We start from the raw sequence: 57,671 nt of genomic DNA, 5'->3' as shown, positions 1-57,671 counted from the left end.
AAGGTCTGGCAATTGCCCGCGGCAGTTTATGGCCGAATGGTCAACCTTGAGCCAGACATGACCATCAGCAAGAACGAAATGGTGAAGCTGCTGGAGGCGACCCAGTATCGTCAGGTGTCGAAAATGACCCGTCCTGGCGAATTTACCGTGCAGGCCAACAGCATTGAGATGATCCGCCGTCCGTTTGATTTCCCGGACAGTAAAGAAGGGCAGGTGCGTGCGCGTCTGACCTTTGATGGCGATCATCTGGCGACCATCGTCAATATGGAGAACAACCGTCAGTTTGGTTTCTTCCGTCTTGATCCGCGCCTGATCACCATGATCTCCTCGCCAAACGGTGAGCAACGTCTGTTTGTGCCGCGCAGTGGTTTCCCTGATTTGCTGGTGGATACTTTGCTGGCGACAGAAGACCGCCATTTCTACGAGCATGATGGGATCAGTCTCTACTCCATCGGACGTGCGGTGCTGGCAAACCTGACCGCCGGACGCACGGTGCAGGGTGCGAGTACGCTGACGCAACAGCTGGTGAAAAACCTGTTCCTCTCCAGCGAGCGCTCTTACTGGCGTAAAGCGAACGAAGCTTACATGGCGCTTATCATGGACGCGCGTTACAGCAAAGACCGTATTCTTGAGCTGTATATGAACGAGGTGTATCTCGGTCAGAGCGGCGACAACGAAATCCGCGGCTTCCCGCTGGCGAGCTTGTATTACTTTGGTCGCCCGGTAGAAGAATTGAGCCTCGACCAGCAGGCGCTGTTGGTGGGTATGGTGAAAGGGGCGTCCATCTACAATCCGTGGCGTAACCCGAAACTGGCGCTGGAGCGACGTAACCTGGTGCTACGTTTGCTGCAACAGCAACAGATTATTGATCAAGAACTCTATGACATGTTGAGTGCACGTCCGCTGGGTGTTCAGCCGCGCGGTGGGGTGATCTCTCCTCAGCCAGCCTTTATGCAACTGGTGCGTCAGGAGCTGCAGGCAAAACTGGGCGATAAGGTAAAAGATCTCTCCGGCGTGAAGATCTTCACTACCTTTGACTCGGTGGCACAGGACGCGGCAGAAAAAGCCGCCGTGGAAGGCATTCCGGCACTGAAGAAACAGCGTAAGCTGAGCGATCTTGAAACTGCGATTGTGGTCGTCGACCGCTTTAGTGGTGAAGTTCGTGCGATGGTCGGTGGTTCTGAGCCGCAGTTTGCGGGCTACAACCGTGCGATGCAGGCGCGTCGCTCGATTGGTTCTCTTGCAAAACCAGCGACTTATCTGACTGCCTTAAGCCAGCCGAAAATCTATCGTTTGAATACGTGGATTGCCGATGCACCAATCGCGCTGCGTCAGCCGAATGGCCAGGTCTGGTCACCGCAGAATGATGACCGTCGTTATAGCGAAAGTGGCAGAGTGATGCTGGTAGATGCGTTGACCCGTTCGATGAACGTGCCGACGGTGAATCTGGGCATGGCGTTGGGGCTGCCTGCGGTTACGGAGACCTGGATCAAACTGGGCGTACCGAAAGATCAGCTGCATCCGGTTCCGGCAATGCTGCTGGGGGCGTTGAACTTAACGCCAATCGAAGTGGCGCAGGCATTCCAGACCATCGCCAGCGGCGGTAACCGTGCTCCGCTTTCTGCGCTGCGTTCGGTAATCGCGGAAGATGGCAAGGTGCTGTATCAGAGCTTCCCGCAGGCAGAACGCGCTGTTCCGGCGCAGGCGGCGTATCTGACACTATGGACCATGCAGCAGGTGGTACAACGTGGTACGGGGCGTCAGCTTGGGGCGAAATATCCAAATCTGCATCTGGCGGGAAAAACCGGGACTACCAACAACAACGTAGATACCTGGTTTGCGGGCATTGACGGCAGCACGGTGACCATCACCTGGGTCGGCCGTGATAACAACCAACCGACCAAACTGTATGGAGCCAGCGGGGCAATGTCGATTTATCAGCGTTATCTGGCTAACCAGACGCCAACGCCGCTGAATCTTGTTCCGCCAGAAGATATTGCAGATATGGGCGTGGACTACGACGGCAACTTTGTTTGCAGCGGTGGCATGCGTGTCTTGCCGGTCTGGACCAGCGATCCGCAATCGCTGTGCCAGCAGAGTGAGATGCAGCAGCAGCCGTCAGGCAATCCGTTTGATCAGTCTTCTCAGCCGCAGCAACAGCCGCAACAGCAACCTGCTCAGCAAGAGCAGAAAGACAGCGACGGTGTAGCCGGTTGGATCAAGGATATGTTTGGTAGTAATTAACGTCTAAGCGTGACATACCGGATGGCGAGTAGCCATCCGGTAAAATAACATCCCACCTAAAGTATTAACCCTTTCTTTTCATCTGGTTGTTTATTAACCCTTCAGGAACGCTCAGATTGCGTACCGCTTGCGAACCCGCCAGCGTTTCGAATATTATCTTATCTTTATAATAATCATTCTCGTTTACGTTATCATTCACTTTACATCAGAGATATACCAATGGCGCGTTCCAAAACTGCTCAGCCAAAACATTCACTGCGTAAAATCGCAGTTGTAGTAGCCACAGCGGTTAGCGGCATGTCTGTTTATGCACAGGCAGCGGTTGAACCGAAAGAAGACACTATCACCGTTACCGCTGCACCTGCGCCGCAAGAAAGCGCATGGGGGCCAGCTGCAACTATTGCGGCGCGACAGTCCGCTACCGGCACCAAAACAGATACGCCGATTCAAAAAGTGCCACAGTCTATTTCTGTTGTGACCGCCGAAGAGATGGCGCTGCATCAGCCGAAGTCAGTAAAAGAGGCGCTTAGCTACACGCCGGGTGTCTCTGTTGGTACGCGTGGCGCATCCAACACCTATGACCACCTGATCATTCGCGGCTTTGCAGCAGAAGGCCAAAGTCAGAATAACTATCTGAATGGCCTGAAGTTGCAGGGCAACTTCTATAACGATGCGGTCATTGACCCGTATATGCTGGAACGCGCTGAAATTATGCGTGGCCCGGTTTCCGTGCTTTACGGTAAAAGCAGTCCTGGCGGTCTGTTGAATATGGTCAGCAAGCGTCCGACCACCGAACCGCTGAAAGAAGTTCAGTTTAAAGCCGGTACTGACAGCCTGTTCCAGACTGGTTTTGACTTTAGCGATGCGTTGGATGATGACGGTGTTTACTCTTATCGCCTGACCGGTCTTGCGCGTTCTGCCAATGCCCAGCAGAAAGGCTCAGAAGAGCAGCGTTATGCTATTGCACCGGCGTTCACCTGGCGTCCGGATGATAAAACCAATTTCACCTTCCTTTCTTACTTCCAGAACGAGCCGGAAACCGGTTATTACGGCTGGTTGCCGAAAGAGGGAACTGTTGAGCCGCTACCGAACGGTAAGCGTCTGCCGACAGACTTTAACGAAGGGGCGAAGAACAACACCTATTCTCGTAATGAGAAGATGGTGGGCTACAGCTTCGATCACGAATTTAACGACACCTTTACTGTGCGTCAGAACCTGCGCTTTGCTGAAAACAAAACCTCGCAAAACAGCGTTTATGGTTACGGCGTCTGCTCCGATCCGGCGAATGCTTACAGCAAACAGTGTGCGGCATTAGCGCCAGCGGATAAAGGCCATTATCTGGCACGTAAATACGTCGTTGATGATGAGAAGCTGCAAAACTTCTCCGTTGATACCCAGTTGCAGAGCAAGTTTGCCACTGGCGATATCGACCACACCCTGTTGACCGGTGTCGACTTTATGCGTATGCGTAATGACATCAACGCCTGGTTTGGTTACGACGACTCTGTGCCACTGCTCGATCTGTACAATCCGGTGAATACCGATTTCGATTTCAATGCGAAAGATCCGGCAAACTCCGGTCCTTACCGCATTCTGAATAAGCAGAAACAAACGGGTGTTTATGTTCAGGATCAGGCGCAGTGGGATAAAGTGCTGGTCACCCTGGGCGGTCGTTACGACTGGGCAGATCAAGAATCTCTTAACCGCGTAGCGGGAACGACCGATAAACGTGATGACAAACAGTTTACCTGGCGTGGTGGTGTTAACTACCTGTTTGATAATGGTGTAACACCTTACTTCAGCTATAGCGAATCGTTTGAACCTTCTTCGCAAGTTGGGAAGGATGGTAATATTTTTGCACCGTCTAAAGGTAAGCAGTATGAAGTCGGCGTGAAATATGTACCGGAAGATCGTCCGATTGTAGTTACTGGTGCAGTGTATAATCTCACTAAAACCAACAACCTGATGGCGGACCCTGAGGGTTCCTTCTTCTCGGTTGAAGGTGGCGAGATCCGCGCTCGTGGCGTAGAAATCGAAGCGAAAGCGGCGCTGTCGGCGAGTGTTAACGTAGTAGGTTCTTATACTTACACCGATGCGGAATACACCACCGACACTACCTATAAAGGCAATACGCCTGCACAGGTGCCAAAACACATGGCTTCGCTGTGGGCTGACTATACCTTCTTTGACGGTCCGCTTTCAGGTCTGACGCTGGGCACCGGTGGTCGTTATACTGGCTCCAGCTATGGTGATCCGGCTAACTCCTTTAAAGTGGGAAGTTATACGGTCGTGGATGCGTTAGTGCGTTATGATCTGGCACGAGTCGGCATGGCTGGCTCCAACGTGGCGCTGCATGTCAACAACCTGTTCGATCGTGAATACGTCGCCAGCTGCTTTAACACCTATGGCTGCTTCTGGGGCGCAGAACGTCAGGTCGTTGCAACCGCAACCTTCCGCTTCTAATTTTTTCTTTGGGGCACGGATTTCCGTGCCCGCTTCACAAGTTGGCTGTTATGCAGGAATACACGAATCATTCCGATACCACTTTTGCACTGCGTAATATCTCCTTTCGTGTGCCCGGGCGCACGCTTTTGCATCCGCTGTCGTTAACCTTTCCTGCCGGGAAAGTGACCGGTCTGATTGGTCACAACGGTTCTGGTAAATCCACTCTGCTCAAAATGCTTGGTCGTCACCAGCCACCGTCGGAAGGGGAGATTCTTCTTGATGCCCAACCGCTGGAAAGCTGGAGCAGCAAAGCGTTTGCCCGCAAAGTGGCTTATTTGCCGCAGCAGCTTCCTCCGGCAGAAGGGATGACCGTGCGTGAACTGGTGGCGATTGGTCGTTACCCGTGGCATGGCGCGCTGGGGCGCTTTGGTGCGGCAGATCGCGAAAAGGTCGAGGAAGCTATCTCGCTGGTTGGCTTAAAACCGCTGGCGCATCGGCTGGTCGATAGTCTCTCTGGCGGCGAACGTCAGCGGGCGTGGATCGCCATGCTGGTGGCGCAGGATAGCCGTTGTCTGTTGCTCGACGAACCGACCTCGGCGCTGGATATCGCCCACCAGGTTGATGTGCTGGCGCTGGTGCATCGTTTAAGTCAGGAGCGTGGCCTGACGGTCATTGCCGTGCTGCACGATATCAATATGGCTGCGCGTTACTGTGATTATCTGGTCGCCCTGCGCGGCGGTGAAATGATTGCTCAGGGAACGCCTGCGGAAATTATGCGCGGCGAAACCCTCGAAATGATTTATGGCATCCCGATGGGTATTTTGCCGCATCCGGCGGGTGCTGCACCTGTGAGTTTTGTTTATTGATGAGCGGCTTACCTCTTATTTCGCGCCGTCGACTGTTAACGGCGATGGCGCTTTCTCCGTTGTTATGGCAGATGAATACCGCCCACGCGGCGGCTATTGATCCCAATCGTATTGTGGCGCTGGAGTGGTTGCCGGTGGAATTACTGCTGGCGCTCGGCATCGTGCCTTACGGCGTGGCGGATACCATCAACTATCGCCTGTGGGTCAGCGAACCGCCATTGCCGGATTCAGTGATTGACGTTGGTTTGCGTACAGAACCTAACCTTGAACTGCTGACCGAAATGAAACCGTCGTTTATGGTCTGGTCGGCAGGGTATGGCCCTTCACCAGAAATGCTGGCACGCATTGCGCCTGGGCGCGGATTTAACTTCAGCGACGGCAAACAGCCGCTGGCGATGGCGCGTAAGTCACTGACGGAAATGGCAGATTTACTTAACCTGCAAAGCGCAGCAGAAACGCATTTAGCGCACTATGAAGACTTTATCCGCAGCATGAAACCCCGCTTTGTGAAGCGTGGTGCGCGCCCGTTATTGCTGACGACACTTATCGATCCGCGCCATATGCTGGTCTTCGGTCCAAACAGCTTGTTCCAGGAAATTCTTGATGAGTACGGCATCCCAAATGCCTGGCAAGGGGAAACCAACTTCTGGGGCAGTACCGCCGTCAGTATCGATCGTCTGGCAGCGTATAAAGACGTTGATGTGCTCTGTTTTGATCACGACAACAGCAAAGACATGGATGCGCTAATGGCAACCCCGCTGTGGCAGGCCATGCCGTTTGTCCGTGCAGGACGTTTTCAGCGCGTTCCGGCGGTCTGGTTCTATGGCGCGACGCTTTCGGCAATGCACTTTGTGCGTATTCTGGATAACGCCATCGGAGGTAAAGCGTGAGTAAACGAATTGCGCTTTTCCCGGCGTTATTGCTGGCGCTGCTGGTTATTGTCGCAGCGGCGCTCACCTGGATGAACTTTTCGCAAGCGCTGCCGCGTAGCCAGTGGGCGCAGGCTGCCTGGTCGCCGGATATTGACGTCATCGAGCAGATGATTTTTCACTACAGCTTGTTGCCGCGTCTGGCGATTTCGCTGCTGGTAGGCGCGGGCCTGGGGCTGGTGGGTGTGCTGTTTCAGCAAGTGCTGCGTAACCCGCTGGCGGAACCGACGACACTTGGCGTTGCTACAGGCGCGCAACTGGGGATTACCGTCACTACGCTCTGGGCGATCCCCGGCGCGATGGCGAGCCAGTTTGCTGCGCTGGCAGGGGCTTGTGTGGTTGGCTTAATCGTCTTTGGCGTCGCGTGGGGGAAACGGCTTTCTCCGGTAACGCTGATCCTCGCGGGGCTGGTGGTGAGCCTTTATTGCGGGGCAATCAATCAGTTACTGGTTATCTTCCATCACGACCAGCTACAAAGCATGTTCCTCTGGAGCACCGGAACGCTGACGCAAACCGACTGGGGCGGCGTTGAGCGTTTATGGCCGCAGCTGCTGGGCGGCGTGATGCTGACGTTACTGCTACTTCGTCCGTTAACCCTGATGGGGCTTGATGATGGCGTGGCGCGCAACCTCGGGCTGGCCTTGTCGCTCGCGCGTCTGGCGGCGCTGTCGCTGGCGATAGTCATCAGTGCGCTGCTGGTGAACGCAGTGGGGATTATCGGCTTTATCGGGTTGTTCGCGCCACTGCTGGCAAAAATGCTGGGGGCGCGGCGTTTGTTGCCACGGTTGATGCTGGCGTCGCTGATTGGTGCGTTAATTCTGTGGCTTTCTGATCAAATCATCCTCTGGCTGACTCGCGTGTGGATGGAAGTTTCCACCGGTTCGGTCACTGCGTTGATCGGTGCGCCGCTGCTACTGTGGCTGCTGCCGCGTTTACGCAGCATTAGCGCGCCGGATATGAAGGTCAACGATCGTGTCGCGACTGAACGCCAACATGTGCTGGCGTTTGCCCTCGCGGGCGGCGTGCTGCTGTTGATGGCTGTGGTAGTGGCGCTGTCGTTTGGTCGTGATGCGCACGGCTGGACGTGGGCGAGCGGGGCGTTGCTCGAGGATTTAATGCCCTGGCGCTGGCCGCGAATTATGGCGGCGCTGTTTGCGGGCGTCATGCTGGCGGTGGCGGGCTGTATTATTCAGCGGCTGACCGGAAACCCGATGGCAAGCCCGGAAGTGCTGGGGATTAGCTCCGGCGCGGCGTTTGGCGTGGTGTTGATGCTGTTTCTGGTGCCGGGTAATGCCTTTGGCTGGCTGTTACCTGCAGGCAGTCTCGGCGCGGCGGTGACGCTGTTGATCATTATGATCGCCGCCGGACGCGGTGGATTTTCCCCACACCGCATGTTACTGGCGGGGATGGCGTTAAGTACCGCGTTCACCATGCTTTTGATGATGTTGCAGGCAAGTGGTGACCCGCGAATGGCGCAAGTTCTGACCTGGATTTCCGGTTCGACCTACAACGCGACCGATGCGCAGGTCTGGCGTACCGGAATTGTGATGGTGATTTTGCTGGCGATTACCCCGCTGTGCCGCCGCTGGCTGACCATTTTACCGCTGGGAGGTGATACCGCACGAGCCGTGGGGATGGCGCTGACGCCGACGCGAATTGCGCTGCTGCTGTTAGCGGCTTGCCTGACAGCGACTGCGACAATGACCATTGGACCGTTGAGTTTTGTTGGTTTAATGGCACCGCATATTGCGCGGATGATGGGCTTTCGACGGACGATGCCACACATCGTAATTTCGGCGCTGGTGGGAGGATTACTGCTGGTGTTCGCTGACTGGTGTGGGCGGATGGTGCTGTTTCCATTCCAGATCCCAGCGGGGCTGCTGTCGACCTTTATCGGCGCGCCATATTTTATCTATTTGTTGAGAAAGCAGAGCCGTTAATTGAATGCCTCGCCCGGTGGGCGAGGCAAAATCATCACAACTTCGCAAACACCCGACGTGCAGCATCGATGGTGTTATTGATATCTTCCATGCTGTGCGCCACAGACATAAAACCCGCTTCAAACGCTGACGGTGCCAGGTAAACACCTTCGTCCAGCATCATATGGAAGAAACGCTTAAAGCGTTCCACGTCACAGGCCATTACATCCTGATAGCACGTCACGGACTCGGCGTCGGTAAAGAAAATACCGAACATGCCGCCAACGTGGTTTACCACCAGCGGAATTCCGGCTTCTTCTGCCGCTTCCAGCAGACCTTCTGCCAGACGTGTTGTCAGCTCATCCAGCGTTTCGTGAACACCCGGCTGCGCGACTTCATTCAGACAGGCGAAACCAGCAGCCATCGCAATCGGGTTACCGGAAAGCGTACCCGCCTGATAGATCGGACCGGTCGGGGCCAGCGCATCCATTACATCACGACGACCACCGAATGCGCCTACCGGCATTCCACCGCCGATGATTTTGCCGAGGCAGGTGAGATCCGGTTCCACACCGTAATAATCCTGTGCGCCAGCTAGCGCTACGCGAAAACCGGTCATCACTTCATCGATGATCAGCAACGCGCCAAATTCGTCGCACAGCGCGCGCAGACCTGGCAGGAACTCTGGCAGCGGTGGAACGCAGTTCATATTGCCTGCCACCGGCTCGACGATAATACAGGCAATCTCTTGCGGGTATTGCTCAAACGCGGCGCGTACAGAGGCCAGATCGTTATAAGTACAGGTTAAGGTATGTTTGGCGAAATCTGCCGGAACGCCCGGCGAGTTTGGCTGGCCTAACGTGAGTGCACCAGAACCGGCTTTCACCAGCAGGCAGTCAGCGTGACCGTGGTAACAACCTTCAAATTTAATAATTTTGTCGCGACCGGTAAAACCACGGGCCAGGCGGATGGCGCTCATCGTCGCTTCAGTGCCGGAGTTCACCATGCGCACCATATCCATGGTCGGGACCAGTTCGGTCACCAGTTGCGCCATTTTCACTTCCATTTCGGTCGGTGCACCAAAGCTTAAACCACGCTCGGCGGCTTCAATCACGGCATTGCGGATCGCCGGATGGTTATGGCCCAGCACCATCGGCCCCCAGGAACCGACATAATCGATATAGGCTTTGCCATCAACATCGTACAGATAAGCGCCGTCCGCTTTTTCGATAAACAGTGGAGTGCCGCCCACGCCAGTAAAGGCGCGAACAGGGGAGTTCACACCGCCAGGGATCAGCTCGCGCGCTGCGCTGTAAAGATTTTCAGACTTACTCATGGAGGGTTCCTGATTCGTAGAAAAAGTGAATGGCTGCTATTCTATGTTATTCATAACAAGTTAAATACTCGTCAAACATCAGGCTGCTTGTACTGGTGCAATCCTGATTTCTTAGAGTATAAAAGTTTTGTGCATTTGAAACATTACGCTTTGCAAAGGATTTTCATGGAACGTGCGAGTAAAATGCCGTCATCTTATTTGTATGACCAATAAGTGATCATTGGATGAAAACTGATACTCCCTCTTTAGAAACACCGCAGGCCGCGCGCCTGCGACGCAGACAACTGATTCGCCAACTTCTTGAGCGCGATAAAACCCCGTTAGCCATTTTGTTTATGGCGGCAGTCGTCGGCACGCTTGTCGGGCTGGCTGCGGTTGCTTTTGACAAAGGTGTCGCCTGGTTGCAGAACCAACGTATGGGGGCACTGGTACATACTGCTGATAATTATCCGCTACTGTTAACCGTCGCTTTTCTCTGTTCGGCGGTGCTGGCGATGTTCGGCTACTTTTTGGTGCGCAAATACGCGCCGGAAGCAGGTGGTTCGGGGATCCCGGAAATTGAAGGGGCGCTGGAAGATCAACGTCCCGTTCGCTGGTGGCGTGTGTTGCCGGTGAAATTCTTTGGCGGGCTGGGAACACTCGGCGGAGGCATGGTGCTGGGGCGCGAAGGGCCAACCGTGCAGATCGGCGGTAATATCGGTCGCATGGTACTTGATATTTTCCGCCTGAAAGGTGACGAAGCGCGCCATACGCTGCTGGCAACCGGTGCTGCTGCGGGGCTGGCTGCGGCCTTTAACGCGCCGCTGGCGGGTATTTTGTTTATTATCGAAGAGATGCGTCCGCAGTTTCGCTATACGTTAATTTCGATTAAAGCGGTATTTATTGGTGTCATTATGTCGACCATTATGTACCGGATTTTTAATCATGAAGTTGCGTTGATTGACGTCGGTAAACTTTCTGACGCGCCGCTTAATACACTATGGCTTTATCTGATCCTCGGTATTATTTTTGGCATTTTCGGCCCTATTTTTAATAAATGGGTGCTGGGGATGCAGGATTTGCTGCACCGTGTGCACGGCGGCAATATTACCAAATGGGTACTGATGGGCGGTGCGATTGGCGGTCTGTGTGGATTGCTGGGGTTTGTGGCACCAGCAACGTCGGGCGGCGGTTTTAACCTGATTCCTATCGCTACCGCGGGGAATTTCAGCATGGGAATGCTGGTGTTTATCTTCGTCGCGCGGGTCATTACCACCTTACTCTGCTTCTCTTCCGGCGCGCCGGGCGGTATTTTTGCCCCGATGCTGGCGCTGGGTACTGTGCTGGGAACCGCTTTCGGAATGGTTGCCGTTGAGCTGTTTCCGCAATATCACCTTGAGGCGGGGACGTTTGCTATTGCCGGAATGGGGGCATTACTGGCGGCATCTATTCGCGCGCCGTTAACGGGGATCATTCTGGTTCTGGAGATGACCGATAACTACCAGCTCATTTTGCCTATGATTATTACCGGTCTTGGCGCAACACTATTAGCGCAATTTACCGGCGGGAAACCGCTATACTCGGCGATTCTTGCGCGCACGCTGGCAAAACAGGAAGCTGAGCAACTGGCGCGAAGCAAGGCCGCATCAGCCAGCGAGAATACTTGAACGAAATACCAGGGTATTAGATAATGGCGATTATTATTGGGTTAGAATTTGCCCAATTGCCGATGTCGTTTGGAGCAAAATATGAGTGATGACGTAGCACTGCCGCTGGAGTTTACCGACGCAGCAGCCAACAAAGTTAAAAGCCTGATCGCTGACGAAGATAACCCGAATCTGAAATTACGCGTGTATATCACCGGTGGCGGTTGCAGCGGCTTCCAGTATGGTTTCACCTTTGATGATCAGGTGAACGAAGGCGATATGACCATCGAAAAACAGGGCGTTGGCCTGGTGGTTGATCCGATGAGCCTGCAATATCTGGTCGGCGGTTCCGTTGATTATACCGAAGGTCTGGAAGGTTCTCGTTTCATCGTGACCAACCCGAACGCGAAAAGCACCTGCGGTTGCGGTTCTTCCTTTAGTATCTAATCTGTTGTTCATGTGCCGGATAAACTATCCGGCACATCTTCTCTCTTCAACGCCCATTCTCATCCAGCGCAAACGTCGGTAGCTTAAGATGCCAACGAATAGCCGCCAGCCGAATCAATAGCGTCACGACCATGCCCATCATACTGGCTGTTTCCAGTGGTACGGAAAATGTGTAATAAGCCGTAGCGTGGACAATACCGCCGATAATACAGGCTGTTGCGTAGATTTCTGTACGTAAAATCATGGGGATTTCGCGGGCCAGTACATCACGAATGATCCCGCCGCCAACGCCAGTAATGACGCCCATACAAACCGCGATTAACGGACCGGCTTCCGCATTAAAGGCTTTATTCACGCCAATGCCGACAAACACCGCCAGACCAACAGCGTCCAGCACCGGCAACATCCATTTTGGTAAGCGTCTTGGCTGGCGCACCAGCACGATGGTCAGCATGCTGGTGACCATTGCAACGACCAGATCGGTGGGATCTTTCACCCAAAATACCGGGCCGTGATCCAGCGCCATGTCGCGAATTGTTCCGCCGCCTACTGCGGTAACCACGCCCAGTACCAGAACACCAAAAGGGTCCATACGCAATTTTCCGGCTAACAAAACGCCGGAGATGGCAAATACCGCTGTGCCGACTATATCCAGCCAATAGACGAGCATTGTTCAATCCCCACTGAGCACCTGAAAAGGTCAGGCGCTAATCTACCTGTGAAAGCGCATTACAGAGCTGTTGTGCAGCGAGGATAATACGTGGGCTTGCACGTTCAAACCAGTCACTCGTGAGAGGAATAACGGGAATTTTGAGCTGTTCACCCCAGTATTGTTTGATTTTAGGAATTTGGTCCGGTCCGCCTGTAATGACAATCGCCTGTGGCGATCGTGCTAACACCTGTTCGCGGCTAACTTGCGGCCAGGGAACCCGGCTGTCTTTAAAGATGTTTTCTCCGCCACAAACTTCGAGTACCTGGTTTTGAATCGACTCTTTTCCACTGGTAAATGGCGGATTAATGCCGAATTGCAGAAAAACACGTTTTTTAGGTTTATCAGCATATTGCGCTTTCAATTGCGCGTACTGGTCCAGCAGGGATTGCGCGGCTTGTTCGGCCTTGTCTGGTTGCGGACTCCAGGGGGCCAGTTGACGTAACGCATTGGCAATTTGTTCAATGCTTGTCGCATCGACCCACATCACTTTTATTCCCAGCGAAGCCAGCTGGTCAACCTGCCGCTCGGCATTACCTCCACGCCAGGCAATCACCAGATCGGGTTTCAGCGCCACAATGCGTTCCAGATTCATCCCCTGCCAGGTGGAAACCTGCTCAATCTTTTGCGCTTGTGGAGGATAGTCGGAATAGCTGCTGACCCCAACCGGCGTGATCCCGGCGGCAAAGGCAAGTTCAGTGTTGGCGGGAGAAAGCGTGATGACGCGCGGCGCGGCGTTGAGCCACAGCGGCGCGAGAAAAGACAGGGCGACCAGCGCCCTGAACAGTGACTTAGCCATGTGCCAGTTTCTGCACCAGTGACTCAACCATCAGGCTGGACTGTTTAGCGGCAACAGCCAGGAACTCATCGAAGCTGAGATGAGACTGTTGATCGGCCACGTCGGAGATGGCGCGTACTACGACAAACGGGACGTTGAAATTGTGGCAGACATGGGCGATTGCCGTCGCTTCCATCTCTACAGCAATGGCCTGTGGGAAGTTGTGGCGGATTTTTGCCAGACCAACAGAACCGTTGATGAAAGCGTCGCCGCTAACAATCAGGCCACGTACAGCGTTAAGATTTAGTTCGGCAATGCAGGCCTCAGCGGCAGCGATCAGTTTATCGTCAGCTTTAAAGCCTGCCGGACAGCCTGGTAACTGACCGTATTCATAACCAAATGCCGTGACATCCGCGTCGTGATAACGTGCTTCGTCCGAGACAACGATATCGCCCACTTTCAGCGTTGGTGCCAGGCCACCGGCAGAACCGGTGTTAATAATCACATCTGGCTTGCAGTGTTCCAACAGCAAAGTGGCACCCAGCGCCGCAGCGACTTTACCGATGCCCGATTTCAGAAGCGCAACCTCGGTTCCATTCAGTTGGCCGGTATAGATTTCGCAACCGCCGAGACTGATAGTTTGACGGTTTTCGATTTTGTCACGCAGCAGCGTAACTTCTTCTTCCATTGCACCAATGATGCCGATTTTCATAGATTTACTCGCGATAAGCCCGATTTGAAGGCATAGTTTACCATGCGCTTACGGGGAAGCGTATTTCTCACGCGGGAGAGGACATGGCACAGATTGATTTCCGAAAAAAAATAAACTGGCATCGTCGTTACCGTTCACCACAGGGCGTTAAAACCGAACATGAGATCCTGCGAATCTTCGAGAGCGATCGCGGGCGTATCATCAACTCTCCGGCAATTCGTCGTCTGCAACAAAAGACCCAGGTTTTTCCACTGGAGCGCAATGCCGCCGTGCGCACGCGTCTTACCCACTCGATGGAAGTCCAGCAGGTGGGGCGCTACATCGCCAAAGAAATTTTAAGCCGTCTGAAAGAGCTTAAATTGCTGGAAGCATACGGCCTGGATGAACTGACCGGCCCCTTTGAAAGTATTGTTGAGATGTCATGCCTTATGCACGATATCGGCAATCCGCCGTTTGGTCATTTTGGCGAAGCGGCGATAAATGACTGGTTTCGCCAGCGTTTGCACCCGGAAGATGCCGAAAGCCAGCCTCTGACTGACGATCGCTGCAGCGTGGCGGCACTACGTTTACGGGACGGGGAAGAACCGCTTAACGAGCTGCGGCGCAAAATACGTCAGGACTTATGTCATTTTGAGGGGAATGCACAAGGCATTCGCCTGGTGCATACATTGATGCGGATGAATCTCACCTGGGCACAAGTTGGCGGTATTTTAAAATATACCCGTCCGGCGTGGTGGCGTGGCGAAACGCCTGAGACACATCACTATTTAATGAAAAAGCCGGGTTATTATCTTTCTGAAGAAGCCTATATTGCCCGGTTGCGTAAAGAACTTAATTTGGCGCTTTACAGTCGTTTTCCATTAACGTGGATTATGGAAGCTGCCGACGACATCTCCTATTGTGTGGCAGACCTTGAAGATGCGGTAGAGAAAAGAATATTTACCGTTGAGCAGCTTTATCATCATTTGCACGAAGCGTGGGGCCAGCATGAGAAAGGTTCGCTCTTTTCGCTGGTGGTTGAAAATGCCTGGGAAAAATCACGCTCAAATAGTTTAAGCCGCAGTACGGAAGATCAGTTTTTTATGTATTTAAGGGTAAACACTCTAAATAAACTGGTACCCTACGCGGCACAACGATTTATTGATAATCTGCCTGCGATTTTTGCCGGAACGTTTAATTATGCATTATTGGAAGATGCCAGCGAATGCAGCGATCTTCTTAAGCTTTATAAAAATGTCGCTGTAAAACATGTGTTTAGCCATCCAGATGTCGAACAGCTTGAATTGCAGGGCTATCGGGTCATTAGCGGATTATTAGAGATTTATCGTCCTTTATTAAGCCTGTCGTTATCAGACTTTACTGAACTGGTAGAAAAAGAACGGGTGAAACGTTTCCCTATTGAATCGCGCTTATTCCACAAACTCTCGACGCGCCATCGGCTGGCCTATGTCGAGGCTGTCAGTAAATTACCGTCAGATTCTCCTGAGTTTCCGCTATGGGAATATTATTACCGTTGCCGCCTGCTGCAGGATTATATCAGCGGTATGACCGACCTCTATGCGTGGGATGAATACCGACGTCTGATGGCCGTAGAACAATAACCAGGCTTTTGTAAAGACGAACAATAAATTTTTACCTTTTGCAGAAACTTTAGTTCGGAACTTCGCGCTATAAAACGAATCTGAAGAACACAGCAATTTTGCGTTATCTGTTAATCGAGACTGAAATACATGAAAAAAACCACATTAACACTGAGTGCACTGGCTCTGAGTTTAGGTTTGGCGTTATCTCCGCTCTCTGCAACGGCGGCTGAGACTTCTTCAGCAACGACAGCCCAGCAGATGCCAAGCCTTGCACCGATGCTCGAAAAGGTGATGCCTTCAGTGGTCAGCATTAACGTAGAAGGTAGCACAACCGTTAATACGCCGCGTATGCCGCGTAATTTCCAGCAGTTCTTCGGTGATGATTCTCCGTTCTGCCAGGAGGGTTCTCCGTTCCAGAGCTCTCCGTTCTGCCAGGGGGGCCAGGGCGGTAATGGCGGCGGCCAGCAACAGAAATTCATGGCGCTGGGTTCCGGCGTCATCATTGATGCCGATAAAGGCTATGTCGTCACCAACAACCACGTTGTTGATAACGCGACGGTGATTAAAGTCCAGCTGAGCGATGGTCGTAAGTTCGACGCGAAGATGGTTGGCAAAGATCCGCGCTCTGATATCGCGCTGATCCAGATCCAGAATCCGAAAAACCTGACCGCAATTAAGATGGCGGATTCTGATGCACTGCGCGTGGGTGATTACACCGTAGCAATTGGTAACCCGTTCGGCCTGGGCGAGACAGTAACTTCCGGGATTGTCTCTGCGCTGGGGCGTAGCGGCCTGAATGCCGAAAACTACGAAAACTTCATCCAGACCGATGCAGCGATCAACCGTGGTAACTCCGGTGGTGCGCTGGTTAACCTGAACGGCGAACTGATCGGTATCAACACCGCGATCCTCGCACCGGACGGCGGCAACATCGGTATCGGTTTTGCTATCCCGAGTAACATGGTGAAAAACCTGACCTCGCAGATGGTGGAATACGGCCAGGTGAAACGCGGTGAGCTGGGTATTATGGGGACTGAGCTGAACTCCGAACTGGCGAAAGCGATGAAAGTTGACGCCCAGCGCGGTGCTTTCGTAAGCCAGGTTCTGCCTAACTCCTCCGCTGCAAAAGCGGGCATTAAAGCGGGTGATGTGATCACCTCACTGAACGGTAAGCCGATCAGCAGCTTTGCTGCCCTGCGTGCTCAGGTGGGTACTATGCCGGTGGGCAGCAAACTGACCCTGGGCTTACTGCGCGACGGTAAGCAGGTTAACGTGAACCTGGAACTGCAGCAGAGCAGCCAGAATCAGGTTGATTCCAGCTCCATCTTCAACGGCATTGAAGGCGCTGAGATGAGCAACAAAGGCAAAGATCAGGGCGTGGTAGTGAACAACGTGAAAACGGGCACTCCGGCTGCGCAGATCGGCCTGAAGAAAGGTGATGTGATTATTGGCGCGAACCAGCAGGCAGTGAAAAACATCGCTGAACTGCGTAAAGTTCTCGACAGCAAACCGTCTGTGCTGGCACTGAACATTCAGCGCGGCGACAGCACCATCTACCTGTTAATGCAGTAATCTCCCTCAACCCCTTCCTGAATACGGGAAGGGGTTCTCCTTATAATCTGTGAACTTCGCCACAACTCCATACATCTTCATCATCCTTTGGGCATTTGCACAATGCCGTACGTTACGTACTTCCTTATGCTAAGCCGTGCATAACGGAGGACTTATGGCTGGCTGGCATCTTGATACCAAAATGGCGCAGGATATCGTGGCACGTACCATGCGCATCATCGATACCAATATCAACGTAATGGATGCCCGCGGGCGAATTATCGGCAGCGGCGATCGTGAGCGTATTGGTGAATTGCACGAAGGAGCATTGCTGGTACTTTCACAGGGACGAGTCGTCGATATCGATGATGCGGTGGCACGTCATCTGCACGGTGTGCGGCAGGGGATTAATCTGCCGTTACGGCTGGAAGGTGAAATTGTCGGCGTAATTGGCCTGACAGGTGAACCAGAGAATCTGCGTAAATATGGCGAACTGGTCTGCATGACGGCTGAAATGATGCTGGAACAGTCGCGGTTGATGCACCTGTTGGCGCAGGATAGCCGTTTGCGGGAAGAACTGGTGATGAACCTGATTCAGGCTGAGGAGAATACCCCCGCACTTACTGAATGGGCGCAACGGCTGGGGATCGATCTCAATCAACCGCGAGTGGTGGCTATTGTTGAGGTCGACAGCGGTCAGCTTGGCGTGGACAGCGCAATGGCGGAGTTACAGCAACTGCAAAACGCGCTGACTACGCCCGAGCGTAATAATCTGGTGGCGATTGTCTCGCTAACCGAAATGGTGGTGTTGAAACCGGCGTTGAACTCTTTTGGGCGCTGGGATGCAGAAGATCATCGTAAGCGAGTTGAACAACTGATTACCCGCATGAAAGAGTACGGCCAGCTGCGTTTTCGCGTTTCGCTGGGTAACTATTTTACCGGACCGGGTAGTATTGCCCGCTCTTATCGTACGGCGAAAACGACGATGGTGGTGGGTAAACAGCGGATGCCAGAAAGTCGCTGCTATTTTTATCAGGATCTGATGTTGCCTGTGTTACTCGACAGTTTGCGTGGCGACTGGCAGGCCAACGAACTGGCGCGACCGCTGGCGCGGCTGAAAGCGATGGATAATAACGGCTTGCTGCGACGTACGCTGGCGGCGTGGTTTCGCCATAACGTGCAGCCGCTGGCAACGTCAAAGGCGCTGTTTATTCATCGTAATACCCTGGAGTATCGGCTTAATCGCATATCGGAACTGACCGGGCTGGATTTGGGCAATTTTGATGACAGGTTGCTACTGTATGTCGCGTTGCAACTGGATGAAGAGCGGTAGGTCGATTACAAAATTACAGCCGGGTGAGACTTTACCCGGCCCACAGAATGGCATTATTTACGCGTCAGTTTTTCCAGATCGGCTTCAATCTCGCTGATCTTATTGGTTACTACTGACTCCAGGTGACGTAAGTCGTCGAGGATCTTACGCTTAAGATCAACTTCGCTGCGGTCACGCTGGCAGATTTGATCAAGCTCATCAATGATATACCGTAGATTCGGGCTGATTTCCTGCACTTCTTTATAACCCTGACCCACACCATCGGCGACGACCGTTTTACGCTGACGCGGATATTTAAATTTCACGCTCTTGGCAAAAAACTCGCCTTTGTCTTTCTGGAAATAGATTTTCAGAATATCGTTGTTGGCTTCCTGCCGGAGGCTGTAACGATCAATTTCTTCAGGATTGGTAATACCCAGACTTTTCAGATTGTCGTACATAGCGTTACCTCAAAATGAGTCAGTAAATTGTGCTTATTTTAGCATTTGGCCTGGCCCGCCCGGCTCGACTGTGATCGCAGAAAGCCTTTTTCTTCCAGACTTCTATCATGGCGTAAAAATCAAAAAATTACCTGCTTTATTGTGGCGATATTCCATGGGATGGATTAGCACATTTATCTTCGTTTTGCGAATTACATGACAGTCCGAAACAAGATGAAAAAGTATTTAAAAAAGGGGGAGGAAGAATGAGTAGGACGAATTATTCTGAACCAGAAAGCAATCGGGCAGCGTCGTGCTGCCCGTGTGCATACTTTTAGTCGATGGTACGCAGCAGTTCGTTAATGCCGACTTTGCCGCGAGTTTTCGCGTCAACTTTCTTAACGATAACCGCACAGTAAAGACTGTATTTGCCATCTTTCGACGGCAGATTACCTGAAACAACCACAGACCCCGCCGGAACGCGACCGTAGTGGATTTCGCCGGTTTCACGGTCGTAAATACGGGTGCTCTGACCGATGTATACGCCCATGGAAATGACGGAACCTTCTTCGACAATAACGCCTTCAACCACTTCAGAACGCGCGCCAATGAAGCAGTTATCTTCAATAATGGTCGGGTTCGCCTGCAATGGCTCCAGCACGCCGCCGATACCTACGCCACCGGAAAGATGGACGTTTTTACCAATCTGCGCACAGGAACCGACGGTCGCCCAGGTATCAACCATGGTGCCTTCATCAACATATGCGCCGATGTTGACGTAAGACGGCATCAGCACGGTGTTACGGGCAATGAACGCACCCTGACGTACCGCCGCTGGTGGTACAACGCGGAAGCCTTCTTTCTGGAAACGCGCTTCATCGTAGTTGGCGAATTTCATCGGCACTTTATCGAAGTAGCGGCTTTCTGCCCCTTCGATCACCTGATTATCATTAATACGGAAAGAGAGCAGCACCGCCTTTTTCAACCACTGATGCGTCACCCACTGACCGTCAATTTTTTCCGCCACACGCAGTGCGCCGGAATCCAGCAGGGCGATCACCTGATTTACCGCTTCGCGGGTAACGGTGTCTGCATTGGCTGGCGTGATCTCGGCACGGCGTTCAAAAGCGGTTTCAATAATGTTCTGTAACTGCTGCATTGTTAAACTCTTTTCATATCAGTAAACACATCACCCTTTATCGTTTGGATTGAGGGCCTCTGTCAACCGCTGATGCACTTCCTGCTGCAACTCGTTATTAAGTGCACGCCGGTCAGCGGTGGCAATTATGAATAAATCTTCTACTCGTTCGCCAATGGTTGTAATTCGGGCACCATGAAGCGAAATTCCCAGATCGGCAAAAATTTTCCCGACTCGCGCCAGCAGTCCAGGTTGGTCGAGGGCGATCAGTTCGAGGAACGATTTGCGGTCGGTATGGGTCGGCAAAAACGTTACTTCGGTTTCAACAGTAAAATGGCGCAATTTGGCAGGTTGGCGACGGGGCTGCGGTGGCTGCCAGCTACTTTGTGTCAGTACTTGCTCCAGACCAAACCGAATAACTTCATGGCGATCTGCGGACAGCGGGCTGCCATCGGGTTCCAGCACGATAAAGGTATCCATCGCCATACCGTCGCGAGTGGTGAAAATTTGTGCGTCGTGGACACTTAAATTGCGGCGGTCTAATTCGGCACTGACGGCGGCAAACAGATAGGGGCGGTCCGGGCTCCAGATAAAAATCTCGGTGCCTCCACGCGTAGCCTGCGGACTAAGCAATACCAGCGGTTTGCTTAAATCATGCTGTAATAAATGGCGCGCATGCCAGGCCAGTTGATTTGGGCTATGGCGGACAAAATAGTTAGCACGACAGCGTGACCAAATTTGGTGCAGCGCCTCTTCGTCGATGTTATCCATGCGCAGCAGTGCCAGCGCCTGGAGTTGGTGATGGCGAACCCGTTCGCGCATATCCGGCGTGTTTTGCATTCCGCGTCGTAGCTGTTTTTCGGTGGCAAAATAGAGTTCGCGCAACAGACTTTGCTTCCAGCTATTCCACAGCGTTTCGTTGGTGGCGCAAATGTCAGCCACCGTCAGGCATACCAGATAACGAAGTCGGTTTTCTGTTTGCACTTCTTCGGCAAACTGCTTGATGACTTCCGGATCCTGAATATCGCGGCGCTGAGCTGTCACCGACATCAGCAAGTGCTGGCGAACCAGCCAGGCGACCAGCTGTGTTTCGCGTGAGTTCAGCCCGTGGAGTTCGGCAAAATGCACTACATCCTGAGCACCGAGAATGGAGTGGTCGCCGCCGCGTCCTTTGGCGATATCGTGAAACAGCGCGGCGATGAAAATCAGCTCAGTTGACGGCAGGCGCGGCCAGACGTCCACACACAACGGATGGCGCTGGCGTGTTTCTTCACTGGCAAAACTCTCCAGTTTCAGCATCACGCGAATAGTATGTTCATCCACCGTGTAGGCGTGGAACAGGTCAAACTGCATCTGCCCGACGATATGCGACCATTGGGGCATATACGCGCCGAGCACGCTATGACGATGCATCGGTAATAGTCCGCGACGCACCGCACCAGGGTGACGCAGAATGCTCAAAAACAGTTTTCGCGCTTCCGGAATATTACACAGCGGTTGTTGCAAATGGCGACGGGCGTGGCGTAACTGGCGCAGCGTGGTAGAGTAAATGCCAGTGATCGCACTGTTGCGCACCATGGTGTAGAACATACGCAAGATGGCTTCCGGCTGGCGCATAAATAGTGTTTCATCACGCAGGTCGATTAGCGTACCGCGTAGCTGAAACTCATCGTCGATTGGACGTGGTTTTTCGTCGGCGGGAAGGGCGAGGATGGCTTCATCGAACAGTTGCAGCAGCATCTGGTTGAGTTCACTGACGCGGCGTGTAACGCGGAAGTAATCCTTCATCATCCGCTCGACCGGTTCGTTACCTTCACCACTGTAATTCAAACGCTGGGCGACGCTAAGCTGGCGATCAAACAGCAGGCGATTATCGTAACGGCTGACGACCAGATGCAGGGCAAAGCGAATACGCCACAATATATGCAGACATTCGTTTAATTCCGCTCGCTCCGCTGAGGTTAAGAAGCCAAACCCGACCATTTCATCCAGCGATGTTGCGCCAAAATGACGGCGGGCCACCCATTGCAGCGTGTGGATATCGCGCAAGCCGCCAGGGCTACTTTTGATGTCTGGCTCAAGGTTGTAGCTGGTGCCGTGGTAACGCTGATGGCGCTGGTTCTGTTCTTCAACTTTCGCTGCGTAGAACTTGTCGGAAGGCCAGAATCCTTCGCTAAAAATATGTTTTTGCAGTTCGAGGAAGAGCGCTACATCGCCAATTAATAAGCGGGATTCGATTAAATTGGTGGCGACGGTTAAATCCGATAACCCTTCCAGCATGCACTCTTCAAGCGTGCGCACGCTATGACCGACTTCCAGCTTCACATCCCAGAGCAGCGTTAACAGCTCGCCCACTTTTTGCGCCTGATCATCCGGGAGCTTTTTACGGCTTAAAATCAGTAAATCGATGTCGGAAAGTGGATGCAGCTCGCCACGACCATAACCACCGACGGCAACCAATGCCAGGTCGGCAATCTGGCTGAATCCCGCTTCAATCCATAATCGTTGCAGGAGCTGGTCTATGAACTCGGTACGTGCCTCAATCAACTGTTCTGCGGAGATCCCATTGTCAAAGGCATCACCCAGCCAACGCTGGAAAGTATCGATATGGGCTTTTATCCCACAGACGGTTAATTTATCACGGGGCCAGGCACATGGATTTTGCGGTTGACCGGGCAGGGTGGGGAGAGCGGTGTTTGCGTACTGTTCTGGAAGGGTATTCATTGTGCGCCACCCATAAGATTAAATTATCGCATTAAAAAAGCCGGCATTCGCCGGCTTCATCTTATTCGTCGTGCGAGATTATCGCCGGGATGGTGTCATCCTTGCGTAGCGTCAGAATTTCGCAGCCGTTATCAGTCACCACAATAGTATGCTCGTATTGTGCAGACAAGCTGCGATCTTTGGTTTTTACCGTCCAGCCATCTTTCATGGTGCGGATCTCTTTTTTACCCGCGTTGACCATTGGCTCAATGGTGAAGGTCATTCCCGGTTTCAGCACGACGTTGGTTTCACGGGAGTCATAGTGCAGCACCTGCGGTTCTTCATGGAAGCCGCGACCAATACCGTGTCCGCAATATTCACGAACGACGGAGAAGCCTTCTGCTTCGACAAATTTCTGAATTGCCGCACCGATTTCGCGCAGATTAATGCCAGGTTTTACCATGCGTAGCGCCAGGTACAGGCTTTCTTGCGTGATGCGGCACAGACGTTCGCCCATGATGGTCGGCTTACCGACGATAAACATTTTCGAGGTGTCGCCGTGGAAACCATCTTTGATTACGGTGACATCAATGTTAACGATATCGCCATCTTTCAGCAGCTTGGCGTCGTCCGGGATACCGTGGCACACCACTTCATTAATAGAGATGCAGACGGATTTCGGATAGCCGTGATAGCCGAGGCAGGCAGAAACCGCGTGTTGTTCATTAACAATGTAATCATTACAGATGCGATCCAGCTCGCCGGTGCTGACGCCCGGTTTAACATACGGTTCGATCATCTCCAGCACTTCGGCAGCCAGTCGGCCAGCGACGCGCATTTTTTCGATATCTTCTGGGGTCTTGATTGAGATAGCCATTAATTCTGTCCATCAGCGTCGGTGATACCGACAATATATATGTAAGTGCCGTCAATGGTATCACACCCGGGCAAATTGAGAATCATTCTGAATTTCGCCAAACGTGCCACTGAAGGTTTTCTATAATAGAAAATTCAACGTCTGATGCTGTACACAGCGCCAACAATTATTGGTGTCCACGACGTATTTGTGGTATAAAGCGCGCCGGACTTCCGATCCATTTCGTATACACAGACTGGACGGAAGCGACAATCTCACTTTGTGTAACAACACACACGTATCGGCACATATTCCGGGGTGCCCTTTGGGGTCGGTAATATGGGATACGTGGAGGCATAACCCCAACTTTTATATAGAGGTTTTAATCATGGCAACTGTTTCCATGCGCGACATGCTCAAGGCTGGTGTTCACTTCGGTCACCAGACCCGTTACTGGAACCCGAAAATGAAGCCGTTCATCTTCGGTGCGCGTAACAAAGTTCACATCATCAACCTTGAGAAAACTGTACCGATGTTCAACGAAGCTCTGGCTGAACTGAACAAGATTGCTTCTCGCAAAGGTAAAATCCTTTTCGTTGGTACTAAACGCGCTGCAAGCGAAGCGGTGAAAGACGCTGCTCTGAGCTGCGACCAGTTCTTCGTGAACCATCGCTGGCTGGGCGGTATGCTGACTAACTGGAAAACCGTTCGTCAGTCCATCAAACGTCTGAAAGACCTGGAAACTCAGTCTCAGGACGGTACTTTCGACAAGCTGACCAAGAAAGAAGCGCTGATGCGCACTCGTGAGCTGGAGAAACTGGAAAACAGCCTGGGCGGTATCAAAGACATGGGCGGTCTGCCGGACGCTCTGTTTGTAATCGATGCTGACCACGAACACATTGCTATCAAAGAAGCAAACAACCTGGGTATTCCGGTATTTGCTATCGTTGATACCAACTCTGATCCGGACGGTGTTGACTTCGTTATCCCGGGTAACGACGACGCAATCCGTGCTGTGACCCTGTACCTGGGCGCTGTTGCTGCAACCGTACGTGAAGGCCGTTCTCAGGATCTGGCTTCCCAGGCGGAAGAAAGCTTCGTAGAAGCTGAGTAATAAGGCTTGATAACTCCCCCAAAATAGTTCGAGTTGCAGAAAGGCGGCAAGCTCGAGAATTCCCGGGAGCTTACATCAGTAAGTGACAGGGATGAGCGAGCGAAGATAACGCATCTGCGGCGCGAAATATGAAGGGGGAGAGCCCTTATAGACCAGGTAGTACACGTTTGGTTAGGGGGCCTGCATATGGCCCCCTTTTTCACTTTTATATCTGTGCGGTTTAATGCCGGGCAGATCACATCTCCGAGGATTTTAGAATGGCTGAAATTACCGCATCCCTGGTAAAAGAGCTGCGTGAGCGTACTGGCGCAGGCATGATGGATTGCAAAAAAGCACTGACTGAAGCTAACGGCGACATCGAACTGGCAATCGAAAACATGCGTAAGTCCGGTGCTATTAAAGCAGCGAAAAAAGCAGGCAACGTTGCTGCTGACGGCGTGATCAAAACCAAAATCGACGGCAACTACGGCATCATTCTGGAAGTTAACTGCCAGACTGACTTCGTTGCAAAAGACGCTGGTTTCCAGGCGTTCGCAGACAAAGTTCTGGACGCAGCTGTTGCTGGCAAAATCACTGACGTTGAAGTTCTGAAAGCACAGTTCGAAGAAGAACGTGTTGCGCTGGTAGCGAAAATTGGTGAAAACATCAACATTCGCCGCGTTGCTGCGCTGGAAGGCGACGTTCTGGGTTCTTATCAGCACGGTGCGCGTATCGGCGTTCTGGTTGCTGCTAAAGGCGCTGACGAAGAGCTGGTTAAACACATCGCTATGCACGTTGCTGCAAGCAAGCCGGAATTCATCAAACCAGAAGACGTATCCGCTGAAGTGGTAGAGAAAGAATACCAGGTACAGCTGGATATCGCGATGCAGTCTGGTAAGCCGAAAGAAATCGCAGAGAAAATGGTTGAAGGCCGCATGAAGAAATTCACCGGCGAAGTTTCTCTGACCGGTCAGCCGTTCGTTATGGAACCAAGCAAAACTGTTGGTCAGCTGCTGAAAGAGCATAACGCTGAAGTGACTGGCTTCATCCGCTTCGAAGTGGGTGAAGGCATCGAGAAAGTTGAGACTGACTTTGCAGCAGAAGTTGCTGCGATGTCCAAGCAGTCTTAATCATCGAAAAGGAGCCGCCTGAGGGCGGCTTCTTTTTGTGCCCATCTTGTAAATTCAGCTAACCCTTGTGGGGCTGCGCTGAAAAGCGACGTACAATGTCGCTAGTATTAATTCATTTCAATCGTTGACAGTCTCAGGAAAGAAACATGGCTACCAATGCAAAACCCGTCTATAAACGCATTCTGCTTAAGTTGAGTGGCGAAGCTCTGCAGGGCACTGAAGGCTTCGGTATTGATGCAAGCATACTGGATCGCATGGCTCAGGAAATCAAAGAACTGGTTGAACTGGGTATTCAGGTTGGTGTGGTGATTGGTGGGGGTAACCTGTTCCGTGGCGCTGGTCTGGCGAAAGCGGGTATGAACCGCGTTGTGGGCGACCACATGGGGATGCTGGCGACCGTAATGAACGGCCTGGCAATGCGTGATGCACTGCACCGCGCCTATGTGAACGCTCGTCTGATGTCCGCTATTCCATTGAATGGCGTGTGCGACAGCTACAGCTGGGCAGAAGCTATCAGCCTGTTGCGCAACAACCGTGTGGTGATCCTCTCCGCCGGTACAGGTAACCCGTTCTTTACCACCGACTCAGCAGCGTGCCTGCGTGGTATCGAAATTGAAGCCGATGTGGTGCTGAAAGCAACCAAAGTTGACGGCGTGTTTACCGCTGATCCGGCGAAAGATCCAACCGCAACCATGTACGAGCAACTGACTTACAGCGAAGTGCTGGAAAAAGAGCTGAAAGTCATGGACCTGGCGGCCTTCACGCTGGCTCGTGACCATAAATTACCGATTCGTGTTTTCAACATGAACAAACCGGGTGCGCTGCGCCGTGTGGTAATGGGTGAAAAAGAAGGGACTTTAATCACGGAATAATTCCCGTGATGGATAAATAAGGGTAAGATTCCGCGTAAGTATCGCGGGGGCGTAAGTCTGGTTATAAGGCGTTATTGTTGCAGGCAGTTTGGTCACGGCCAGCGCGCAGCAACCGGAGCGTACACAAGTACGTGAGGATGGCGAGCACTGCCCGGGGCCAAAATGGCAAATAAAATAGCCTAATAATCCAGACGATTACCCGTAATATGTTTAATCAGGGCTATACTTAGCACACTTCCACTGTGTGTGACTGTCTGGTCTGACTGAGACAAGTTTTCAAGGATTCGTAACGTGATTAGCGATATCAGAAAAGATGCTGAAGTACGCATGGACAAATGCGTAGAAGCGTTCAAAACCCAAATCAGCAAAATACGCACGGGTCGTGCTTCTCCCAGCCTGCTGGATGGCATTGTCGTGGAATATTACGGCACGCCGACGCCGCTGCGTCAGCTGGCAAGCGTAACGGTAGAAGATTCCCGTACTCTGAAAATCAACGTGTTTGATCGTTCAATGTCTCCGGCCGTTGAAAAAGCGATTATGGCGTCCGATCTTGGCCTGAACCCGAACTCTGCGGGTAGCGACATCCGTGTTCCGCTGCCGCCGCTGACGGAAGAACGTCGTAAAGATCTGACCAAAATCGTTCGTGGTGAAGCAGAACAAGCGCGTGTTGCAGTACGTAACGTGCGTCGTGACGCGAACGACAAAGTGAAAGCACTGTTGAAAGATAAAGAGATCAGCGAAGACGACGATCGCCGTTCTCAGGACGATGTACAGAAACTGACTGATGCTGCAATCAAGAAAATTGAAGCGGCGCTGGCAGACAAAGAAGCAGAACTGATGCAGTTCTGATTTCTTGAACGACAAAAACGCCGCTCAGTAGATCCTTGCGGATCGGCTGGCGGCGTTTTGCTTTTTATTCTGTCTCAACTCTGGATGTTTCATGAAGCAACTCACCATTCTGGGCTCGACCGGCTCGATTGGTTGCAGCACGCTGGACGTGGTGCGCCATAATCCCGAACACTTCCGCGTAGTTGCGCTGGTGGCAGGCAAAAATGTCACTCGCATGGTAGAACAGTGCCTGGAATTCTCTCCCCGCTATGCCGTAATGGACGATGAAGCGAGTGCGAAACTTCTTAAAACGATGCTACAGCAACAGGGTAGCCGCACCGAAGTCTTAAGTGGGCAACAAGCCGCTTGCGATATGGCAGCGCTTGAGGATGTTGATCAGGTGATGGCAGCCATTGTTGGCGCTGCTGGGCTGTTACCTACGCTTGCTGCGATCCGCGCGGGTAAAACCATTTTGCTGGCCAATAAAGAATCACTGGTTACCTGCGGACGTCTGTTTATGGACGCCGTAAAGCAGAGCAAAGCGCAATTGTTACCGGTCGATAGCGAACATAACGCCATTTTTCAGAGTTTACCGCAACCTATCCAGCATAATCTGGGATACGCTGACCTTGAGCAAAATGGCGTGGTGTCCATTTTACTTACCGGGTCTGGTGGCCCTTTCCGTGAGACGCCATTGCGCGATTTGGCAACAATGACGCCGGATCAAGCCTGCCGTCATCCGAACTGGTCGATGGGGCGTAAAATTTCTGTCGATTCGGCTACCATGATGAACAAAGGTCTGGAATACATAGAAGCGCGTTGGCTGTTTAACGCCAGCGCCAGCCAGATGGAAGTGCTGATTCACCCGCAGTCAGTGATTCACTCAATGGTGCGCTATCAGGACGGCAGTGTTCTGGCGCAGCTGGGGGAACCGGATATGCGTACGCCAATTGCCCACACCATGGCATGGCCGAATCGCGTGAACTCTGGCGTGAAGCCGCTCGATTTTTGCAAACTAAGTGCGTTGACATTTGCCGCACCGGATTATGATCGTTATCCATGCCTGAAACTGGCGATGGAGGCGTTCGAACAAGGCCAGGCAGCGACGACAGCATTGAATGCCGCAAACGAAATCACCGTTGCTGCTTTTCTTGCGCAACAAATCCGCTTTACGGATATCGCCGCGTTGAATTTATCCGTACTGGAAAAAATGGATATGCGCGAACCACAATGTGTGGACGATGTGTTATCTGTTGATGCGAACGCGCGTGAAGTCGCCAGAAAAGAGGTGATGCGTCTCGCAAGCTGAGGATAATCCGGCTACAGAGAGTCGCGCTATTTGTTAGCGTAGGGCTTCAGTGATATAGTCTGCGCCATCTGATCGTAAGTAGTTGGCTTTATAAGGTCAGGTATGCCGTGGTTTTACACGGCTTTTTTTTGTATAGGCTTCAGTATTCCTGAGTACCGTAAACCCTGTCAGGGAATAAGAAACGCGTGATGTTGTCTGCTACTCAACCACTTAGCGAAAAATTGCCAGCGCATGGCTGTCGTCATGTTGCGATCATTATGGACGGCAATGGTCGCTGGGCAAAAAAGCAAGGGAAGATTCGTGCCTTTGGGCATAAAGCCGGGGCAAAATCCGTCCGCCGGGCTGTCTCTTTTGCGGCCAACAACGGTATTGAGGCGTTAACTCTGTATGCCTTTAGTAGTGAAAACTGGAACCGACCAGCGCAGGAAGTCAGTGCGTTAATGGAACTGTTTGTGTGGGCGCTTGATAGCGAAGTAAAGAGTCTGCACCGACATAACGTGCGTCTGCGTATTATTGGCGATACCAGTCGCTTTAACTCGCGTTTGCAAGAACGTATTCGTAAATCTGAAGCGCTAACAGCCGGGAATACCGGTCTGACGCTGAATATTGCGGCGAACTACGGTGGACGTTGGGATATAGTCCAGGGAGTCAGGCAACTGGCTGAAAAGGTGCAGCAAGGAAACCTGCAACCAGATCAGATAGATGAAGAGATGCTAAACCAGCATGTCTGTATGCATGAACTGGCCCCTGTAGATTTAGTAATTAGGACTGGGGGGGAGCATCGCATTAGTAACTTTTTGCTTTGGCAAATTGCCTATGCCGAACTTTACTTTACAGATGTTCTCTGGCCCGATTTCGATGAACAAGACTTTGAAGGGGCGTTAAATGCCTTTGCTAATCGAGAGCGTCGTTTCGGCGGCACCGAGCCCGGTGATGAAACAGCCTGATGGGGGTCGCTTTTGCTGAAGTATCGCCTGATATCTGCTTTTGTGTTAATACCCGTCGTCATCGCGGCGTTGTTTCTGTTGCCGCCGGTGGGGTTCGCCATTGTAACGCTGGTGGTCTGTATGCTGGCAGCGTGGGAATGGGGACAGCTTAGCGGTTTTACCACTCGCTCGCAGCGAGTATGGTTGGCGGTGTTATGCGGGTTATTGTTGGCGCTGATGCTTTTTCTGTTGCCGGAATATCACCGAAATATTCATCAACCGCTGGTTGAAATCTCACTTTGGGCTTCGCTGGGTTGGTGGATTGTCGCGCTATTGCTGGTGCTGTTTTACCCTGGTTCCGCAGCAATCTGGCGTAACTCTAAAACATTGCGCATTATTTTTGGCGTGCTAACCATTGTTCCCTTCTTCTGGGGCATGCTGGCGTTACGGGCCTGGCACTACGACGAGAATCATTACAGTGGCGCAATATGGCTGCTCTATGTCATGATCCTGGTATGGGGCGCTGACTCTGGCGCATATATGTTTGGCAAATTGTTTGGTAAACATAAACTGGCACCGAAGGTTTCTCCGGGTAAAACCTGGCAAGGCTTTATCGGTGGACTCGCGACTGCAGCGGTAATCTCATGGGGTTATGGCATGTGGGCGAATCTCGACGTCGCTCCCGTCACCTTACTCATTTGCTCTATTGTCGCAGCGTTAGCCTCAGTGCTCGGCGATCTGACCGAGAGTATGTTTAAGCGTGAAGCAGGAATTAAGGACAGCGGTCATTTAATTCCAGGACACGGTGGTATTTTAGATCGTATTGATAGCCTGACGGCTGCGGTACCGGTCTTTGCTTGCTTGTTGTTACTGGTATTCAGGACGCTTTAACGGAAGGTAATATGCTGAGTTTTCTCTGGGATTTGGCTTCGTTCATCGTTGCACTGGGTGTACTTATCACCGTGCATGAATTTGGTCATTTCTGGGTTGCCCGGCGTTGTGGTGTTCGCGTTGAGCGTTTCTCAATAGGGTTTGGTAAGGCGCTCTGGCGGCGAACTGATAAGTTAGGCACCGAATATGTTATCGCCCTGATCCCGTTGGGCGGTTATGTCAAAATGCTGGATGAGCGCGCAGAACCGGTCGTTCCGGAACTCCGCCACCATGCCTTCAATAATAAATCTGTCGGCCAACGAGCGGCGATTATTGCCGCAGGTCCGGTTGCAAACTTCATTTTTGCTATCTTTGCCTACTGGCTGGTTTTTATTATTGGTGTGCCTGGCGTACGTCCGGTGGTTGGCGAAATAGCAGCCAATTCGATAGCTGCGGAAGCACAAATTGCACCAGGTACGGAACTAAAAGCCGTAGATGGTATCGAAACGCCTGATTGGGATGCCGTGCGTTTGCAGTTGGTCGATAAAATTGGCGATGAAAGCACCACCATTACAGTAGCGCCATTTGGCAGCGACCAACGGCGGGATGTAAAGCTCGATTTACGTCACTGGGCGTTTGAGCCTGATAAAGAAGATCCGGTATCTTCGCTGGGGATTCGTCCTCGTGGGCCGCAAATTGAACCTGTACTGGAAAATGTGCAGCCAAACTCGGCGGCAAGCAAGGCAGGTTTGCAAGCAGGCGACAGGATCGTTAAAGTCGATGGTCAGCCCTTAACGCAGTGGGTGACCTTTGTGATGCTTGTCCGGGATAACCCGGGTAAATCCTTAGCGTTAGAAATCGAAAGGCAGGGGAGTCCCTTGTCTTTGACATTAATCCCGGAGAGTAAACCGGGTAATGGTAAAGCGATTGGTTTTGTCGGTATTGAGCCGAAAGTCATTCCTTTGCCTGATGAGTATAAAGTTGTACGCCAGTATGGGCCGTTCAACGCCATCGTCGAAGCCACGGACAAAACGTGGCAGTTGATGAAGCTGACGGTCAGTATGCTGGGAAAATTGATCACCGGTGATGTGAAACTGAACAACCTCAGTGGGCCGATCTCTATCGCCAAGGGGGCTGGGATGACAGCGGAACTCGGGGTTGTTTATTACCTGCCGTTTCTTGCGCTTATTAGCGTGAACTTAGGGATAATTAACCTGTTTCCGTTGCCTGTACTTGACGGGGGGCATCTGCTGTTCCTTGCGATCGAAAAGATCAAGGGCGGACCGGTATCCGAGCGGGTTCAAGACTTTTGTTATCGCATTGGCTCGATTCTGCTGGTGCTGTTAATGGGGCTTGCACTTTTCAATGATTTCTCTCGGTTATGAGAGTTAGTTAGGAAGAACGCATAATAACGATGGCGATGAAAAAGTTGCTCATAGCGTCGCTGCTGTTTAGCAGCGCCACCGTATACGGTGCTGAAGGGTTCGTAGTGAAAGATATTCATTTCGAAGGCCTTCAGCGTGTCGCCGTTGGTGCGGCCCTCCTCAGTATGCCGGTGCGCACAGGCGACACGGTTAATGATGAAGATATCAGTAATACCATTCGCGCTCTGTTTGCTACCGGCAACTTTGAGGATGTTCGCGTCCTTCGTGATGGTGATACCCTTCTGGTTCAGGTAAAAGAACGTCCGACCATTGCCAGCATTACTTTCTCCGGTAACAAATCGGTGAAAGATGACATGCTGAAGCAAAACCTCGAGGCTTCTGGCGTGCGTGTGGGCGAATCCCTCGATCGCACCACCATTGCCGATATCGAGAAAGGTCTGGAAGACTTCTACTACAGCGTCGGTAAATATAGCGCCAGCGTTAAAGCTGTCGTGACCCCGCTGCCGCGCAACCGTGTTGACCTAAAACTGGTGTTCCAGGAAGGTGTGTCAGCTGAAATCCAGCAAATTAACATTGTTGGTAACCATGCTTTCACCACCGACGAACTGATCTCTCATTTCCAACTGCGTGACGAAGTGCCGTGGTGGAACGTGGTAGGCGATCGTAAATACCAGAAACAGAAACTGGCAGGCGACCTTGAAACCCTGCGCAGTTACTATCTGGATCGCGGTTATGCCCGTTTCAACATCGACTCTACCCAGGTCAGTCTGACGCCAGATAAAAAAGGTATTTACGTCACGGTGAACATCACCGAAGGCGATCAGTACAAGCTTTCTGGCGTTGAAGTGAGCGGCAACCTTGCCGGGCACTCCGCTGAAATTGAGCAGCTGACTAAGATCGAGCCGGGCGAGCTGTATAACGGCACCAAAGTGACCAAAATGGAAGATGACATTAAAAAGCTTCTTGGTCGCTATGGTTATGCCTATCCGCGCGTACAGTCGATGCCTGAAATTAACGATGCCGACAAAACCGTTAAATTACGCGTGAACGTTGATGCGGGTAACCGTTTCTACGTGCGTAAGATCCGTTTTGAAGGTAACGATACCTCGAAAGATGCCGTCCTGCGTCGCGAAATGCGTCAGATGGAAGGTGCATGGCTGGGGAGCGATCTGGTCGATCAGGGTAAGGAGCGTCTGAATCGTCTGGGCTTCTTTGAAACTGTCGATACCGATACCCAACGTGTTCCGGGTAGCCCGGACCAGGTTGATGTAGTCTACAAGGTGAAAGAACGTAACACCGGTAGCTTCAACTTCGGGATTGGTTACGGTACTGAAAGTGGCGTGAGCTTCCAGGCTGGTGTGCAACAGGATAACTGGTTAGGTACGGGTTATGCTGTTGGTATCAACGGGACCAAAAACGATTACCAGACCTATGCTGAACTGTCGGTAACCAACCCGTACTTCACCGTAGATGGCGTAAGCCTCGGTGGTCGTCTCTTCTATAATGACTTCCAGGCAGATGACGCCGACCTGTCCGACTATACCAACAAGAGTTATGGTACAGACGTGACGTTGGGCTTCCCGATCAACGAATATAACTCGCTGCGTGCAGGTCTGGGTTATGTACATAACTCCCTGTCCAACATGCAGCCTCAGGTTGCGATGTGGCGTTATCTGTACTCTATGGGTGAACATCCGAGCACCTCTGATCAGGATAACAGCTTCAAAACGGACGACTTCACGTTCAACTATGGTTGGACCTATAACAAGCTTGACCGTGGTTACTTCCCGACAGATGGTTCACGTGTCAACCTGACCGGTAAAGTGACCATTCCTGGATCGGATAACGAATACTACAAAGTGACGTTAGACACGGCGACTTATGTGCCGATCGATGACGATCACAAATGGGTTGTTCTGGGTCGTACCCGCTGGGGTTATGGTGATGGTTTAGGCGGCAAAGAGATGCCGTTCTACGAGAACTTCTATGCCGGTGGTTCCAGCACCGTGCGTGGCTTCCAGTCCAATACCATTGGTCCGAAAGCAGTTTACTTCCCGCATCAGGCTAGTAATTATGATCCGGACTATGATTACGAATGTGCGACTCAGGACGGCGCGAAAGACCTGTGTAAATCGGATGATGCTGTAGGCGGTAACGCTATGGCGGTTGCCAGCCTCGAGTTCATCACCCCGACGCCGTTCATTAGCGACAAGTATGCTAACTCGGTTCGTACTTCCTTCTTCTGGGATATGGGTACCGTTTGGGATACAAACTGGGATTCCAGCCAATATTCTGGATATCCGGACTATAGTGATCCAAGCAATATCCGTATGTCTGCGGGTATCGCATTACAATGGATGTCCCCATTGGGGCCGTTGGTGTTCTCCTACGCCCAGCCGTTCAAAAAGTACGATGGAGACAAGGCAGAACAGTTCCAGTTTAACATCGGTAAAACCTGGTAAGTGTTCTCCACAAAGGAATGTAGTGGTAGTGTAGCGATGACTTTAGGCGATCAATATAAGATCGCCGGGCCACGCAAAGAACTGCACCCTCCGGTGCAAATGGGATGGTAAGGAGTTTATTGTGAAAAAGTGGTTATTAGCTGCAGGTCTCGGTTTAGCACTGGCAACTTCTGCTCAGGCGGCTGACAAAATTGCAATCGTCAATATGGGCAGCCTGTTCCAGCAGGTAGCGCAGAAAACCGGTGTTTCTAACACGCTGGAAAATGAGTTCAAAGGCCGTGCCAGCGAACTGCAGCGTATGGAAACCGATCTGCAGGCTAAAATGAAAAAGCTGCAGTCCATGAAAGCGGGCAGCGATCGCACTAAGCTGGAAAAAGACGTGATGGCTCAGCGCCAGACTTTTGCTCAGAAAGCGCAGGCTTTTGAGCAGGATCGCGCACGTCGTTCCAACGAAGAACGCGGCAAACTGGTTACTCGTATCCAGACTGCTGTGAAATCCGTTGCCAACAGCCAGGATATCGATCTGGTTGTTGATGCAAACGCCGTTGCTTACAACAGCAGCGATGTAAAAGACATCACTGCCGACGTACTGAAACAGGTTAAATAAGTAATGCCTTCAATTCGACTGGCTGATTTAGCGCAGCAGTTGGATGCAGAACTACACGGTGATGGCGATATCGTCATCACCGGCGTTGCGTCCATGCAATCTGCACAAACAGGTCACATCACGTTCATGGTTAACCCAAAATACCGTGAGCATTTAGGCTTGTGCCAGGCGTCCGCGGTTGTCATGACCCAGGACGATCTTCCTTTCGCGAAAAGTGCCGCGCTGGTAGTGAAGAATCCCTACCTGACTTACGCGCGCATGGCGCAAATTTTAGATACCACGCCGCAGCCCGCGCAGAACATTGCACCCAGTGCGGTGATCGACGCGACGGCGAAGCTGGGTAACAACGTATCGATTGGCGCTAACGCGGTGATTGAGTCCGGCGTTGAACTGGGCGATAACGTGATTATCGGTGCCGGTTGCTTCGTAGGTAAAAACAGCAGAATCGGTGCAGGTTCGCGTCTCTGGGCGAACGTAACCATTTACCATGAGATCCAGATCGGTCAGAATTGCCTGATCCAGTCCGGAACAGTGGTAGGTGCAGACGGCTTTGGTTATGCCAACGATCGTGGTAACTGGGTGAAGATCCCACAGATTGGTCGCGTAATTATTGGCGATCGCGTGGAGATCGGCGCATGTACTACCATCGATCGCGGCGCGCTGGATGACACTGTTATTGGCAATGGCGTGATCATTGATAACCAGTGCCAGATTGCACATAACGTCGTGATTGGCGACAATACGGCGGTTGCCGGTGGCGTCATTATGGCGGGCAGCCTGAAAATTGGTCGTTACTGCATGATCGGCGGAGCCAGCGTAATCAACGGGCATATGGAAATATGCGACAAAGTGACGGTTACGGGCATGGGTATGGTGATGCGTCCCATCACTGAACCAGGCGTCTATTCCTCAGGCATTCCGCTGCAACCCAACAAAGTCTGGCGCAAAACCGCTGCACTGGTGATGAACATTGATGACATGAGCAAGCGTCTGAAATCGCTTGAGCGCAAGGTTAATCAACAAGACTAACGTTCCATCTTTTGTTCGCCAAACTTTACGGCCTGTCTCATTCTTACGATTGCGGCAGGCCGTGTTATTATTGTCGTTTCTTATATTTTGACAGGAAGAGTATCTTGACTACTAACACTCATACTCTGCAGATTGAAGAGATTTTAGAACTTCTGCCGCACCGTTTCCCGTTCTTACTGGTGGATCGCGTGCTGGATTTTGAAGAAGGTCGTTTTCTGCGCGCAGTAAAAAATGTCTCTGTCAATGAGCCATTCTTCCAGGGCCATTTCCCTGGAAAACCGATTTTCCCGGGTGTGCTGATTCTGGAAGCAATGGCACAGGCAACAGGTATTCTGGCGTTTAAAAGCGTAGGAAAACTGGAACCGGGTGAGCTGTACTACTTCGCTGGTATTGACGAAGCGCGCTTCAAGCGCCCGGTCGTGCCTGGCGATCAAATGATCATGGAAGTCACTTTCGAAAAAACGCGCCGCGGCCTGACCCGTTTTAAAGGGGTTGCTCTGGTCGACGGTAAAGTAGTTTGCGAAGCAACGATGATGTGTGCTCGTAGCCGGGAGGCCTGATACGTGATTGATAAATCCGCCTTTGTGCATCCAACCGCCATTGTGGAAGAGGGCGCGTCGATTGGCGCTAACGCTCACATTGGTCCTTTTTGTATCGTTGGACCCCATGTCGAAATTGGTGAGGGTACCGTACTGAAATCTCACGTTGTCGTGAATGGTCATACTAAAATTGGCCGCGATAATGAGATTTATCAGTTCGCCTCCATCGGCGAAGTTAACCAGGATCTGAAATATGCTGGCGAACCGACCCGTGTGGAAATCGGCGATCGTAACCGCATTCGCGAAAGCGTCACCATTCATCGTGGCACAGTCCAGGGCGGTGGATTGACGAAGGTGGGCAGCGACAACTTACTGATGATCAACGCGCACATTGCGCACGATTGTACGGTAGGTAACCGCTGTATTCTCGCCAACAACGCAACGCTGGCGGGTCACGTATCGGTTGACGACTTCGCGATTATCGGCGGCATGACCGCAGTCCATCAGTTCTGCATCATTGGTGCGCATGTGATGGTTGGCGGCTGCTCCGGTGTGGCGCAGGACGTCCCTCCTTATGTCATTGCGCAGGGTAACCACGCAACGCCGTTCGGTGTCAATATCGAAGGGCTGAAGCGCCGCGGATTCAGCCGTGAGGCGATTACCGCTATCCGCAATGCGTATAAGCTGATTTATCGCAGCGGTAAAACGCTCGATGAAGTGAAACCGGAAATTGCTGAACTGGCGGAAACATATCCGGAAGTGAAAGCCTTTACCGATTTCTTTGCACGCTCAACGCGCGGTCTGATTCGTTAATGACTGAACAGCGTCCATTAACAATTGCCCTGGTCGCCGGAGAAACCTCCGGCGATATCCTGGGGGCCGGTTTAATCCGCGCTCTGAAAGAACGTGTGCCCAACGCCCGCTTTGTTGGTGTTGCCGGGCCACGAATGCAGGCTGAAGGCTGCGAAGCCTGGTACGAAATGGAAGAGCTGGCGGTGATGGGCATTGTTGAAGTGCTCGGGCGTCTGCGTCGCTTACTGCATATTCGTGCCGATCTGACAACGCGTTTTGGCGAACTGAAGCCAGATGTTTTTGTCGGTATTGATGCGCCTGACTTCAATATTACTCTTGAAGGTAACCTCAAAAAGCAGGGTATCAGAACCATTCATTACGTCAGTCCGTCCGTCTGGGCGTGGCGACAGAAACGCGTTTTCAAAATAGGCAGAGCCACCGATCTGGTGCTCGCATTTCTGCCTTTCGAAAAAGCGTTTTATGACAAATACAACGTACCGTGCCGCTTTATCGGTCATACCATGGCTGATGCCATGCCATTAGATCCAGATAAAAATGGTGCCCGTGATGTACTGGGGATCCCTCACGATGCCCACTGTCTGGCATTGTTGCCGGGCAGCCGTGGTGCAGAAGTCGAAATGCTTAGTGCCGATTTCCTGAAAACGGCCCAGCTTTTGCGCCAGACATATCCGGATCTCGAAATCGTGGTGCCGCTGGTGAATGCCAAACGCCGCGAGCAGTTTGAACGCATCAAAGCTGAAGTTGCGCCAGACCTGTCGGTTCATATGCTGGATGGGATGGGCCGTGAGGCGATGGTCGCCAGTGATGCGGCACTACTGGCGTCGGGGACGGCAGCCCTGGAGTGCATGCTGGCGAAATGCCCGATGGTGGTGGGGTATCGCATGAAGCCTTTCACTTTCTGGTTGGCGAAGCGTCTGGTGAAAACTGATTATGTCTCGCTGCCAAATCTGCTGGCGGGCAGAGAGTTAGTCAAAGAGTTATTGCAGGAAGAGTGTGAGCCGCAAAAACTGGCTGCGGCGCTGTTACCGCTGTTGGCGAACGGGAAAACCAGCCACGCGATGCACGATACCTTCCGTGAACTGCATCAGCAGATCCGCTGCAATGCCGATGAGCAGGCGGCACAAGCCGTTCTGGAGTTAGCACAATGATCGAATTTGTTTATCCGCACACGCAGCTGGTTGCGGGTGTGGATGAAGTCGGACGCGGGCCGTTAGTTGGCGCGGTCGTCACCGCTGCGGTGATCCTTGACCCGGCGCGCCCGATTGCCGGGCTGAATGATTCCAAAAAGCTGAGCGAAAAACGCCGTCTGGCGCTCTGCGAAGAGATCAAAGAGAAAGCGTTGAGCTGGAGTCTGGGCCGCGCGGAACCCCACGAAATCGACGAACTGAACATTCTTCATGCGACCATGCTGGCGATGCAGCGTGCCGTCGCTGGGCTGCATATTACGCCGGAATATGTGTTGATTGATGGTAACCGCTGCCCGAAATTACCGATGCCTTCGATGGCAGTGGTGAAAGGCGATAGCCGCGTACCGGAAATCAGTGCCGCGTCTATCCTGGCGAAAGTGACGCGTGACGCCGAAATGGCGGCGCTGGATATTGTTTTCCCGCAATATGGTTTTGCCCAACACAAAGGGTATCCAACCGCTTTTCATCTGGAAAAACTGGCTGAACACGGCGCGACCGAACACCATCGGCGCAGCTTTGGGCCTGTCAAACGCGCACTGGGACTTGCGTCCTGATTCTTGTGTCGAGATTAAGTAAACCGGAATCTGAAGATGTCTGAACCACGTTTCGTACACCTGCGGGTGCACAGCGACTACTCGATGATCGATGGCCTGGCCAAAACCGCACCGCTGGTAAAAAAGGCGGCGGCGTTGGGTATGCCAGCACTGGCGATCACCGATTTCACCAACCTTTGCGGTCTGGTGAAGTTCTACGGAGCGGGACATGGCGCAGGGATTAAGCCCATCGTCGGGGCGGATTTTAACGTCCAGTGCGACCTGCTGGGTGATGAGTTAACCCACCTGACGGTGCTGGCGGCGAACAATACCGGCTATCAGAATCTGACGTTGCTGATCTCAAAAGCGTATCAGCGCGGGTACGGTGCCGCCGGGCCGATCATCGATCGCGACTGGCTTATCGAATTAAATGAAGGTTTGATCCTTCTTTCCGGCGGGCGCATGGGCGACGTCGGGCGCAGTCTTTTGCGTGGTAACAGCGCGCTGGTAGATGAGTGTGTCGCGTTTTATGAAGAACACTTCCCGGATCGCTATTTTCTCGAGCTGATCCGCACCGGAAGGCCGGACGAAGAAAGCTATCTGCACGCTGCGGTGGAACTGGCGGAAGCGCGCGGTTTGCCCGTCGTGGCGACCAACGACGTGCGCTTTATCGACAGCAGCGACTTTGACGCACACGAAATCCGCGTCGCGATCCACGACGGCTTTACCCTAGATGATCCTAAACGCCCGCGTAACTATTCGCCGCAGCAATATATGCGTAGCGAAGAGGAGATGTGCGAGCTGTTTGCCGACATCCCCGAAGCCCTTGCCAACACCGTTGAGATCGCCAAACGCTGTAACGTAACTGTGCGTCTTGGTGAATACTTCCTGCCGCAGTTCCCGACCGGGGACATGAGCACCGAAGATTATCTGGTCAAGCGTGCAAAAGAAGGCCTGGAAGAGCGTCTGGCCTTTTTATTCCCTGATGAGGAAGAACGTCTTAAGCGCCGCCCGGAATATGACGAACGTCTGGAGACTGAACTTCAGGTTATCAACCAGATGGGCTTCCCGGGCTACTTCCTCATCGTTATGGAATTTATCCAGTGGTCGAAAGATAACGGCGTACCGGTAGGGCCAGGCCGTGGCTCCGGTGCGGGTTCACTGGTGGCCTACGCGCTGAAAATCACCGACCTTGATCCGCTGGAATTTGACCTGCTGTTCGAACGTTTCCTTAACCCGGAACGTGTCTCCATGCCTGACTTTGACGTTGACTTCTGTATGGAGAAACGCGATCAGGTTATCGAACACGTGGCGGACATGTACGGTCGTGATGCGGTATCGCAGATCATCACCTTCGGTACGATGGCGGCGAAAGCGGTGATCCGCGACGTAGGTCGCGTGCTGGGGCATCCGTACGGCTTTGTCGATCGTATCTCGAAACTGATCCCGCCCGATCCGGGGATGACGCTGGCGAAAGCGTTTGAAGCCGAGCCGCAGCTGCCGGAAATCTACGAAGCGGATGAAGAAGTTAAGGCGCTGATCGACATGGCGCGCAAACTGGAAGGGGTCACCCGTAACGCCGGTAAGCACGCCGGTGGGGTGGTTATCGCACCGACCAAAATTACCGATTTTGCGCCGCTTTACTGCGATGAAGAGGGCAAACATCCGGTCACCCAGTTTGATAAAAGCGACGTTGAATACGCCGGACTGGTGAAGTTCGACTTCCTTGGTTTGCGTACGCTCACCATCATCAACTGGGCGCTGGAGATGATCAACAAGCGGCGGGCGAAGAATGGCGAGCCGCCGCTGGATATCGCCGCGATCCCGCTGGATGATAAGAAAAGCTTCGACATGCTGCAACGCTCGGAAACCACGGCGGTATTCCAGCTTGAATCGCGCGGTATGAAAGACCTGATCAAGCGTCTGCAACCTGACTGCTTCGAAGATATGATCGCACTGGTGGCACTGTTCCGCCCTGGTCCGTTGCAGTCAGGGATGGTGGATAACTTTATCGACCGTAAACATGGTCGCGAAGAGATCTCCTATCCGGACGTACAGTGGCAGCATGAAAGCCTGAAACCGGTACTGGAGCCAACCTACGGCATCATCCTGTATCAGGAACAGGTCATGCAGATTGCGCAGGTGCTTTCTGGTTATACCCTCGGTGGCGCGGATATGCTGCGTCGTGCGATGGGTAAGAAAAAGCCGGAAGAGATGGCTAAGCAGCGTTCTGTATTTGCTGAAGGTGCAGAAAAGAACGGAATCAATGCCGAACTGGCGATGAAAATCTTCGACCTGGTGGAGAAATTCGCTGGTTACGGATTTAACAAATCGCACTCTGCGGCCTATGCTTTGGTGTCATATCAAACGTTATGGCTGAAAGCGCACTATCCGGCGGAGTTTATGGCGGCGGTAATGACCGCCGATATGGACAACACCGAGAAGGTGGTGGGCTTGGTGGATGAGTGCTGGCGGATGGGGCTGAAAATCCTGCCGCCGGATATAAACTCCGGTCTTTACCATTTCCACGTCAACGACGACGGCGAAATCGTGTATGGTATTGGCGCGATCAAAGGGGTCGGTGAAGGTCCGATTGAGGCCATCATCGAAGCCCGCAATAAAGGCGGCTACTTCCGCGAACTGTTTGATCTCTGCGCCCGAACCGACACCAAAAAGTTAAACCGGCGGGTGCTGGAAAAACTGATCATGTCCGGGGCGTTTGACCGTCTTGGGCCACACCGCGCGGCGCTGATGAACTCGCTGGGCGATGCGTTAAAAGCGGCAGATCAACACGCGAAAGCGGAAGCTATCGGTCAGGCCGATATGTTCGGCGTGCTGGCCGAAGAGCCGGAACAAATTGAACAATCCTACGCCAGCTGCCAACCGTGGCCGGAGCAGGTGGTGTTAGATGGGGAACGTGAAACGTTAGGTCTGTACCTGACGGGACACCCTATCAACCAGTATTTAAAAGAGATTGAGCGTTATGTCGGAGGCGTAAGGCTGAAAGACATGCACCCGACAGAACGTGGTAAAGTCATCACGGCTGCGGGGCTCGTTGTTGCCGCGCGGGTTATGGTCACCAAGCGCGGCAATCGTATCGGTATCTGCACGCTGGATGACCGTTCCGGGCGGCTGGAAGTGATGTTGTTTACTGACGCCCTGGATAAATACCAGCAATTGCTGGAAAAAGACCGCATACTTATCGTCAGCGGACAGGTCAGCTTTGATGACTTCAGCGGTGGGCTTAAAATGACCGCTCGCGAAGTGATGGATATTGACGAAGCCCGGGAAAAATATGCTCGCGGGCTTGCTATCTCGCTGACGGACAGGCAAATTGATGACCAGCTTTTAAACCGACTCCGTCAGTCTCTGGAACCCCACCGCTCTGGGACAATTCCAGTACATCTCTACTATCAGAGGGCGGATGCACGCGCGCGGTTGCGTTTTGGCGCGACGTGGCGTGTCTCTCCGAGCGATCGTTTATTAAACGATCTCCGTGGCCTCATTGGTTCGGAGCAGGTGGAACTGGAGTTTGACTAATACAGGAATACTATGAGTCTGAATTTCCTTGATTTTGAACAGCCGATTGCAGAGCTGGAAGCGAAAATCGATTCTCTGACTGCGGTTAGCCGTCAGGATGAGAAACTGGATATTAACATCGATGAAGAAGTGCATCGTCTGCGTGAAAAAAGCGTAGAACTGACGCGTAAAATCTTCGCCGATCTCGGTGCATGGCAGATTGCGCAACTGGCACGCCATCCACAGCGTCCTTATACCCTGGATTACGTTCGCCTGGCATTTGATGAATTTGACGAACTGGCTGGCGACCGCGCGTATGCAGACGATAAAGCTATCGTCGGTGGTATCGCCCGTCTCGATGGTCGTCCGGTGATGATCATTGGTCATCAAAAAGGTCGTGAAACCAAAGAAAAAATTCGCCGTAACTTTGGTATGCCAGCGCCAGAAGGTTACCGCAAAGCACTGCGTCTGATGCAAATGGCTGAACGCTTTAAGATGCCAATCATCACCTTTATCGACACCCCGGGGGCTTATCCGGGCGTGGGCGCAGAAGAGCGCGGTCAGTCTGAAGCCATTGCACGCAACCTGCGTGAAATGTCTCGCCTTAGCGTACCGACTATTTGTACCGTTATCGGTGAAGGTGGTTCTGGCGGCGCGCTGGCGATTGGCGTGGGCGATAAAGTGAATATGCTGCAATACAGCACCTATTCCGTTATCTCGCCGGAAGGTTGTGCGTCCATTCTGTGGAAGAGCGCCGACAAAGCGCCGCTGGCGGCTGAAGCGATGGGTATCATCGCTCCGCGTCTGAAAGAGCTGAAACTGATCGACTCCATCATCCCGGAACCGCTGGGCGGCGCTCATCGTAACCCGGAAGCGATGGCTGCATCGTTGAAAGCGCAACTGCTGGCGGATCTGGCCGATCTCGACGTGTTAAGCACTGAAGATTTAAAAAATCGTCGTTATCAGCGCCTGATGAGCTACGGTTACGCATAATTCGCAAAAGTTCTGAAAAAGGGTCACTTCGGTGGCCCTTTTTTATCGCCACGGTTTGAGCAGGCTATGATTAAGGAAGGATTTTCCAGGAGGAACACATGAACATCATTGCCATTATGGGACCGCATGGCGTCTTTTATAAAGATGAGCCCATCAAAGAACTGGAGTCGGCGCTGGTGGCGCAAGGCTTTCAGATTATCTGGCCACAAAACAGCGTTGATTTGCTGAAATTTATCGAACATAACCCTCGAATTTGCGGCGTGATTTTTGACTGGGATGAGTACAGTCTCGATTTATGTAGCGATATCAATCAGCTTAATGAATATCTCCCGCTTTATGCCTTCATCAACACCCACTCGACGATGGATGTCAGCGTGCAGGATATGCGGATGGCGCTCTGGTTTTTTGAATATGCGCTGGGGCAGGCGGAAGATATCGCCATTCGTATGCGTCAGTACACCAACGAATATCTTGATAACATTACACCGCCGTTCACGAAAGCCTTGTTTACCTACGTCAAAGAGCGGAAGTACACCTTTTGTACGCCGGGTCATATGGGCGGCACCGCATATCAAAAAAGCCCGGTTGGCTGTCTGTTTTATGATTTTTTCGGCGGGAATACTCTTAAGGCTGATGTCTCTATTTCGGTTACCGAGCTTGGTTCGTTGCTCGACCACACCGGGCCACACCTGGAAGCAGAAGAGTACATCGCGCGGACTTTTGACGCGGAACAGAGTTATATCGTTACCAACGGAACATCGACGTCGAACAAAATTGTGGGTATGTACGCCGCGCCGTCCGGCAGTACGCTGTTAATTGACCGCAATTGTCATAAATCGCTGGCGCATCTGTTGATGATGAACGATGTAGTGCCAGTCTGGCTGAAACCGACGCGTAATGCGTTGGGGATTCTTGGTGGGATCCCGCGCCGTGAATTTTCTCGCGACAGTATCGAAGAGAAAGTCGCTGCCACCACGCAAGCACAATGGCCGGTTCATGCGGTGATCACCAACTCAACCTATGATGGCTTGCTCTACAACACCGACTGGATCAAACAGACGCTGGATGTCCCTTCGATCCACTTCGATTCCGCCTGGGTGCCGTACACCCATTTTCATCCGATCTACCAGGGTAAAAGTGGTATGAGCGGCGAGCGCGTTGCGGGAAAAGTGATCTTCGAAACGCAATCGACCCACAAAATGCTGGCGGCGTTATCGCAGGCTTCGCTGATCCACATTAAAGGTGAGTATGACGAAGAGGCGTTTAACGAAGCCTTTATGATGCATACCACCACCTCGCCCAGTTATCCCATTGTTGCTTCGGTTGAGACGGCGGCGGCGATGCTGCGTGGTAATCCAGGCAAACGGCTGATTAACCGTTCAGTAGAACGAGCTCTGCATTTTCGCAAAGAGGTCCAGCGGCTGCGGGAAGAGTCTGACGGCTGGTTTTTTGATATCTGGCAACCGCCGCAGGTGGATGAAGCCGAATGCTGGCCCGTTGCGCCAGGCGAACGGTGGCACGGCTTTAACGATGCGGATGCCGATCATATGTTTCTCGATCCGGTTAAAGTCACTATTTTGACACCGGGGATGGACGAGCAGGGCAATATGAGCGAGGAGGGGATCCCGGCGGCGCTGGTGGCAAAATTCCTCGACGAACGTGGGATCGTAGTAGAGAAAACCGGCCCGTATAACCTGCTGTTTCTTTTTAGTATTGGCATCGATAAAACCAAGGTAATGGGATTATTGCGTGGGTTGACGGAATTCAAACGCTCTTACGATCTCAACCTGCGGATCAAAAATATGCTACCCGATCTCTATGCAGAAGATCCCGATTTCTACCGCAATATGCGTATTCAGGATCTGGCGCAAGGGATCCATAAGCTGATTCGTAAACACGATCTTCCCGGTTTGATGTTGCGGGCATTCGATACCTTGCCGGAGATGATCATGACGCCACATCAGGCATGGCAGAGGCAGATTAAAGGCGAAGTAGAAACCATTGCGCTAGAACAACTGGTTGGTAGGGTGTCGGCAAATATGATCCTGCCTTATCCACCGGGCGTACCGCTGCTGATGCCAGGAGAAATGCTGACCAAAGAGAGCCGCACAGTACTCGATTTTCTGCTGATGCTTTGTTCCGTAGGGCAACATTACCCCGGTTTTGAAACGGATATTCACGGCGCGAAACAGGACGAAGACGGCGTTTACCGCGTACGAGTCCTAAAAATGGCGGGATAACTTGCCAGAGCGGCTTCCGGGCGAGTAACGTGCTGTTAACAAATAAAGGAGACGTTATGCTGGGTTTAAAACAGGTTCACCATATTGCGATTATTGCGACGGATTATGCGGTGAGCAAAGCTTTCTACTGCGATATTCTTGGTTTCACGCTGCAAAGCGAAGTCTATCGCGAAGCGCGCGACTCGTGGAAAGGGGATTTGGCGCTTAATGGGCAATATGTGATTGAGCTTTTCTCATTTCCGTTCCCGCCGGAGCGCCCCAGCCGACCGGAAGCTTGCGGCCTGCGTCATCTGGCTTTTAGCGTTGATGATATCGATGCGGCAGTGGCGCACCTTGAAAGCCATAACGTGAAGTGTGAAGCCATCCGTGTCGATCCATACACGCAAAAACGCTTCACGTTCTTTAACGATCCGGACGGGCTGCCGTTGGAACTGTATGAGCAGTAAGGCTTGTCATCGCCGCATTTGCCCGGTAACGTGCCGGGCATTGCTACTGTAAAATCGCACCATCATGACACTCACGCTCAATAGACAACTTCTCACCTCACGCCAGATTCTGGTGGCCTTTAGCGGCGGGCTTGACTCTACCGTTCTGCTGCATCAGTTGGTGCAGTGGCGGGCGGAAAATCCGGGCGTCACTCTGCGCGCTATCCATGTGCATCACGGTTTAAGTGCCAATGCCGACGCCTGGGTTAGGCATTGCGAGAACATCTGCCAACAATGGCAGGTGCCGCTGGTGGTCGAGCGCGTGCAACTTGCGCAAGAGGGGCTAGGTATTGAGGCCCAGGCGCGGCAGGCACGTTATCAGGCATTTGCCCGCACCTTGTTGCCCGGTGAAGTGCTGGTTACAGCGCAACATCTCGACGATCAATGTGAAACCTTTCTGCTGGCGCTAAAACGCGGTAGCGGCCCTGCCGGGCTTTCGGCTATGGCGGAAGTTTCGGAGTTTGCCGGAACACGGCTTATCCGCCCGTTGCTTGCCCGCACGCGGGGGGAACTGGAGCAGTGGGCGTTGGCGCATGGTTTACGCTGGATTGAAGACGAAAGTAATCAGGATGATAGCTACGATCGTAACTTCCTGCGCCTGCGCGTGGTGCCGTTATTGCAGCAGCGTTGGCCGCATTTTGCCGAAGCAACGGCCCGCAGCGCTGCGCTTTGCGCTGAACAAGAGAGCCTGTTAGATGAACTGCTGGCGGATGATATAGCGCACTGTCAAACGTCGCAGGGGACGCTGCAGATTGCGCCAATGCTGGCGATGAGTGATGCCCGCCGCGCGGCGATTATCCGCCGCTGGCTGGCAGGGAAGAATGCACCGATGCCTTCCCGCGACGCGTTGGTGAGGATCTGGCAGGAAGTGGCGCTGGCGCGGGAAGATGCTTCCCCCTGTTTACGCCTGGGCGCGTTTGAAATCCGCCGCTATCAGTCGCAACTGTGGTGGATTAAATCCGTTGCCGGGCAAAGCGAAACCATTGTGCCGTGGCAGACGTGGCTACAACCGCTGGAATTACCGGCGGGGCTGGGAAGTGTACAGCTTACTGCGGGAGGCGATATTCGCCCTCCTCGTGCAGACGAAGCGGTCAGCGTGCGTTTCAAAGCGCCAGGATTGCTGCATATTATCGGGCGCAACGGCGGACGTAAGCTGAAGAAAATCTGGCAGGAGCTGGGCGTGCCGCCGTGGCTACGTGACACCACGCCACTGCTGTTTTATGGCGAAACGTTGATTGCGGCGGCAGGGGTATTTATGACGCAAGAAGGTGTGGCTGAAGGTGAGAATGGCGTAAGTTTTATCTGGAATAGAACGCTTAGTTAAGTGAAAGCCGGATAAGACGCTTCAAACGTCGCATCCGGCGAAAGTCAATCAGGACTCGCTCACCACCACCGTACCGATTTCCGGGTGGCTAAAGCTGGTAATTTTATCCAGACGCAGCTCGCGGGTTGCACCAGCGGCCTCGACGACCAGATACTCCACATTTTTGCGGGAGACTAAATCGCTGGCCTTCGCCTGCAATTTTTCGCCATCTTTCAGCTCAAGTGTCAGCATTAAATGATGCTGGCAGGCGAGCTCAAGATTATCGTAATCATCACAATTGATTGGTTGATACGTATCATTCATTGACATAATCGCTCACCAGTAAGTTTGCCGCAGCGTATGCTGCTTTTTCCCTGACAGCCTCAGAAAGGGCGTCGTCGGCAGCCATTTCATTCAGCACTTTCAAAACGCAGCCCAGCGCGTCCGGAACGTATCCTAAGTCTCCGCTGGCGATTTCCGCGTACCGCTTGCGTATTAACTCACAATATTTTTCCACATGCCCTCCTGTCAGCACTCTGACTTAACCGTGGATGCAAGTCTAAGCCTACGAAGATAAACTCTGTTTCGCAAGGTGACTATACCACACTCATTTCTGCAATATCAGCGCCGCAACTGCACGTATTCCGTTACAATGGCCTCCTGATTCGAAAGGAGTTTTCTTATGGCGCTTAAAGCGACAATTTATAAAGCGACGGTTAATGTGGCCGATGTCGACCGCAACCAGTTTCTCGATGCCTCTCTGACGCTGGCGCGCCACCCTTCAGAAACCCAGGAGCGCATGATGCTGCGCCTGCTGGCGTGGCTGAAATATGCTGATGAACGTCTGCAATTTACCCGTGGTTTGTGTGCCGATGATGAGCCGGAAGCGTGGCTGCGTAACGATCATTTGGGCATTGATTTGTGGATCGAGCTGGGGCTGCCGGATGAGCGACGGATTAAGAAAGCCTGCACCCAGGCCGCAGAAGTGGCGCTGTTTGCCTATAATAGTCGGGCGGCGCAAATCTGGTGGCAGCAAAATCAGAGCAAATGCGCGCAGTTTTCCAATCTTTCCATCTGGTATCTGGACGATGAACAACTGGCGAAAGTAAGCGCCTTTGCCGATCGTACCATGACGCTGCAGGCAACGATTCAGGATGGCGTGATCTGGTTATCGGATGATAAGAATAATCTGGAAGTGAACTTAACCGCTTGGCAACAACCTTCATGATTGTGATTTCCCGACATGTTGCTATCCCCGATGGTGAGCTTGAGATCACCGCCATTCGTGCGCAGGGCGCGGGCGGGCAGCATGTTAATAAGACCTCAACGGCTATTCATCTGCGTTTTGACATTCGGGCGTCCAGCCTGCCAGAGTATTACAAAGAACGTCTGCTCGCCGCCAGCCATCACTTGATCAGCAGTGATGGGGTGATTGTCATTAAGGCACAGGAATACCGCAGTCAGGAACTGAACCGCGAAGCGGCTCTGGCCCGGCTGGTGGCAGTGATTAAAGATTTAACAACAGAACAAAAAGCCCGACGACCCACGCGGCCCACCCGCGCATCAAAAGAGCGCAGGCTGGCATCGAAAGCACAAAAATCAAGCGTGAAGGCGATGCGCGGCAAAGTGCGCAGCGGTCGGGAATAAAAAGAAGGAATGGATGGTGAAAAAAGCGATAGTGACAGCGATGGCTGTAATCAGCCTCTTTACTCTGATGGGATGTAATAATCGGGCCGAAGTCGATACGCTTTCTCCGGCACAGGCTGCCGAACTGAAACCGATGCCGCAAAGTTGGCGCGGCGTGCTGCCGTGTGCTGATTGCGAAGGAATCGAAACCTCTCTGTTCCTCGAAAAAGACGGAACCTGGGTGATGAATGAGCGCTATCTTGGTGCGCGTGAAGAGCCTTCCTCTTTCGCTTCCTACGGTACATGGGCGCGAACCGCTGACAAGCTGGTATTAACCGACAGCAAAGGTGAAAAGTCATATTATCGGGCGAAAGGAGATGCGCTGGAGATGCTCGATCGTGAAGGTAATCCGATTGAATCGCAGTTCAACTATACGCTGGAACCGGCACAATCCAGTTTACCCATGACGCCGATGACTCTGCGGGGCATGTATTTTTATATGGCTGATGCGGCGACCTTCACTGATTGCGCGACCGGAAAACGTTTTATGGTAGCGAATAATGCAGAGCTGGAGCGTAGCTACCTGGCTGCGCGCGGTAACAGTGAAAAACCGATGTTACTGTCAGTAGAAGGTCACTTTACGCTTGAGGCTAATCCGGATACCGGTGCGCCAACCAAAGTATTAGCGCCCGATACGGCAGGTAAATTTTACCCGAACCAGGATTGCAGTAGTTTGGGGCAGTAATTGAAAGCCGGAGCATTCTCCGGCTTTCATCACTGAGTCAGTCCAACAAAGCGACCCGCCTTGATATAAATCCCTGGCTTCAGGTGCCCAACATACTGTAACTGCGTTTCTGGTTTAAACGCAGAGATATCGCCAGTACGCATATGCATCAGATCGGCAGGGCTAATCCAGCCTGATTGCGCCAGCGTAAGCGGATGCCCGGCTTTGGCAAATGCATCAGTGACAAATTCCGAACAAAACCACGATTTTTTGTCTCCTTCGCCCACACCGCTTAACTGCGCTTTCGCCAGGCCGCTGACGCACTGTTGGCGAAAATCCTCGGAGAACGGATTCAGTGAGCACATCTGGCGAGTCACCATAAAGGGAATAAATTCGACAATGCCGCGATAGTTGTAACCGCTATCTTTAATTTTGTTGGCGAACGCGGTGATTTCTGTGGCTTGTTGCGGGGTAAGATCCGGTACTCGTAAGACGAAAAGCTTATCACTATGCTTCATGGCTTTTTTAAGGGAAACAATCTGGACGCCAGCACCTGTCGCTTCTGCAACGTTATTATCACCCAGATAGATTGCAACGTGACTCACAGAGGAAGTGCTGAAGACGCGGATTCCAAATGAGGTTACCCCAAGGCTTGAGGAGAACAGCAAATCGCCGGGTTTGAGATCAGGTTCCGTTATTTCTTTTATTGATTGTTCGGTGAAAGAGCTTTGATGCTGGAATTTGACTGCCCATGTTTTCGCCCCGGCATCTACCGCTGTGGCTGATGAGTCTGGCTGGCTGATATCTACGGTACAGGCCGAAAGGAAAAGAAAGCTGGGGAGAAGCAGGCGGCAATGCGCCTTTGGTTTATCCATTTTATACAATCCATGTAAAAAAGGGCCCTGAAATTCAGGACCCTTTCTGGCATCAGCCTTTAATCTGTTTCACCAGATAATCGACGATGTCACCTGTCTTAATTAACTGTTTCTCGCCGTTACGACGATATTTGTATTCGATATCGTCGTTGTCGAGGTTACGGTCGCCCAGCACAATAGTGTGCGGAATACCGATCAGTTCCATATCAGCAAACATCACGCCCGGACGCTCTTTGCGGTCATCCAGCAGCACTTCGATACCTTGTGCACGCAGTTCGCTGTACAGTTTCTCGGCCAGTTCCTGTACGCGGAAGGATTTGTGCATGTTCATCGGCAGAATCGCCACCTGGAACGGCGCGATAGCGTCAGGCCATACGATGCCGCGTTCGTCGTAGTTCTGCTCAATCGCCGCAGCTACTACACGCGTTACCCCGATACCGTAGCAACCCATCGTCAGGATTTGGTTACGACCATCTTCACCCTGTACGGAGGCTTTCAGTGCTTCGGAGTACTTGGTACCCAGCTGGAAGATGTGACCAACTTCGATACCACGTTTGATCAGCAGTGTACCCTGGCCATCCGGGCTTGGATCGCCCGCCACCACGTTACGGATATCAGCAATTTCTGGGGTAGCGACATCGCGATCCCAGTTGATGCCGAAGTAGTGTTTACCATCGATGTTAGCACCAGCAGCGAAATCACTCATCGCTGCAACGGTACGGTCAATCACCACCGGAATCGGCATGTTTACCGGACCCAGTGAACCCGGACCGGCTTTAACCACGGCACGAATTTCTTCTTCAGTCGCAAAAGTCAGCGGGCTTGCAACCTGCGGCAGTTTTTCTGCTTTAACTTCGTTCAGCTCGTGGTCACCACGCACCAGCAGCGCAACTAGCGGGAAGCTACTGCCTTCAACCGCTTTAACCAGCAGAGTTTTCACCGTTTTCTCAATCGGCAGATTGAACTGTTCAACCAGTTCCGCGATGGTTTTCGCGTTCGGCGTATCAACCAGCGTCATTTCCTGGGTAGCAGCAGCGCGCGGTTCTTTCGGCGCGATAGCTTCTGCCAGTTCAATGTTCGCTGCATAGTCAGAGGTGTCGGAGAAGACCACATCGTCTTCACCGCTCTGCGCCAGCACCTGGAATTCGTGAGAGGCGCTACCGCCGATAGAACCGGTGTCGGCCTGTACGGCGCGGAAATCCAGCCCCATGCGGCTGAAGATTTTGCTGTAGGCCGCATACATTGCATCGTAGGTTTCCTGCAGGGATTCCTGAGAAGTATGGAAAGAGTAAGCATCTTTCATCAGGAATTCGCGGGAACGCATGACGCCGAAACGCGGACGCACTTCGTCGCGGAACTTGGTCTGGATCTGATAGAAGTTCAGCGGCAGCTGTTTGTAAGAGCTCAGCTCGTTACGAATCAGGTCTGTAATAACTTCTTCATGAGTTGGGCCGAGTACGAACGGACGCTCGCCACGGTCAACAAAACGCAGCAGTTCCGGACCGTACTGTTCCCAACGACCACTCTCTTGCCACAAATCGGCTGGCTGAACCACCGGCATCGACACCTCGATCGCACCGGCGTTGTTCATCTCTTCACGCACGATGTTTTCGACTTTTTTCAGAACGCGCACGCCGGTCGGCAGCCAGGTATATAACCCGGAGGCCAGCTTGCGGATCATCCCGGCGCGCAGCATCAGCTGATGGCTGATCACCTCGGCGTCGGCAGGTGTCTCCTTGAGAGTGGAGAGCAGGTATTGGCTAGTACGCATGTTGTTACGGTTCCAGTTGGAAGGTAGAACAGGCTCAAGGCGAGCCTGGGACAAAAAAAGTGATTTAGTTTACCAGTGCAAAAGAAATGTCAAAAGAGAAGGGAGCGAATTTAACGCAGTTCCAGCGCAAAGACTTCAAAACCTGCGTCGGTGACGCGCCAGCGAACGTTAAAATCATGCAGCCAGACGGCATAGGTTTTGCCCGTTTCCTCACCTTTACGATAGGCCGGGCGCGGGTCCTGCGCCAGTACTTCGCGGATAAACAGCGTTAACTGCGGATAACGCTTCTCTAGCGTCAAAAGCTGCTTTTCGACCTCTGCGGTAAAGCTCACCGCCATCTCTGCCGCTGGCGCACTTTGCGCATAGCTGGCACTGGCATCGGGAAGCGATTCGGCAAAGGGGAGATACGGTTTGATATCCACCACCGGCGTCCCATCTACCAGATCCAGACTGCCGAGCTTCAGAATCACGCTGTCTTTATAGCAAACAACCTCTTTCAGCTCTACCAGCGACATACCAATCGGGTTAGGGCGGAAAGTGGAGCGCGTAGCGAAAACACCCATTCTGGCATTACCGCCGAGGCGCGGTGGACGCACAGTCGGACGCCAGCCGCCTTCCATCGTTTGATGAAAGACGAAAAGGATCCATAAATGGCTGAACGCTTCCAGGCCGCGAACGGCGTCGGCCTGGTTGTAGGGAGCAATGAGATGCAGTTCGCCGTTGGCGCTTTTTACCAGACCTGGCTGGCGCGGAACGGCGAATTTTTCTTTATAGGGCGAGCGAATAATGCCTATTTGCTCGAACTGGAAACTGCTCATTTCGCCGTAATGTTAAGCGCAGAACCGATACATACAGCCTGACGATAGCAGCCTGGCGTACCGCTGGTGACTTCGCAGCTATGCAGTAATACCGCATTGGCCTTCATTTTCGAGGCGTTAATTTGCATCCGCTTGCGTGCGGTTGGAATGCTCGGCGGAGAGTCCTGATTGGAGGCCTGGCAAGAATCGCCACTGACTTCACCGAGATCGCGGAACGGTTTGCCGACTAATTCTTCTGCATTGGTATAAATTCGGACCGGCGTGGCGCGCGGCGCTTTCGGTTTTGCAGGCTCCGCTTTCGGCTGGGGTGCAGTGCTTTGAACGGGTTCGACAGGGGATCTGCTTAACATGGAACAGCCGCTTAGCATGAGTGCTACTAAACAGATCGGTAAAGCACGCATAGTATTTCCTCAATGTATGATCAAAACGTCAATATTGAATCAGGAGCTTGTAAAAATGACAAGACGGGCAAGCGCCCGTCCTGAATGATATTACAAATTGTGGAAACAGCCTAAAAATTACCAGCCTTTAACAGCGCCGCCGTTAAACACTTTGTTTGCTGCTTCGTAAACTTCGTCAGACTGATAAGCCTGGACGAATTTCTTCACGTTCTCGGCGTCTTTGTTATCTTCACGCGTCACGATCAGGTTTACATACGGGGAGTCTTTATCTTCGACAAAGATACCGTCTTTCGCCGGAGTCAGGCCAATCTGGCTGGCATAGGTGGTGTTAATAACTGCCAGAGCGATTTGCGCGTCGTCCAGAGAGCGCGGCAGCTGCGGTGCTTCCAGCTCAACAATTTTCAGATTTTTTGGGTTCTCAACAACATCAAGAACGGTCGGCAGCAGGCCAACACCATCTTTCAGTTTGATCAAGCCCACTTTTTGCAGCAGCAGCAGAGAACGGCCAAGGTTAGTTGGGTCGTTTGGCACGGCAACCTGCGAACCATCCTGCAGTTCATCCAGTGATTTGATTTTCTTGGAGTAACCAGCAATCGGATAAACAAAAGTGTTGCCTACTGCGACCAGTTTGTAGCCACGATCTTTCAGTTGCTGATCAAGGTACGGTTTATGCTGGAAGGCGTTGGCGTCGATATCGCCTTTGCTCAATGCCTCGTTTGGCAGAACATAGTCGTTGAAGGTTACCAGCTCAACGTCCAGACCATATTTGTCTTTCGCAACTTTCTGCGCGACTTCTGCAACCTGCTGTTCGGCACCAACAATCACGCCGACTTTAATGTGGTTTGGATCTTTTTCATCCTGACCGCAGCCTACCAGTGCCAGTGATCCAATCAGGGCTCCCACTGCCGCAAAGGTTTTGAATTTGAACGCCATACCTTATTCCTTCTTCAATTATTTATGTTGTGTTGAACGTTACTTGCGAGTGACAGCCCGGACGATGCGGTCGCCTGCGAACTGAATTAAATAAACCAGAATGACCAGCAATACCAGTACCGTATTCATCACCGTCGCGTTGTAGCCGATGTAGCCATACTGATAGCCAATCTGACCTAAACCACCGGCACCGACTGCACCACCCATCGCGGAATAACCGACCAGGGTAATCAGGGTGATAGTTGCCGCATTCACCAGACCCGGCAACGCTTCCGGTAACAGCACTTTACGGACGATCTGCATTGGCGTGGCACCCATTGCGCGGGAAGCTTCAATTAACCCGGTTGGGATCTCCAGCAGAGCGTTCTCGACCATACGGGCAATAAACGGTGCTGCACCAACGGTTAACGGAACAATCGCTGCCTGCAAACCAATCGATGTACCGACAATAACTCGGGTAAACGGAATCATCCATACCAGCAAGATAATGAACGGGATAGAACGGAAAATGTTCACAATCGCAGAAACGGTACGATACAGCTTCGCGTTAGCAATAATTTGCCCCGGACGCGTGACATAAAGCAGGACGCCAACCGGCAGACCAATCACAAACCCAAAAAATCCGGATACGAAGGTCATTGCCAGCGTTTCCCATACGCCACGAACCAGCAGCCACATCATCGGCTCAGACATAACCCAGTACCTCTACTTTTACATGGTGTTCCTGCAGCCAGGCAATGGCGGCTTGCGTATCTTGTTGTGTGCCGTGCATTTCAGTCAGCATGATGCCGAACTTAACGCCACCGGCGTAATCCATCTGCGCGCTAATAATGTTGTTGTTGACGTTGAAACGACGCGCGGTTTCAGAAAGCAGTGGGGCATCGACCGATTGACCGGTAAACTCCAGACGCAGCATCGGCACGCAGTCAGTGAATGGCTCCGCTTGCAGACGTTCCTGGTAATCTTCCGGGATATCCAGATGCAGGGTCGACTGAATAAACTTCTGCGCCAGCGGCGTTTTCGGATGCGAGAACACTTCACTTACCGTGTCCTGCTCGATCAGTTCGCCATTGCTGATGACCGCCACGCAATCACAAATGCGCTTCACAACGTCCATTTCGTGGGTGATCAACAGAATCGTCAAACCCAGACGGCGGTTGATGTCTTTCAGCAGTTCGAGAATAGAACGTGTCGTTGCCGGATCCAGCGCGCTGGTGGCCTCATCACACAGCAATACTTTGGGATTGCTGGCTAACGCACGGGCAATCGCCACACGCTGTTTCTGCCCACCGGAAAGATTCGACGGGTAGCTATCATGCTTATCGCCAAGACCAACCAATGACAGCAATTCCGTCACGCGACGTTTGATCTCATCTTTCGGTGTGTTGTCCAGCTCCAGCGGCAGAGCCACGTTGCCAAAAACAGTACGCGAAGAGAGCAGGTTAAAATGCTGGAAAATCATACCAATCTGGCGGCGAGCTTTGGTCAGCTCGGATTCTGACAGCGTGGTCAGTTCCTGGCCATCGACCAGCACGCTACCCTCGGTTGGGCGCTCCAGCAGGTTTACACAACGTATAAGCGTACTCTTACCCGCGCCAGAGGCACCGATAACGCCATAAATTTGTCCAGCTGGCACATGCAGGCTGACGTTGTTCAACGCCTGGATGGTGCGGGTGCCCTGGTGGAACACTTTGGTGATATTCGAAAGTTTTATCATTGATTATTTATTATCGTCATTAAGTTAGTCGTGGCATTTCGAATGCCTGGAACGGGCAACGCCGTCAATGAAATGGATGTTAAGGCATCCAGACGTCTAAATCAATCAGGTTTATGCGAAGAGCACTTTCTTGCTGGTCGAAACATGCGATACTAGCGTCACATGCCTTATTAAGGAGCTATAAAAGGTGGCGAAGAGCGTACCCGCAATTTTTCTTGACCGTGATGGCACCATTAATGTCGATCACGGCTATGTCCATGAGATCGACAACTTTGAATTTATCGACGGTGTTATTGACGCCATGCGCGAGCTAAAAAAAATGGGCTTTGCGCTGGTGGTAGTCACCAACCAGTCTGGCATTGCTCGCGGTAAATTTACTGAAGCACAGTTTGAAACGCTGACCGAGTGGATGGACTGGTCGCTGGCGGACCGAGATGTCGATCTGGATGGTATCTATTATTGCCCGCATCATCCGCAGGGTAGTGTTGAAGAGTTTCGCCAGGTCTGCGACTGCCGCAAACCACATCCGGGGATGCTTTTGTCAGCACGCGATTATTTGCATATTGATATGGCCGCTTCTTATATGGTGGGCGATAAATTAGAAGATATGCAGGCAGCAGCTGCGGCGAACGTGGGAACAAAAGTGCTGGTGCGTACGGGTAAACCTGTTACGCCTGAAGCAGAAAACGCGGCGGATTGGGTGTTAAATAGCCTGGCAGACCTGCCGCAAGCGATAAAAAAGCAGCAAAAACCGGCGTAATGATTAAAAGATGAGCGGTTGAAATAAAAATGCATTTTTCCGCTTGTCTTCCTGAGCCGACTCCCTATAATGCGCCTCCATCGACACGGCAGATGTGAATCACTTCACACAAACAGCCGGTTCGGTTGAAGAGAAAAATCCTGAAATTCAGGGTTGACTCTGAAAGAGGAAAGCGTAATATACGCCACCTCGCGACAGTGAGCTGAAAGCCGCGTCGCAACTGCTCTTTAACAATTTATCAGACAATCTGTGTGGGCACTCGAAGATACGGATTCTTAACGTCGCAAGACGATAAATGAATACCAAGTCTCAAGAGTGAACACGTAATTC

General features: G+C 52.3%; 53 protein-coding genes (1 of these 53 running past the window's edge). 36 read left to right on the top strand and 17 right to left on the bottom strand.

The annotated features are described in order from the left end of the window. From mrcB to fhuB, 5 genes are all read left to right on the top strand, one after another. Nucleotides 1–2,244, top strand: partial view of a bifunctional glycosyl transferase/transpeptidase gene (mrcB, locus tag ACJHX3_RS21505; protein WP_000918206.1) — the 3' portion only. The gene continues 288 nt to the left of window position 1, outside the view; only the last 2,244 of its 2,532 coding nucleotides appear in the window; its start codon lies beyond the left edge, outside the window; its stop codon occupies nt 2,242–2,244. Between the two features lie 219 nt (nt 2,245–2,463). After that, nucleotides 2,464–4,707 (top strand): ferrichrome porin FhuA, encoded by a 2,244-nt coding sequence (gene fhuA, locus ACJHX3_RS21500; protein ID WP_000124416.1) that lies wholly within the window; start codon nt 2,464–2,466, stop codon nt 4,705–4,707. A gap of 50 nt (nt 4,708–4,757) precedes the next feature. Then, nucleotides 4,758–5,555, top strand: coding sequence for a Fe3+-hydroxamate ABC transporter ATP-binding protein FhuC (gene fhuC, locus ACJHX3_RS21495; RefSeq protein ID WP_001158929.1), 798 nt, complete (start codon nt 4,758–4,760; stop codon nt 5,553–5,555). After that, nucleotides 5,555–6,445, top strand: a complete 891-nt coding sequence (gene fhuD / locus ACJHX3_RS21490) for a Fe(3+)-hydroxamate ABC transporter substrate-binding protein FhuD (RefSeq protein WP_001308368.1) — start codon at nt 5,555–5,557, stop codon at nt 6,443–6,445. Before fhuC ends, fhuD begins: the two co-directional genes overlap by 1 nt. Continuing rightward, nucleotides 6,442–8,424 (top strand): Fe(3+)-hydroxamate ABC transporter permease FhuB, encoded by a 1,983-nt coding sequence (gene fhuB, locus ACJHX3_RS21485; RefSeq protein ID WP_000044040.1) that lies wholly within the window; start codon nt 6,442–6,444, stop codon nt 8,422–8,424. Before fhuD ends, fhuB begins: the two co-directional genes overlap by 4 nt. A 34-nt stretch (nt 8,425–8,458) precedes the next feature. Here the strand turns inward: fhuB and hemL are convergent, their stop codons facing one another. Beyond that, the gene (gene hemL / locus ACJHX3_RS21480; RefSeq protein ID WP_000045289.1) at nt 8,459–9,739 is read right to left on the bottom strand and encodes a glutamate-1-semialdehyde 2,1-aminomutase; all 1,281 of its coding nucleotides are present in this window, start codon (nt 9,737–9,739) and stop codon (nt 8,459–8,461) included. 165 nt (nt 9,740–9,904) lie between these two features. Here hemL and yadX point away from each other — a divergent pair, with 165 nt between their 5' ends. Genes yadX through erpA form a run of 4 tightly spaced genes read left to right on the top strand, consistent with a single transcriptional unit; the run spans nt 9,905 to nt 11,811 of the window. Next, entirely contained in the window at nt 9,905–9,952 is a 48-nt protein-coding gene (gene yadX, locus ACJHX3_RS21475) for a protein YadX (protein ID WP_211180485.1), read from the top strand. A gap of 11 nt (nt 9,953–9,963) precedes the next feature. Then, complete coding sequence (gene clcA, locus ACJHX3_RS21470) at nt 9,964–11,385, top strand: H(+)/Cl(-) exchange transporter ClcA (RefSeq protein ID WP_000845394.1); 1,422 nt, start codon at nt 9,964–9,966, stop codon at nt 11,383–11,385. Between the two features lie 23 nt (nt 11,386–11,408). After that, a complete protein-coding gene (gene yadW / locus ACJHX3_RS21465) occupies nt 11,409–11,474 on the top strand; it encodes a small protein YadW (RefSeq protein WP_120795373.1) in 66 nt (21 codons plus the stop codon). Further along, nucleotides 11,467–11,811 (top strand): iron-sulfur cluster insertion protein ErpA, encoded by a 345-nt coding sequence (erpA, locus tag ACJHX3_RS21460; protein WP_001295564.1) that lies wholly within the window; start codon nt 11,467–11,469, stop codon nt 11,809–11,811. The genes yadW and erpA overlap by 8 nt, the downstream gene beginning before the upstream one ends. Before the next feature lie 46 nt (nt 11,812–11,857). On the opposite strand, the gene ACJHX3_RS21455 is transcribed toward erpA, so the two are convergent. From ACJHX3_RS21455 to mtnN, 3 genes are read right to left on the bottom strand one after another with little or no spacing between them, the layout of a single operon-like run. Then, complete coding sequence (locus tag ACJHX3_RS21455) at nt 11,858–12,481, bottom strand: TRIC cation channel family protein (RefSeq protein WP_000964221.1); 624 nt, start codon at nt 12,479–12,481, stop codon at nt 11,858–11,860. A 37-nt stretch (nt 12,482–12,518) separates the two neighbouring features. Next, complete coding sequence (gene btuF / locus ACJHX3_RS21450; RefSeq protein ID WP_001129927.1) at nt 12,519–13,319, bottom strand: vitamin B12 ABC transporter substrate-binding protein BtuF; 801 nt, start codon at nt 13,317–13,319, stop codon at nt 12,519–12,521. Continuing rightward, the gene (gene mtnN / locus ACJHX3_RS21445; RefSeq protein ID WP_000689844.1) at nt 13,312–14,010 is read right to left on the bottom strand and encodes a 5'-methylthioadenosine/S-adenosylhomocysteine nucleosidase; all 699 of its coding nucleotides are present in this window, start codon (nt 14,008–14,010) and stop codon (nt 13,312–13,314) included. The genes btuF and mtnN overlap by 8 nt, the downstream gene beginning before the upstream one ends. 83 nt (nt 14,011–14,093) lie before the next feature. Here mtnN and dgt point away from each other — a divergent pair, with 83 nt between their 5' ends. The 3 genes from dgt to cdaR all read left to right on the top strand — a co-directional run bounded on the left by dgt (nt 14,094) and on the right by cdaR (nt 18,477). Further along, nucleotides 14,094–15,611 carry a dGTPase gene (gene dgt, locus ACJHX3_RS21440; protein ID WP_094321715.1) on the top strand — a complete coding sequence of 506 codons (1,518 nt, stop codon included), beginning with the start codon at nt 14,094–14,096 and terminating at the stop codon, nt 15,609–15,611. Nucleotides 15,612–15,740: 129 nt separating this feature from the next. Beyond that, a complete protein-coding gene (gene degP / locus ACJHX3_RS21435; RefSeq protein WP_061357680.1) occupies nt 15,741–17,165 on the top strand; it encodes a serine endoprotease DegP in 1,425 nt (474 codons plus the stop codon). A gap of 154 nt (nt 17,166–17,319) precedes the next feature. Further along, nucleotides 17,320–18,477 (top strand): DNA-binding transcriptional regulator CdaR, encoded by a 1,158-nt coding sequence (gene cdaR, locus ACJHX3_RS21430; protein WP_000929439.1) that lies wholly within the window; start codon nt 17,320–17,322, stop codon nt 18,475–18,477. Nucleotides 18,478–18,530: 53 nt separating this feature from the next. Here the strand turns inward: cdaR and ACJHX3_RS21425 are convergent, their stop codons facing one another. The 4 genes from ACJHX3_RS21425 to map all read right to left on the bottom strand — a co-directional run bounded on the left by ACJHX3_RS21425 (nt 18,531) and on the right by map (nt 23,614). Further along, nucleotides 18,531–18,917 carry a DUF3461 family protein gene (locus ACJHX3_RS21425; RefSeq protein ID WP_000272188.1) on the bottom strand — a complete coding sequence of 129 codons (387 nt, stop codon included), beginning with the start codon at nt 18,915–18,917 and terminating at the stop codon, nt 18,531–18,533. Between the two features lie 313 nt (nt 18,918–19,230). Further along, the gene (gene dapD / locus ACJHX3_RS21420; RefSeq protein ID WP_001186656.1) at nt 19,231–20,055 is read right to left on the bottom strand and encodes a 2,3,4,5-tetrahydropyridine-2,6-dicarboxylate N-succinyltransferase; all 825 of its coding nucleotides are present in this window, start codon (nt 20,053–20,055) and stop codon (nt 19,231–19,233) included. A 30-nt stretch (nt 20,056–20,085) separates the two neighbouring features. Beyond that, nucleotides 20,086–22,758: a bifunctional uridylyltransferase/uridylyl-removing protein GlnD gene (gene glnD, locus ACJHX3_RS21415; protein ID WP_001094559.1), complete on the bottom strand. Its 2,673-nt coding sequence runs from the start codon at nt 22,756–22,758 to the stop codon at nt 20,086–20,088. Nucleotides 22,759–22,819: 61 nt separating this feature from the next. After that, a complete protein-coding gene (gene map, locus ACJHX3_RS21410; protein ID WP_001018194.1) occupies nt 22,820–23,614 on the bottom strand; it encodes a type I methionyl aminopeptidase in 795 nt (264 codons plus the stop codon). Between the two features lie 367 nt (nt 23,615–23,981). Between map and rpsB the strand changes: the two genes are divergently transcribed. The 20 genes from rpsB to tilS all read left to right on the top strand — a co-directional run bounded on the left by rpsB (nt 23,982) and on the right by tilS (nt 47,737). Next, entirely contained in the window at nt 23,982–24,707 is a 726-nt protein-coding gene (rpsB, locus tag ACJHX3_RS21405; protein WP_000246882.1) for a 30S ribosomal protein S2, read from the top strand. 257 nt (nt 24,708–24,964) lie between these two features. After that, complete coding sequence (gene tsf / locus ACJHX3_RS21400) at nt 24,965–25,816, top strand: translation elongation factor Ts (protein ID WP_000818114.1); 852 nt, start codon at nt 24,965–24,967, stop codon at nt 25,814–25,816. Between the two features lie 146 nt (nt 25,817–25,962). Continuing rightward, nucleotides 25,963–26,688: a UMP kinase gene (pyrH, locus tag ACJHX3_RS21395; protein WP_000224573.1), complete on the top strand. Its 726-nt coding sequence runs from the start codon at nt 25,963–25,965 to the stop codon at nt 26,686–26,688. A gap of 291 nt (nt 26,689–26,979) precedes the next feature. Then, nucleotides 26,980–27,537 carry a ribosome recycling factor gene (gene frr / locus ACJHX3_RS21390; RefSeq protein WP_000622418.1) on the top strand — a complete coding sequence of 186 codons (558 nt, stop codon included), beginning with the start codon at nt 26,980–26,982 and terminating at the stop codon, nt 27,535–27,537. A gap of 91 nt (nt 27,538–27,628) precedes the next feature. Continuing rightward, nucleotides 27,629–28,825 (top strand): 1-deoxy-D-xylulose-5-phosphate reductoisomerase, encoded by a 1,197-nt coding sequence (gene ispC / locus ACJHX3_RS21385; RefSeq protein ID WP_000811923.1) that lies wholly within the window; start codon nt 27,629–27,631, stop codon nt 28,823–28,825. Between the two features lie 188 nt (nt 28,826–29,013). Next, a complete protein-coding gene (gene ispU / locus ACJHX3_RS21380; RefSeq protein WP_001295562.1) occupies nt 29,014–29,772 on the top strand; it encodes a (2E,6E)-farnesyl-diphosphate-specific ditrans,polycis-undecaprenyl-diphosphate synthase in 759 nt (252 codons plus the stop codon). A 12-nt stretch (nt 29,773–29,784) separates the two neighbouring features. Continuing rightward, on the top strand, nt 29,785–30,642 hold the full coding sequence (gene cdsA / locus ACJHX3_RS21375; RefSeq protein WP_000922437.1) for a phosphatidate cytidylyltransferase: 858 nt from the start codon (nt 29,785–29,787) through the stop codon (nt 30,640–30,642). A gap of 11 nt (nt 30,643–30,653) precedes the next feature. Beyond that, nucleotides 30,654–32,006 carry a sigma E protease regulator RseP gene (gene rseP, locus ACJHX3_RS21370; RefSeq protein ID WP_001295561.1) on the top strand — a complete coding sequence of 451 codons (1,353 nt, stop codon included), beginning with the start codon at nt 30,654–30,656 and terminating at the stop codon, nt 32,004–32,006. A gap of 29 nt (nt 32,007–32,035) precedes the next feature. Further along, entirely contained in the window at nt 32,036–34,468 is a 2,433-nt protein-coding gene (bamA, locus tag ACJHX3_RS21365) for an outer membrane protein assembly factor BamA (RefSeq protein ID WP_001240896.1), read from the top strand. A 121-nt stretch (nt 34,469–34,589) separates the two neighbouring features. Continuing rightward, entirely contained in the window at nt 34,590–35,075 is a 486-nt protein-coding gene (gene skp, locus ACJHX3_RS21360; RefSeq protein WP_000758956.1) for a molecular chaperone Skp, read from the top strand. A 3-nt stretch (nt 35,076–35,078) separates the two neighbouring features. Beyond that, complete coding sequence (gene lpxD, locus ACJHX3_RS21355) at nt 35,079–36,104, top strand: UDP-3-O-(3-hydroxymyristoyl)glucosamine N-acyltransferase (protein WP_001139287.1); 1,026 nt, start codon at nt 35,079–35,081, stop codon at nt 36,102–36,104. A gap of 104 nt (nt 36,105–36,208) precedes the next feature. After that, nucleotides 36,209–36,664: a 3-hydroxyacyl-ACP dehydratase FabZ gene (fabZ, locus tag ACJHX3_RS21350; RefSeq protein ID WP_000210739.1), complete on the top strand. Its 456-nt coding sequence runs from the start codon at nt 36,209–36,211 to the stop codon at nt 36,662–36,664. A 3-nt stretch (nt 36,665–36,667) separates the two neighbouring features. Continuing rightward, nucleotides 36,668–37,456 carry an acyl-ACP--UDP-N-acetylglucosamine O-acyltransferase gene (gene lpxA / locus ACJHX3_RS21345; RefSeq protein WP_000565966.1) on the top strand — a complete coding sequence of 263 codons (789 nt, stop codon included), beginning with the start codon at nt 36,668–36,670 and terminating at the stop codon, nt 37,454–37,456. Continuing rightward, nucleotides 37,456–38,604, top strand: coding sequence for a lipid-A-disaccharide synthase (gene lpxB / locus ACJHX3_RS21340; protein ID WP_410236204.1), 1,149 nt, complete (start codon nt 37,456–37,458; stop codon nt 38,602–38,604). The genes lpxA and lpxB overlap by 1 nt, the downstream gene beginning before the upstream one ends. Then, entirely contained in the window at nt 38,601–39,197 is a 597-nt protein-coding gene (rnhB, locus tag ACJHX3_RS21335; RefSeq protein ID WP_000569428.1) for a ribonuclease HII, read from the top strand. Before lpxB ends, rnhB begins: the two co-directional genes overlap by 4 nt. Before the next feature lie 36 nt (nt 39,198–39,233). Then, nucleotides 39,234–42,716: a DNA polymerase III subunit alpha gene (gene dnaE, locus ACJHX3_RS21330; protein ID WP_001294757.1), complete on the top strand. Its 3,483-nt coding sequence runs from the start codon at nt 39,234–39,236 to the stop codon at nt 42,714–42,716. Nucleotides 42,717–42,728: 12 nt separating this feature from the next. Next, a complete protein-coding gene (accA, locus tag ACJHX3_RS21325; protein ID WP_000055746.1) occupies nt 42,729–43,688 on the top strand; it encodes an acetyl-CoA carboxylase carboxyl transferase subunit alpha in 960 nt (319 codons plus the stop codon). Nucleotides 43,689–43,786: 98 nt separating this feature from the next. Beyond that, on the top strand, nt 43,787–45,928 hold the full coding sequence (gene ldcC / locus ACJHX3_RS21320) for a lysine decarboxylase LdcC (RefSeq protein ID WP_001020990.1): 2,142 nt from the start codon (nt 43,787–43,789) through the stop codon (nt 45,926–45,928). 56 nt (nt 45,929–45,984) lie between these two features. Then, nucleotides 45,985–46,374: a VOC family protein gene (locus tag ACJHX3_RS21315; protein ID WP_000901098.1), complete on the top strand. Its 390-nt coding sequence runs from the start codon at nt 45,985–45,987 to the stop codon at nt 46,372–46,374. 64 nt (nt 46,375–46,438) lie between these two features. Beyond that, nucleotides 46,439–47,737, top strand: coding sequence for a tRNA lysidine(34) synthetase TilS (gene tilS / locus ACJHX3_RS21310; protein WP_000176528.1), 1,299 nt, complete (start codon nt 46,439–46,441; stop codon nt 47,735–47,737). A gap of 48 nt (nt 47,738–47,785) precedes the next feature. On the opposite strand, the gene rof is transcribed toward tilS, so the two are convergent. Together rof and ACJHX3_RS21300 are read right to left on the bottom strand one after the other, a co-directional pair. After that, nucleotides 47,786–48,046 (bottom strand): Rho-binding antiterminator, encoded by a 261-nt coding sequence (rof, locus tag ACJHX3_RS21305; RefSeq protein ID WP_000062311.1) that lies wholly within the window; start codon nt 48,044–48,046, stop codon nt 47,786–47,788. After that, nucleotides 48,033–48,233 carry a YaeP family protein gene (locus ACJHX3_RS21300; protein ID WP_000417058.1) on the bottom strand — a complete coding sequence of 67 codons (201 nt, stop codon included), beginning with the start codon at nt 48,231–48,233 and terminating at the stop codon, nt 48,033–48,035. The genes rof and ACJHX3_RS21300 overlap by 14 nt, the downstream gene beginning before the upstream one ends. A gap of 165 nt (nt 48,234–48,398) precedes the next feature. Here ACJHX3_RS21300 and ACJHX3_RS21295 point away from each other — a divergent pair, with 165 nt between their 5' ends. The 3 genes from ACJHX3_RS21295 to nlpE are packed head-to-tail and all read left to right on the top strand — an operon-like array spanning nt 48,399 to nt 50,087. After that, nucleotides 48,399–48,944, top strand: a complete 546-nt coding sequence (locus ACJHX3_RS21295; protein WP_001185309.1) for a YaeQ family protein — start codon at nt 48,399–48,401, stop codon at nt 48,942–48,944. After that, nucleotides 48,941–49,363: an alternative ribosome rescue aminoacyl-tRNA hydrolase ArfB gene (gene arfB / locus ACJHX3_RS21290; RefSeq protein WP_000635545.1), complete on the top strand. Its 423-nt coding sequence runs from the start codon at nt 48,941–48,943 to the stop codon at nt 49,361–49,363. The genes ACJHX3_RS21295 and arfB overlap by 4 nt, the downstream gene beginning before the upstream one ends. Before the next feature lie 13 nt (nt 49,364–49,376). Then, nucleotides 49,377–50,087 (top strand): envelope stress response activation lipoprotein NlpE, encoded by a 711-nt coding sequence (gene nlpE, locus ACJHX3_RS21285; RefSeq protein WP_000239194.1) that lies wholly within the window; start codon nt 49,377–49,379, stop codon nt 50,085–50,087. Between the two features lie 29 nt (nt 50,088–50,116). Here nlpE and ACJHX3_RS21280 read toward each other — a convergent pair whose 3' ends face one another. From ACJHX3_RS21280 to metN, 7 genes are all read right to left on the bottom strand, one after another. Then, nucleotides 50,117–50,941: a YaeF family permuted papain-like enzyme gene (locus tag ACJHX3_RS21280; RefSeq protein WP_001469015.1), complete on the bottom strand. Its 825-nt coding sequence runs from the start codon at nt 50,939–50,941 to the stop codon at nt 50,117–50,119. A gap of 52 nt (nt 50,942–50,993) precedes the next feature. Beyond that, on the bottom strand, nt 50,994–52,712 hold the full coding sequence (gene proS, locus ACJHX3_RS21275; protein ID WP_001260707.1) for a proline--tRNA ligase: 1,719 nt from the start codon (nt 52,710–52,712) through the stop codon (nt 50,994–50,996). Between the two features lie 110 nt (nt 52,713–52,822). Continuing rightward, nucleotides 52,823–53,530 carry a tRNA (N6-threonylcarbamoyladenosine(37)-N6)-methyltransferase TrmO gene (gene tsaA, locus ACJHX3_RS21270; protein ID WP_000093980.1) on the bottom strand — a complete coding sequence of 236 codons (708 nt, stop codon included), beginning with the start codon at nt 53,528–53,530 and terminating at the stop codon, nt 52,823–52,825. Next, nucleotides 53,527–53,931 carry an Rcs stress response system protein RcsF gene (gene rcsF, locus ACJHX3_RS21265; RefSeq protein WP_001202329.1) on the bottom strand — a complete coding sequence of 135 codons (405 nt, stop codon included), beginning with the start codon at nt 53,929–53,931 and terminating at the stop codon, nt 53,527–53,529. Before rcsF ends, tsaA begins: the two co-directional genes overlap by 4 nt. A gap of 117 nt (nt 53,932–54,048) precedes the next feature. Next, nucleotides 54,049–54,864, bottom strand: coding sequence for a methionine ABC transporter substrate-binding lipoprotein MetQ (gene metQ, locus ACJHX3_RS21260; protein WP_000874224.1), 816 nt, complete (start codon nt 54,862–54,864; stop codon nt 54,049–54,051). A gap of 39 nt (nt 54,865–54,903) precedes the next feature. Further along, a complete protein-coding gene (locus ACJHX3_RS21255) occupies nt 54,904–55,557 on the bottom strand; it encodes a methionine ABC transporter permease MetI (RefSeq protein WP_001294600.1) in 654 nt (217 codons plus the stop codon). Next, nucleotides 55,550–56,581, bottom strand: a complete 1,032-nt coding sequence (gene metN, locus ACJHX3_RS21250) for a methionine ABC transporter ATP-binding protein MetN (RefSeq protein WP_000593994.1) — start codon at nt 56,579–56,581, stop codon at nt 55,550–55,552. The genes ACJHX3_RS21255 and metN overlap by 8 nt, the downstream gene beginning before the upstream one ends. 187 nt (nt 56,582–56,768) lie before the next feature. On the opposite strand from metN, the gene gmhB reads away from it, so the two are divergent. Beyond that, nucleotides 56,769–57,341 carry a D-glycero-beta-D-manno-heptose 1,7-bisphosphate 7-phosphatase gene (gmhB, locus tag ACJHX3_RS21245; protein WP_001140178.1) on the top strand — a complete coding sequence of 191 codons (573 nt, stop codon included), beginning with the start codon at nt 56,769–56,771 and terminating at the stop codon, nt 57,339–57,341. The last annotated feature ends 330 nt before the right edge of the window (nt 57,342–57,671 follow it).

Origin of the sequence: Escherichia sp. WS1265, from assembly GCF_046487585.1 — a bacterium.
Classification (GTDB): domain Bacteria; phylum Pseudomonadota; class Gammaproteobacteria; order Enterobacterales; family Enterobacteriaceae; genus Escherichia; species Escherichia coli.
Note: the sequence above shows the minus strand (reverse complement) of the source record. Positions and strands in the feature narration are given on the sequence as shown.

Bases quoted from the DNA above. Each gene is read 5' to 3' on its own strand.
- fhuA (WP_000124416.1), top strand. From the start codon at position 2,464: ATGGCGCGTTCCAAAACTGCTCAGCCAAAACATTCACTGCGTAAAATC.
- fhuC (WP_001158929.1), top strand. From the start codon at position 4,758: ATGCAGGAATACACGAATCATTCCGATACCACTTTTGCACTGCGTAAT.
- fhuD (WP_001308368.1), top strand. From the start codon at position 5,555: ATGAGCGGCTTACCTCTTATTTCGCGCCGTCGACTGTTAACGGCGATG.
- hemL (WP_000045289.1), bottom strand. From the start codon at position 9,739: ATGAGTAAGTCTGAAAATCTTTACAGCGCAGCGCGCGAGCTGATCCCT.
- clcA (WP_000845394.1), top strand. From the start codon at position 9,964: ATGAAAACTGATACTCCCTCTTTAGAAACACCGCAGGCCGCGCGCCTG.
- erpA (WP_001295564.1), top strand. From the start codon at position 11,467: ATGAGTGATGACGTAGCACTGCCGCTGGAGTTTACCGACGCAGCAGCC.
- ACJHX3_RS21455 (WP_000964221.1), bottom strand. From the start codon at position 12,481: ATGCTCGTCTATTGGCTGGATATAGTCGGCACAGCGGTATTTGCCATC.
- btuF (WP_001129927.1), bottom strand. From the start codon at position 13,319: ATGGCTAAGTCACTGTTCAGGGCGCTGGTCGCCCTGTCTTTTCTCGCG.
- mtnN (WP_000689844.1), bottom strand. From the start codon at position 14,010: ATGAAAATCGGCATCATTGGTGCAATGGAAGAAGAAGTTACGCTGCTG.
- dgt (WP_094321715.1), top strand. From the start codon at position 14,094: ATGGCACAGATTGATTTCCGAAAAAAAATAAACTGGCATCGTCGTTAC.
- degP (WP_061357680.1), top strand. From the start codon at position 15,741: ATGAAAAAAACCACATTAACACTGAGTGCACTGGCTCTGAGTTTAGGT.
- cdaR (WP_000929439.1), top strand. From the start codon at position 17,320: ATGGCTGGCTGGCATCTTGATACCAAAATGGCGCAGGATATCGTGGCA.
- ACJHX3_RS21425 (WP_000272188.1), bottom strand. From the start codon at position 18,917: ATGTACGACAATCTGAAAAGTCTGGGTATTACCAATCCTGAAGAAATT.
- dapD (WP_001186656.1), bottom strand. From the start codon at position 20,055: ATGCAGCAGTTACAGAACATTATTGAAACCGCTTTTGAACGCCGTGCC.
- glnD (WP_001094559.1), bottom strand. From the start codon at position 22,758: ATGAATACCCTTCCAGAACAGTACGCAAACACCGCTCTCCCCACCCTG.
- map (WP_001018194.1), bottom strand. From the start codon at position 23,614: ATGGCTATCTCAATCAAGACCCCAGAAGATATCGAAAAAATGCGCGTC.
- rpsB (WP_000246882.1), top strand. From the start codon at position 23,982: ATGGCAACTGTTTCCATGCGCGACATGCTCAAGGCTGGTGTTCACTTC.
- tsf (WP_000818114.1), top strand. From the start codon at position 24,965: ATGGCTGAAATTACCGCATCCCTGGTAAAAGAGCTGCGTGAGCGTACT.
- pyrH (WP_000224573.1), top strand. From the start codon at position 25,963: ATGGCTACCAATGCAAAACCCGTCTATAAACGCATTCTGCTTAAGTTG.
- ispC (WP_000811923.1), top strand. From the start codon at position 27,629: ATGAAGCAACTCACCATTCTGGGCTCGACCGGCTCGATTGGTTGCAGC.
- ispU (WP_001295562.1), top strand. From the start codon at position 29,014: ATGTTGTCTGCTACTCAACCACTTAGCGAAAAATTGCCAGCGCATGGC.
- rseP (WP_001295561.1), top strand. From the start codon at position 30,654: ATGCTGAGTTTTCTCTGGGATTTGGCTTCGTTCATCGTTGCACTGGGT.
- bamA (WP_001240896.1), top strand. From the start codon at position 32,036: ATGGCGATGAAAAAGTTGCTCATAGCGTCGCTGCTGTTTAGCAGCGCC.
- lpxD (WP_001139287.1), top strand. From the start codon at position 35,079: ATGCCTTCAATTCGACTGGCTGATTTAGCGCAGCAGTTGGATGCAGAA.
- lpxB (WP_410236204.1), top strand. From the start codon at position 37,456: ATGACTGAACAGCGTCCATTAACAATTGCCCTGGTCGCCGGAGAAACC.
- rnhB (WP_000569428.1), top strand. From the start codon at position 38,601: ATGATCGAATTTGTTTATCCGCACACGCAGCTGGTTGCGGGTGTGGAT.
- dnaE (WP_001294757.1), top strand. From the start codon at position 39,234: ATGTCTGAACCACGTTTCGTACACCTGCGGGTGCACAGCGACTACTCG.
- accA (WP_000055746.1), top strand. From the start codon at position 42,729: ATGAGTCTGAATTTCCTTGATTTTGAACAGCCGATTGCAGAGCTGGAA.
- ldcC (WP_001020990.1), top strand. From the start codon at position 43,787: ATGAACATCATTGCCATTATGGGACCGCATGGCGTCTTTTATAAAGAT.
- ACJHX3_RS21315 (WP_000901098.1), top strand. From the start codon at position 45,985: ATGCTGGGTTTAAAACAGGTTCACCATATTGCGATTATTGCGACGGAT.
- tilS (WP_000176528.1), top strand. From the start codon at position 46,439: ATGACACTCACGCTCAATAGACAACTTCTCACCTCACGCCAGATTCTG.
- rof (WP_000062311.1), bottom strand. From the start codon at position 48,046: ATGTCAATGAATGATACGTATCAACCAATCAATTGTGATGATTACGAT.
- ACJHX3_RS21295 (WP_001185309.1), top strand. From the start codon at position 48,399: ATGGCGCTTAAAGCGACAATTTATAAAGCGACGGTTAATGTGGCCGAT.
- arfB (WP_000635545.1), top strand. From the start codon at position 48,941: ATGATTGTGATTTCCCGACATGTTGCTATCCCCGATGGTGAGCTTGAG.
- nlpE (WP_000239194.1), top strand. From the start codon at position 49,377: ATGGTGAAAAAAGCGATAGTGACAGCGATGGCTGTAATCAGCCTCTTT.
- ACJHX3_RS21280 (WP_001469015.1), bottom strand. From the start codon at position 50,941: ATGGATAAACCAAAGGCGCATTGCCGCCTGCTTCTCCCCAGCTTTCTT.
- proS (WP_001260707.1), bottom strand. From the start codon at position 52,712: ATGCGTACTAGCCAATACCTGCTCTCCACTCTCAAGGAGACACCTGCC.
- tsaA (WP_000093980.1), bottom strand. From the start codon at position 53,530: ATGAGCAGTTTCCAGTTCGAGCAAATAGGCATTATTCGCTCGCCCTAT.
- rcsF (WP_001202329.1), bottom strand. From the start codon at position 53,931: ATGCGTGCTTTACCGATCTGTTTAGTAGCACTCATGCTAAGCGGCTGT.
- metQ (WP_000874224.1), bottom strand. From the start codon at position 54,864: ATGGCGTTCAAATTCAAAACCTTTGCGGCAGTGGGAGCCCTGATTGGA.
- ACJHX3_RS21255 (WP_001294600.1), bottom strand. From the start codon at position 55,557: ATGTCTGAGCCGATGATGTGGCTGCTGGTTCGTGGCGTATGGGAAACG.
- metN (WP_000593994.1), bottom strand. From the start codon at position 56,581: ATGATAAAACTTTCGAATATCACCAAAGTGTTCCACCAGGGCACCCGC.